51 protein-coding genes and 5 pseudogenes (1 of these 56 running past the window's edge) are annotated in these 57218 nt (G+C 56.3%); 22 read left to right on the top strand and 34 right to left on the bottom strand.

Annotation, left to right across the window (positions count from 1 at the left end; translation table 11 throughout):
• The 8 genes from DWV57_RS00285 to DWV57_RS00250 form a co-directional block, all read right to left on the bottom strand.
• Positions 1 to 476: the start of an ABC transporter permease gene (locus tag DWV57_RS00285; protein ID WP_120019596.1), read on the bottom strand. The gene continues 730 nt to the left of window position 1, outside the view; 476 of the gene's 1206 nt are visible here — the first part of the coding sequence; its start codon is at positions 474 to 476; the stop codon falls past the left edge of the window.
• Entirely contained in the window at positions 473 to 1222 is a 750-nt protein-coding gene (locus DWV57_RS00280) for an ABC transporter ATP-binding protein (protein ID WP_118528235.1), read from the bottom strand. The genes DWV57_RS00285 and DWV57_RS00280 overlap by 4 nt, the downstream gene beginning before the upstream one ends.
• A gap of 14 nt (positions 1223 to 1236) precedes the next feature.
• Positions 1237 to 2880 carry an HlyD family efflux transporter periplasmic adaptor subunit gene (locus DWV57_RS00275; protein ID WP_097778329.1) on the bottom strand — a complete coding sequence of 548 codons (1644 nt, stop codon included), beginning with the start codon at positions 2878 to 2880 and terminating at the stop codon, positions 1237 to 1239.
• Between the two features lie 262 nt (positions 2881 to 3142).
• The gene (locus tag DWV57_RS00270; protein WP_005940526.1) at positions 3143 to 3541 is read right to left on the bottom strand and encodes a NusG domain II-containing protein; all 399 of its coding nucleotides are present in this window, start codon (positions 3539 to 3541) and stop codon (positions 3143 to 3145) included.
• Positions 3538 to 5454: a flavocytochrome c gene (locus DWV57_RS00265; protein WP_120019595.1), complete on the bottom strand. Its 1917-nt coding sequence runs from the start codon at positions 5452 to 5454 to the stop codon at positions 3538 to 3540. The genes DWV57_RS00270 and DWV57_RS00265 overlap by 4 nt, the downstream gene beginning before the upstream one ends.
• Positions 5455 to 5564: 110 nt before the next feature.
• A complete protein-coding gene (locus DWV57_RS00260; protein WP_005935035.1) occupies positions 5565 to 6563 on the bottom strand; it encodes a GGGtGRT protein in 999 nt (332 codons plus the stop codon).
• Positions 6564 to 6580: 17 nt separating this feature from the next.
• On the bottom strand, positions 6581 to 7282 hold the full coding sequence (locus DWV57_RS00255) for a hypothetical protein (RefSeq protein ID WP_120019594.1): 702 nt from the start codon (positions 7280 to 7282) through the stop codon (positions 6581 to 6583).
• Between the two features lie 296 nt (positions 7283 to 7578).
• Complete coding sequence (locus tag DWV57_RS00250; protein ID WP_120019593.1) at positions 7579 to 8796, bottom strand: MFS transporter; 1218 nt, start codon at positions 8794 to 8796, stop codon at positions 7579 to 7581.
• Positions 8797 to 8919: 123 nt separating this feature from the next.
• Here DWV57_RS00250 and hisS point away from each other — a divergent pair, with 123 nt between their 5' ends.
• Positions 8920 to 10161 carry a histidine--tRNA ligase gene (hisS, locus tag DWV57_RS00245; protein WP_097774680.1) on the top strand — a complete coding sequence of 414 codons (1242 nt, stop codon included), beginning with the start codon at positions 8920 to 8922 and terminating at the stop codon, positions 10159 to 10161.
• Between the two features lie 149 nt (positions 10162 to 10310).
• Here hisS and DWV57_RS00240 read toward each other — a convergent pair whose 3' ends face one another.
• The 14 genes from DWV57_RS00240 to DWV57_RS00185 all read right to left on the bottom strand — a co-directional run bounded on the left by DWV57_RS00240 (position 10311) and on the right by DWV57_RS00185 (position 25923).
• Positions 10311 to 11153 carry a response regulator gene (locus DWV57_RS00240; protein ID WP_120019592.1) on the bottom strand — a complete coding sequence of 281 codons (843 nt, stop codon included), beginning with the start codon at positions 11151 to 11153 and terminating at the stop codon, positions 10311 to 10313.
• 237 nt (positions 11154 to 11390) lie between these two features.
• Positions 11391 to 11705 (bottom strand): hypothetical protein, encoded by a 315-nt coding sequence (locus DWV57_RS14285; RefSeq protein WP_133303621.1) that lies wholly within the window; start codon positions 11703 to 11705, stop codon positions 11391 to 11393.
• A gap of 132 nt (positions 11706 to 11837) precedes the next feature.
• Positions 11838 to 12038 (bottom strand): PTS ascorbate transporter subunit IIC, encoded by a 201-nt coding sequence (locus tag DWV57_RS00235; protein WP_005940562.1) that lies wholly within the window; start codon positions 12036 to 12038, stop codon positions 11838 to 11840.
• Entirely contained in the window at positions 12038 to 13069 is a 1032-nt protein-coding gene (locus DWV57_RS00230; protein ID WP_118528245.1) for an SPFH domain-containing protein, read from the bottom strand. Before DWV57_RS00230 ends, DWV57_RS00235 begins: the two co-directional genes overlap by 1 nt.
• Before the next feature lie 169 nt (positions 13070 to 13238).
• The gene (locus DWV57_RS14900; RefSeq protein WP_256372187.1) at positions 13239 to 13361 is read right to left on the bottom strand and encodes a hypothetical protein; all 123 of its coding nucleotides are present in this window, start codon (positions 13359 to 13361) and stop codon (positions 13239 to 13241) included.
• Positions 13362 to 13364: 3 nt separating this feature from the next.
• Positions 13365 to 13643: a hypothetical protein gene (locus DWV57_RS00225; protein ID WP_242959396.1), complete on the bottom strand. Its 279-nt coding sequence runs from the start codon at positions 13641 to 13643 to the stop codon at positions 13365 to 13367.
• Positions 13644 to 13849: 206 nt separating this feature from the next.
• A complete protein-coding gene (locus DWV57_RS00220) occupies positions 13850 to 14359 on the bottom strand; it encodes a hypothetical protein (RefSeq protein ID WP_243112270.1) in 510 nt (169 codons plus the stop codon).
• A 455-nt stretch (positions 14360 to 14814) separates the two neighbouring features.
• A complete protein-coding gene (locus DWV57_RS00215; protein WP_120019591.1) occupies positions 14815 to 17823 on the bottom strand; it encodes a glycoside hydrolase family 2 TIM barrel-domain containing protein in 3009 nt (1002 codons plus the stop codon).
• 96 nt (positions 17824 to 17919) lie between these two features.
• On the bottom strand, positions 17920 to 19608 hold the full coding sequence (locus DWV57_RS00210) for a DUF2264 domain-containing protein (protein ID WP_120019590.1): 1689 nt from the start codon (positions 19606 to 19608) through the stop codon (positions 17920 to 17922).
• Complete coding sequence (locus DWV57_RS00205) at positions 19608 to 20768, bottom strand: glycoside hydrolase family 88 protein (protein WP_120019589.1); 1161 nt, start codon at positions 20766 to 20768, stop codon at positions 19608 to 19610. The genes DWV57_RS00210 and DWV57_RS00205 overlap by 1 nt, the downstream gene beginning before the upstream one ends.
• A 5-nt stretch (positions 20769 to 20773) precedes the next feature.
• Positions 20774 to 22570 (bottom strand): beta-glucuronidase, encoded by a 1797-nt coding sequence (gene uidA, locus DWV57_RS00200; protein ID WP_120019588.1) that lies wholly within the window; start codon positions 22568 to 22570, stop codon positions 20774 to 20776.
• Positions 22571 to 22643: 73 nt separating this feature from the next.
• Positions 22644 to 23504 (bottom strand): carbohydrate ABC transporter permease, encoded by an 861-nt coding sequence (locus tag DWV57_RS00195; RefSeq protein WP_117948343.1) that lies wholly within the window; start codon positions 23502 to 23504, stop codon positions 22644 to 22646.
• A 16-nt stretch (positions 23505 to 23520) separates the two neighbouring features.
• Positions 23521 to 24447 carry a sugar ABC transporter permease gene (locus DWV57_RS00190; protein ID WP_120019587.1) on the bottom strand — a complete coding sequence of 309 codons (927 nt, stop codon included), beginning with the start codon at positions 24445 to 24447 and terminating at the stop codon, positions 23521 to 23523.
• A 156-nt stretch (positions 24448 to 24603) separates the two neighbouring features.
• The gene (locus tag DWV57_RS00185; RefSeq protein ID WP_097778347.1) at positions 24604 to 25923 is read right to left on the bottom strand and encodes a sugar ABC transporter substrate-binding protein; all 1320 of its coding nucleotides are present in this window, start codon (positions 25921 to 25923) and stop codon (positions 24604 to 24606) included.
• Positions 25924 to 26265: 342 nt separating this feature from the next.
• On the opposite strand from DWV57_RS00185, the gene DWV57_RS00175 reads away from it, so the two are divergent.
• From DWV57_RS00175 to DWV57_RS00140, 7 genes are all read left to right on the top strand, one after another.
• Positions 26266 to 28083, top strand: coding sequence for a sensor histidine kinase (locus DWV57_RS00175; protein ID WP_118528257.1), 1818 nt, complete (start codon positions 26266 to 26268; stop codon positions 28081 to 28083).
• Positions 28058 to 29320 carry a response regulator gene (locus tag DWV57_RS00170; protein ID WP_097778349.1) on the top strand — a complete coding sequence of 421 codons (1263 nt, stop codon included), beginning with the start codon at positions 28058 to 28060 and terminating at the stop codon, positions 29318 to 29320. Before DWV57_RS00175 ends, DWV57_RS00170 begins: the two co-directional genes overlap by 26 nt.
• A gap of 14 nt (positions 29321 to 29334) precedes the next feature.
• Complete coding sequence (locus DWV57_RS00165) at positions 29335 to 31131, top strand: heparinase II/III family protein (protein WP_120019586.1); 1797 nt, start codon at positions 29335 to 29337, stop codon at positions 31129 to 31131.
• 11 nt (positions 31132 to 31142) lie between these two features.
• Positions 31143 to 31937 (top strand): carbohydrate-binding protein, encoded by a 795-nt coding sequence (locus DWV57_RS00160; RefSeq protein ID WP_118528263.1) that lies wholly within the window; start codon positions 31143 to 31145, stop codon positions 31935 to 31937.
• A gap of 1 nt (position 31938) precedes the next feature.
• Positions 31939 to 33336, top strand: a complete 1398-nt coding sequence (locus DWV57_RS00155; RefSeq protein WP_120019585.1) for a hypothetical protein — start codon at positions 31939 to 31941, stop codon at positions 33334 to 33336.
• A gap of 131 nt (positions 33337 to 33467) precedes the next feature.
• On the top strand, positions 33468 to 33944 hold the full coding sequence (locus DWV57_RS00150) for a hypothetical protein (RefSeq protein WP_120019584.1): 477 nt from the start codon (positions 33468 to 33470) through the stop codon (positions 33942 to 33944).
• A 204-nt stretch (positions 33945 to 34148) separates the two neighbouring features.
• The gene (locus DWV57_RS00140; protein ID WP_158576358.1) at positions 34149 to 34601 is read left to right on the top strand and encodes a tyrosine-type recombinase/integrase; all 453 of its coding nucleotides are present in this window, start codon (positions 34149 to 34151) and stop codon (positions 34599 to 34601) included.
• Here the strand turns inward: DWV57_RS00140 and DWV57_RS00135 are convergent.
• The 10 genes and pseudogenes from DWV57_RS00135 to DWV57_RS00090 form a co-directional block, all read right to left on the bottom strand.
• A pseudogene (locus DWV57_RS00135) lies at positions 34585 to 35388 on the bottom strand (recombinase zinc beta ribbon domain-containing protein); the annotation flags it as partial. The gene DWV57_RS00140 and the pseudogene DWV57_RS00135 overlap by 17 nt on opposite strands.
• A gap of 100 nt (positions 35389 to 35488) precedes the next feature.
• Positions 35489 to 36223 (bottom strand): annotated as a pseudogene (locus DWV57_RS00130) (recombinase family protein); the annotation flags it as partial.
• 130 nt (positions 36224 to 36353) lie between these two features.
• Positions 36354 to 36617 (bottom strand): annotated as a pseudogene (locus DWV57_RS00125) (ABC transporter ATP-binding protein); the annotation flags it as partial.
• A 150-nt stretch (positions 36618 to 36767) separates the two neighbouring features.
• A complete protein-coding gene (locus tag DWV57_RS00120; RefSeq protein WP_112092004.1) occupies positions 36768 to 37262 on the bottom strand; it encodes an ABC transporter permease in 495 nt (164 codons plus the stop codon).
• 77 nt (positions 37263 to 37339) lie between these two features.
• Complete coding sequence (locus DWV57_RS00115) at positions 37340 to 37945, bottom strand: L-2-amino-thiazoline-4-carboxylic acid hydrolase (protein ID WP_120019581.1); 606 nt, start codon at positions 37943 to 37945, stop codon at positions 37340 to 37342.
• 6 nt (positions 37946 to 37951) lie between these two features.
• Positions 37952 to 38584 (bottom strand): L-2-amino-thiazoline-4-carboxylic acid hydrolase, encoded by a 633-nt coding sequence (locus tag DWV57_RS00110; protein WP_120019580.1) that lies wholly within the window; start codon positions 38582 to 38584, stop codon positions 37952 to 37954.
• Between the two features lies 1 nt (position 38585).
• A complete protein-coding gene (locus DWV57_RS00105; protein WP_120019579.1) occupies positions 38586 to 39518 on the bottom strand; it encodes an acyl-CoA thioester hydrolase/BAAT C-terminal domain-containing protein in 933 nt (310 codons plus the stop codon).
• Positions 39515 to 40357, bottom strand: a complete 843-nt coding sequence (locus DWV57_RS00100) for a class I SAM-dependent methyltransferase (RefSeq protein ID WP_120019578.1) — start codon at positions 40355 to 40357, stop codon at positions 39515 to 39517. The genes DWV57_RS00105 and DWV57_RS00100 overlap by 4 nt, the downstream gene beginning before the upstream one ends.
• Before the next feature lie 132 nt (positions 40358 to 40489).
• On the bottom strand, positions 40490 to 41101 hold the full coding sequence (locus tag DWV57_RS00095; RefSeq protein WP_118528283.1) for a class I SAM-dependent methyltransferase: 612 nt from the start codon (positions 41099 to 41101) through the stop codon (positions 40490 to 40492).
• A gap of 213 nt (positions 41102 to 41314) precedes the next feature.
• Positions 41315 to 42097: a ZIP family metal transporter gene (locus DWV57_RS00090; RefSeq protein WP_118528285.1), complete on the bottom strand. Its 783-nt coding sequence runs from the start codon at positions 42095 to 42097 to the stop codon at positions 41315 to 41317.
• Positions 42098 to 42468: 371 nt separating this feature from the next.
• On the opposite strand from DWV57_RS00090, the gene DWV57_RS00085 reads away from it, so the two are divergent.
• The 5 genes from DWV57_RS00085 to DWV57_RS00065 all read left to right on the top strand — a co-directional run bounded on the left by DWV57_RS00085 (position 42469) and on the right by DWV57_RS00065 (position 47531).
• Entirely contained in the window at positions 42469 to 43305 is an 837-nt protein-coding gene (locus tag DWV57_RS00085) for a hypothetical protein (protein WP_118528287.1), read from the top strand.
• Positions 43306 to 43670: 365 nt separating this feature from the next.
• The gene (locus DWV57_RS00080; RefSeq protein ID WP_118528289.1) at positions 43671 to 44987 is read left to right on the top strand and encodes a penicillin-binding Tp47 domain C-containing protein; all 1317 of its coding nucleotides are present in this window, start codon (positions 43671 to 43673) and stop codon (positions 44985 to 44987) included.
• Between the two features lie 77 nt (positions 44988 to 45064).
• Entirely contained in the window at positions 45065 to 46174 is a 1110-nt protein-coding gene (locus DWV57_RS00075) for an FMN-binding protein (protein WP_120019577.1), read from the top strand.
• Positions 46171 to 46635 carry an FMN-binding protein gene (locus DWV57_RS00070; RefSeq protein WP_120019576.1) on the top strand — a complete coding sequence of 155 codons (465 nt, stop codon included), beginning with the start codon at positions 46171 to 46173 and terminating at the stop codon, positions 46633 to 46635. The genes DWV57_RS00075 and DWV57_RS00070 overlap by 4 nt, the downstream gene beginning before the upstream one ends.
• A complete protein-coding gene (locus DWV57_RS00065; RefSeq protein WP_120019575.1) occupies positions 46632 to 47531 on the top strand; it encodes a 4Fe-4S binding protein in 900 nt (299 codons plus the stop codon). Before DWV57_RS00070 ends, DWV57_RS00065 begins: the two co-directional genes overlap by 4 nt.
• Positions 47532 to 47599: 68 nt before the next feature.
• Here the strand turns inward: DWV57_RS00065 and DWV57_RS00060 are convergent.
• Both DWV57_RS00060 and DWV57_RS00055 read right to left on the bottom strand, forming a co-directional pair.
• Positions 47600 to 47800 (bottom strand): annotated as a pseudogene (locus DWV57_RS00060) (hypothetical protein); the annotation flags it as partial.
• Positions 47801 to 48282: 482 nt separating this feature from the next.
• On the bottom strand, positions 48283 to 48501 hold the full coding sequence (locus tag DWV57_RS00055) for a DUF6061 family protein (RefSeq protein WP_118528295.1): 219 nt from the start codon (positions 48499 to 48501) through the stop codon (positions 48283 to 48285).
• Between the two features lie 575 nt (positions 48502 to 49076).
• Between DWV57_RS00055 and DWV57_RS00045 the strand changes: the two genes are divergently transcribed.
• The 9 genes and pseudogenes from DWV57_RS00045 to DWV57_RS00005 form a co-directional block, all read left to right on the top strand.
• Entirely contained in the window at positions 49077 to 49325 is a 249-nt protein-coding gene (locus tag DWV57_RS00045; protein ID WP_118528299.1) for a DUF6061 family protein, read from the top strand.
• Positions 49326 to 49533: 208 nt separating this feature from the next.
• On the top strand, positions 49534 to 50661 hold the full coding sequence (locus DWV57_RS00040; protein ID WP_165853632.1) for an ROK family transcriptional regulator: 1128 nt from the start codon (positions 49534 to 49536) through the stop codon (positions 50659 to 50661).
• A gap of 185 nt (positions 50662 to 50846) precedes the next feature.
• The gene (locus DWV57_RS00035; protein WP_117476341.1) at positions 50847 to 51908 is read left to right on the top strand and encodes an NAD(P)-dependent alcohol dehydrogenase; all 1062 of its coding nucleotides are present in this window, start codon (positions 50847 to 50849) and stop codon (positions 51906 to 51908) included.
• Positions 51905 to 52297: a VOC family protein gene (locus DWV57_RS00030; RefSeq protein ID WP_117476342.1), complete on the top strand. Its 393-nt coding sequence runs from the start codon at positions 51905 to 51907 to the stop codon at positions 52295 to 52297. Before DWV57_RS00035 ends, DWV57_RS00030 begins: the two co-directional genes overlap by 4 nt.
• A gap of 33 nt (positions 52298 to 52330) precedes the next feature.
• Positions 52331 to 53713: an MFS transporter gene (locus DWV57_RS00025; protein ID WP_120019574.1), complete on the top strand. Its 1383-nt coding sequence runs from the start codon at positions 52331 to 52333 to the stop codon at positions 53711 to 53713.
• 9 nt (positions 53714 to 53722) lie between these two features.
• Complete coding sequence (locus tag DWV57_RS00020) at positions 53723 to 54691, top strand: carbohydrate kinase (protein WP_118528305.1); 969 nt, start codon at positions 53723 to 53725, stop codon at positions 54689 to 54691.
• Between the two features lie 15 nt (positions 54692 to 54706).
• The gene (locus DWV57_RS00015) at positions 54707 to 54946 is read left to right on the top strand and encodes an HPr family phosphocarrier protein (RefSeq protein ID WP_117476345.1); all 240 of its coding nucleotides are present in this window, start codon (positions 54707 to 54709) and stop codon (positions 54944 to 54946) included.
• Positions 54947 to 55715: 769 nt separating this feature from the next.
• Entirely contained in the window at positions 55716 to 56237 is a 522-nt protein-coding gene (locus DWV57_RS00010) for a hypothetical protein (protein WP_243089073.1), read from the top strand.
• Between the two features lie 235 nt (positions 56238 to 56472).
• A pseudogene (locus DWV57_RS00005) lies at positions 56473 to 57218 on the top strand (plasmid recombination protein); the annotation flags it as partial.

The raw sequence follows: 57218 nt of genomic DNA, 5'->3' as shown, positions 1-57218 counted from the left end.
AAGGCTACGCGGTTCAGATAATCGCCGATGACGCACACCTGCTTGTTGTCCTTGATATCCATGTACTGCAGACCGCGTCCCTGCGCGATCTGGTAGTTCTTCATAACGGAATAGTTTTCGTCCACACCGCTGATGTTGGACCAGCGGTAGCTGTTGGTTCCGATCTTCAGCGTGCCGCTGCCGCTGAAATCGATCTGCGGCGAAATGGACTGGATCAGCTCCGGGTACTTCGTGGGCAGCTTGTACATTTCCTCCACCGGAACAGTGCGGGAGCCGTTGCCCCACACCTGCACCGAAAGGGTGTTGGTGCCCAGTGCCGAAAAGCTGTCGCGCATGCTCTTGGTCATGCCGTTGCCCAAGCCCACGATGACGATGACTGCCATAACACCGATGATGATGCCCAGCATGGTAAGGAAGGTGCGCAGCTTGTTGCTCCACACGTTCTGGATGGCCTGACGGAAGGTTTCAATGATCATGCTTTCTCCTCCTCATCCGGCGTTTCCGGCAGCAGCGTGGGCTGCACCATGGCTTCCGGTGCATGGGCATCGCCATCGTAGACCACCCGCCCGTCCTCCAGACGGATGATGCGGTCTGCCTGCACCGCAATGGAATTATCGTGGGTGATGAGCACCACGGTGTGGCCCTCATCGTGCATCTGCTGCAGCATTCCCAGCACTTCGCGGCCGGTGTGGCTGTCCAGTGCGCCGGTAGGCTCGTCGGCCAGAATGACCGCCGGGTTCCGCACCAGTGCCCGGGCGATGGAAACACGCTGCTGCTGGCCGCCGGAAAGCTGGTTGGGGCGGTTCCTGAGCTTATCGCCCAGACCCACCTGCTCCAGCACCTCTTTGGCCCGGGCGTGGCGCTCGGCGCGGCCAATGCCCGCATACACCAGCGGCACCTCCACGTTCTCCATCAGGTTGAGCCTTGGCAAAAGATTGTACTGCTGGAAGATAAAGCCCAGCATCTCGTTGCGGATCGCAGCCAGCTCGTTGCGGTTCATCTTGCCCACATCCCTGCCGTTGAGCCGGTAGGTTCCGTGGGTGGGCACATCCAGACAGCCGATGATGTTCATACAGGTGGACTTGCCGGAACCGGACTGGCCGACGATGGCCACGAACTCGCCTTTTTCGATTTTCATGGTGATGTGGTCTGCTGCTTTTACCGTGGTATCACCCATCTGGTAATACTTGCACACCTCATCAAACTCGATCAGAGCGCTCATCGCTTCCTCCTGCGTTAAAACATCATGACACTGCTGCCATCGTCGTAATAGTCATCGGTGCTCACAGAGCTGGGGTCATAGGCCACGGTGTCATTACCGGTAACACCGCTGATGATCTGGGTATAGTCATCGTCGCTCACACCAGTCTTGACCGGAACGTACACATAGCCTTCCGGTGCGGTCATATCGGGGTCTGCATTGGCGGCACTGGGCGAATCCTTGGTCACCAACACATAGCCGCCGCGCACGATGGCTGCATTGGGCACCGCCAGAGCGTTCCCCGCCTCCGCGGTCACGATCTCTGCGTTGGCATTCATGCCGGGGCGCAGACCCTCGGTCTCATCGATGCGCACCGTGACCGGGTAGGTGGTGGTGCCGCCGCTGGAGGTACCCTTCATGGAAACACGGGTCACTGTGCCGGTATAGGTCTTATCCGGCACTGCATCCGCCGTCACCTGTACGCTCTGGCCCACCGAGACATCGCTGACCTGCAGCTCGTCCACATTGATGACCATGACCAGATAGCTCAGGTCGTAGATGGTGCACAGGTCGGCACCGGTGGCCAGTGCATCACCGGCCTTGGCGTTCTTTTCAATGATGGTGCCGCTGATGGGCGAAGTGACCGTGTAGTTGTTCATGGCCTCCTGCAGGTTATCCATGTTCAGCTCTGCGCTGCGCAAGGTCTCGGCTGCGGACTGGATGGCCTCGGTAAGGTCCTCGCCGCTGATCTGCAGCACGATATCGTCCTTGTTCACGGCTCCGCCTTCCGGCACATTGATGGCCGTCACGGTACCGGCGGCAAGGGCAGTCAGGGTGCGCTCCGCCTGATACTCAAAGCACTTGGCAGCAATGCAGTTCACGCCATTGATGGTTGCCGTTGCTGCCTGCGCAGTGGTCAGGCCGCCTGCATTGCGCACAGCAATGGTCACGGTGCGGGTGAGCAGGTTGCCGGTGCTCAGGGCATCGGTACCGGTCACAGCGGTCACGGTGCCGGTCAGCATTTCAAAGGTACCGTCCAGCGTCACCTCTGCGCTCTGGCCCACCGAGAAGGTGGCGGCATCCGCTGCCGGGAACTCCAGCTGCAGCACCATTTTGGAGCTGTCACGGATGACCGCCACTTCCTGACCGCTGGTCACTTCGTCGCCCTTGGCTACCTTGAGGGTACTCACAACACCTGCCACCTCGGCGCGCACATATTGGCGGTCCACGGTCTTATCGTAGCTGCGCTGTGCCTGCTGCAGGGTGATGGATGCCTGCTCTGCCTTGGTGGTGGCATCGGAGGCATCCACCGTGTACAGCACAGTGCCTTCCTCTACAATGTCGCCTTCCTCAATGGTGCTGGTGAGCACCTTGCCTGCCACCAGCGATTTGACGTTATATGTATTGGCCGGGTTCAGAGTGCCGGTGCCGCTGAGGGAGTTGGACAGATCCCGCTTTTCCGGCGTGGTCTGCACATAGCTCACATCCACATTGGTGTCCTGTGCCTTGTCCGGGCGCAGGATGAACCATCCGCCCAGCACGGCCACGCACACCACCGGCACCATCCATTTCCAGTTCTTGCGGAAAAAGGCTGCTGCTTTGCCGCCCTTCGCTGCGGGCTTTGCCTCACCCGCAGCCGTCTGCTGTACTGCAGCATCCTGCTTCTTTTTAAAGATCATGCTTGCTGTTTCCTCCTGTATCTTTCAGGGCATGCCCTGGTTTCGGTATCGGGCGCAGGCTTTGCAAAAGCGCGCGATAAAGAGTTTATTGTTAGTTTATCGCATTTTCGTCTATTACACAAGCGTCTAAATTTTGTTTTGACGCATTTATGTCAAAGTTTTATCCAACTTTCACACCGTGCCTTCTTTTGCCTTCCAGACAAAACAAAAGAGACAGTGCCCCGCTCTTGCAGGGTACTGCCTCTTTTTTGAAGCACGATCTTTATTCAGCTGTAGTTTCCACTACCACATACACCCCGGCAGGGACGCATGCAGCCCATGCGCCGTCCTTGTCCAGCCAGCCGAATTGCTCGCACACATGATCCGGGCACTGACTGTCCAAAAACGCGATGGCACCATCCTTTACCTGCAGATGCACGACATAATTGCCCACATCATACAGGTAATCGTGGTCTGTATCCAGCGGCAGAGTCTCGGTGATGCCATCGCCAAAATCGACGGTGGCCTGCAGACCGCTGCCCTTGCTGCTGTGTGCTGCGCGCACGCCGAAATACAGCGCTGCTGCCAGCACAAGGATCACTGCAGCAAAGATCAGGTTCTTCATCCATGGTTTCAGACCTTTGGAGCCGGAAGCGTTTTCAGGTGCTTTGCGGGTACTCATGCAGCGTAGTCGCTGGCAGCCTTACCTGCAATGCGGCCAAACACGGTGAAGTCTGCAACAGCGTTGCCGCCCAGACGGTTTGCACCGTGCACACCGCCAGTGACCTCACCTGCTGCAAACAGGCCAGGGATTACAGTGCCGTCCTCCTTGAGGACTTCGGTGTTGGTGTTGATGGTCAGGCCGCCCATGGTGTGGTGCACACCAGCAGTGACCTTGATTGCATAGTACGGAGCAGTATCCAGCGGGTTTGCAAAGCTGGTGCGGCCAAAGTCGGGGTCATTCTTGGCCTCAACATAGCCATTCCAAGTCTTCATGGTCTCGGCAAAAGCAGCCTCATCAACGCCCATTGCCTTGCCCAGCTCCTCGTAGGTCTCGCCGGTCACGGTGAAGCCCTTCTTGATGTAGCCCTGAATGACGCTGGAAGCATCGACCATAGCCTGATCGACCACCAGCCAGCTGTAGCTGCCGGTCTGAGCGATCTCAGCAGCAGAGACCACGTCACGGGTGCCCACTTCGTCGATGAAGCGCTTGCCCTCGGCGTTGATCAGCACAGCGCCGTCGCCGCGCAGACCCTCGGTGATCAGGGCAGCGGTGTTGGCCTCAACGGTGGGGTGGATCTGGATCTGGTCCATATCCACGGTGCCAGCGCCGATCGCGGTCGCCATCTCAATGCCCTGACCCTGAGCGCCGGCAGCGTTGGTGGTCATGAAGCCCTTCAGCTCAGGTTTGTACTCGGTGACCATGTCCAGATTTGCGCCGAAGCCGCCGGTGGTCAGCACCACAGCCTTGGCGTTCACAGTGACGGTCTCGCCGGTAGAACCGGTGGCCTTGATGCCCACAGCAGCGCCGCTCGCATCGGTCAGGATCTCGTTGGCGGTGGTGTTCAGCAGGATCTGAACACCAGCCTTCTCACAGTTCTCCTCCAGCAGGGGGATCATGTAGGAACCGACAGAAACGGTCTTGCCCTCTGCGTTCACAGGGCGATGGATGCGCTTGACGGATGCGCCGCCAAAGCTGGAAACACTGTGCAGGGTGATGCCGTGCTCGTCCAGCCAGTCGATGGCATCAGCAGAGTTGGAGCACAGGGTCTCCACCAGAGCAGGGTCGTTGATGCCCTTGCCGCCGATCATGGTGTCCAGCTCCATCAGCTCAACAGAGTCGAAGTAGCCGGTGGGGTTGGCCTGATACTCAGCCCACTGCTCAGAGACGGTCTTTGCCAGAGCGGTGATGGTCTCGTTGTCAGCGTACTTTTCAGCAGCAGTCTTCAGGGTCTTTTCGACACCGGCAGACTCGCCGAACTCGTTCTCATCCTGATACACGGTCTTGCCGGCGTTCATGCCGCCGGTAGCGCGCACAGAGTTGCCGCCCACCATGGCCTGGCTCTCCACGATCACAACGCTCTTGCCCTCGGCAGCAGCGGTGATGGCAGCGGTCATGCCTGCGCCACCTGCACCCACGATGACAACGTCAGCGTCAACGGTGGAATCCTCGGCCTTGGTCGCGTCGGCCTTGACCTCGATCTTATAGTCGTCGGCGTTCAGGCCGGCGGCAGTCAGGGCAGCGGCTGCTGCCTCCTTGATGGCGTTGGAGGTGATGGTCGCGGTGGACACGCCGTCCACGGCGATACTGCCGGTCTCAGCGATCTGAGCGGGCAGCTGCTCCAGTGCCAGCGTACCGATGCCGGGGGTCTCATCCTTGCCCTCAGCGGTGCAGCCGGTGATCTTGCCGTCTTCCAGCGTCAGGGTAACGGTAACATCGCCGCCCATACCCTTGGCAGTGCCGATGAAATCACCGGACACGCCGCCTGCGGTGGAAGCGGGCTTGCTGCCGCAGCCGTAGCCCAGCAGACTGACACCCACAACAACCGCCATGGCCAGCGCAGCCACGCTCTTGCGGATCTGATTCTTTTTCATTGTTTCTTCCTTCTCATATTCGGGTTGCTTGTGTTCGGACATCTATCAGCAAAAAAGGGGGAGCTGCTCATTCGGAAAGCAGTTCCCCCTCGCTGAAACTTAGAAAAGACTTAGGCGTTAGCCTGAGCTGCAGCAACAGCGCATGCGACGGTAGCGCCGACCATGGGGTTGTTGCCCATACCGATCAGGCCCATCATCTCAACGTGTGCGGGCACGGAGGAAGAGCCAGCGAACTGAGCATCACCGTGCACACGGCCCAGAGAGTCGGTCAGGCCATAGCTTGCGGGGCCTGCGGCCACGTTATCGGGGTGCAGGGTACGGCCCGTGCCGCCGCCGGAAGCGACGGAGAAGTACTTCTTGCCGTTCTCGATGGCCCACTTCTTGTAGGTGCCGGCAACCAGATGCTGGAAGCGGACGGGGTTGGTGGAGTTGCCGGTGATGGAGCACTGAACGTCCTCCTTCTTCATGATGGCAACGCCTTCCATAACGTCATTTGCGCCGTAGCACTTGACAGCTGCGCGCTCGCCCTCGGAGAAGGGGATCTCCTTGACGACGGTCAGGGTCTGAGTGGGGATGTCGTACTCAGTCTGAACATAGGTGAAGCCGTTGATACGGGAAATGATGTAAGCTGCATCCTTGCCCAGGCCGTTCAGGATGACGCGCAGGGGGGTCTTGCGGACCTTGTTTGCGGTGCGGGCGATGCCGATAGCACCCTCAGCAGCAGCAAAGGACTCGTGGCCTGCCAGGAAAGCGAAGCAGGTGGTGTCCTCGCTCAGCAGACGAGCGCCCAGATTGCCGTGGCCCAGACCGACCTGACGCTGCTCAGCGACAGAGCCGGGGATGGTGAAAGCTTCCAGACCTTCGCCGATGGCAGCAGCGCACTCGGCAGCATCGGTCAGGCCGCGCTTGACGGCGATAGCGGTGCCCAGGGTGTATGCCCAGACAGCGTTATCAAAGCAGATGGGCTGAACGCCGCGCACGATCTTGTCGCAGTCGATGCCCTTTGCGAGGAGCATCTCGTTGCAAGCGTCCAGAGACTCCAGGCCGTTAGCCTTCAGGCATGCCTCGATTTTCGGCATGCGGCGATCCATAGATTCAAAAGTTGCCATGAGTTGTTCCTCCTCTCTTATTCCTCACGCGGGTCAATGTACTTCACAGCACCCTGCTCTGCGCTGAAGCGGCCGTAAGTACCCACGTTCTTCTCGTAAGCCTCGTTGGGGGTCTTGCCGTGACGGATATCCTCCATCATCTTGCCCAGCTTGACGAACTGATAGCCGATGACCTCATCGTTGGCATCCAGAGCCAGCTTGTTGATGTAGCCCTCGGTCAGCTCCAGATAACGGACGCCCTTTTCCTTGGTGGAGAAGATGGTGCCGGTCATGGAGCGCAGGCCCTTGCCCAGGTCATCCAGACCTGCGCCGATGGGCAGACCGTCCTCAGAGAAAGCGGTCTGGCTGCGGCCGTAGACGATCTGCAGGAACAGCTCGCGCATAGCAACGTTGATGGCATCGCACACCAGGTCGGTGTTCAGAGCTTCCAGAATGGTCTTGCCGGGCAGGATCTCGCCTGCCATAGCAGCAGAGTGGGTCATACCGGAGCAGCCGATGGTCTCCACCAGAGCCTCCTCGATGACACCGTTCTTGATGTTCAGGGACAGCTTGCAGGTGCCCTGCTGAGGTGCGCACCAGCCCACACCGTGGGTGTAGCCGCTGATGTCCTTGATCTCATAGGCCTTGACCCATGCGCCCTCTTCGGGGATGGGAGCCGGACCATGCTTAGGACCTTTGGTGATCGGGCACATATTCTGTACTTGCTGCGAATAGGTCATAATCATACTCTCCTTTTGACAAATGTTGCTTTGCAACACAAAGCCGCCGCCGCGCCCTGCCGGCACAGCCGCTGCCCTTTGCTGCTTGCATTTGACCGGGTGCGCCGCTCTCTTTCAGCGCCTTCACCGGTACTACCACGCATGATTTTATTATAGAGAAAGCTGACGGATTTTGCAATACATTTCCGGTAAAAAACATCAAAACTATTTGCAGTTGCCTTCCGCTAACTGTCAATTCGGATGCTTTTGTCATTTCATTCGTCAAGTTTTTGTCAACTATGTCAAGAGGGCAAATTTCACGCTCCTGTGTCCTGCCTGCGCGGTGTCTGCCCGGCAGGCTTCAGTACCCACATGGCCGCAAAGCCCGCCGCCGCGCCGCCCACGGCAAGCCAGTGCCGCCCGGCTTCCAACCCCCAGAGATTTGCTGCAAACGGAAAGGCCAGACTGCCCACGCTCTGCCCCAGTGCCAGAAAACCGTAGTTCACCCCTGCGTGCGGCAGGCCGAACAGATCGGTGGAAAGGGCGGGCAGCACTGCTGCAAGGCCGGAATAGCAGAAGGTAAGCCCCGCATAACAGGCGATCACCCACCAGCCCTGCGCAAACGCAAACCCTGCCGAAAGCCCCAGCGACACTGCAAACAGCAGCAGATCGGTGGGCCTGCGGCCAATTTTATCGCTGAGCATGGGCATCAGCAGGCGGCCCGCCGCACTGCCCACGCTGCCCAGCACCACGCTCCACAGAGCAGCGTTCTCGTCCAGCCCCCGCTCCACGCCCAGCTTCAGGATGATGGGGCTGAACAGAAGCACCGCCGGGGTGGAAAAACACACCGCGCCTGCGCACAGCCAGTACTGCTTTGTTTTCAGCATCTGCCACGGGGAAAGGTCGATCTCATTTTTGCCGCTTCCCTGCTGGTTTTGTCTGCTTTCCGGCGGGTCCTGCAGCAGCAGACTGCCCGCAAGGCAGACGGGCAGCGTGACGGCCCCCAGTGCCCAAAATGCGCCCCGGATGCCCTGCACGATCCCAAAGCCGCTGACCGCTGTGCGCACGAACACGGTGAGGAACGCACCGGAAAGCCCCACCGCCCCGCCGATCACGCCGGTGGAAAGGCCCTTGCGCCCGGCATACCACTTCTGTGCGCAGGACTGGATGGACGGGTACAGAAACGCCGTGCCCAGCCCCGCCGGGATGCTGAATGTCAGAAAGAAGCTGACCGCACTGCCGCCCGGCAGCATGGCCGCTGCAAAAAATCCGCCGCACAGCAGTGCTGTCCCCCACAGAGCCGCACACCGCGGGCCTCGGCTGTCCTGCAGAAAGCCGCCGAGGACGCACCCCACGCCGAACGCCGCAATGAGGATGCCGAAGGCATAGCCTGCCCCCTGCTCGCTCAGGCCGTACTCCTCCATCACCGGCTGTTGGAACACGCCCCACGCCGCCGGGATGCCCGTGAGCACCTGAATGGCTGCGCCCGCCGCAAGGATGGTCCACGGATGTTTTGCTGTAAATTGTTGTTTCATCGTCTGTCCTCCGAATGGTTTTCCCTTTACAGTGTGCCCATTTCAATTGACAAAACGGCAGATTTCTTTATAATGAATAAGGTAAAGGTATTTACATTGATTTATATAGAGAGGAACCATCTTATGAAAACACAGGCATTGAAGGGCATGCGCGACCTGCTGCCCGCAGAGCAGACCCTGCGCGATTACATTCAGGGCAAAATTCTGGAGACCTACCGCGCGTCCGGCTTCGAGCGCATTTCCACCCCCATGCTGGAGGATATGGAAAATCTGGACAAATCCGACGGCGGCGACAACCTGAACCTGATCTTCAAGGTGCTCAAGCGCGGCGATAAGCTCACCGCTGCCCTGAACACCGGCGACCCCAAGCAGCTTTCCGATATGGGCCTGCGTTATGACCTGACCCTGCCGCTGAGCCGCTACTATGCCGCCAACAAGGATAAGCTGCCCAGCCCCTTCAAGGTGATCCAGACCGACCGTGTGTTCCGCGCCGAGCGCCCGCAGAAGGGCCGTCTGCGCGAGTTCGTACAGTGCGATATCGACATTCTGGGCGATTCTTCCCCCAATGCCGAGGTGGAACTGATCGACGTGACCACCCGTGCCCTGCTGAACATCGGCTTCACCGGCTTCACCGTCAACATCAATGACCGCCGCATCCTGCGCGGGATGCTGGAGAGCATGGGTTTTTCCGCTGATACGCTGGATTCCGTCTGCATCACCTTTGATAAGATGGACAAGATCGGCGCCGATGGTGTGAAGGCTGAGCTGACCGAAAAGCAGCTGCCGGAAAATGCCATCAACGCACTGGCCGACTTCATTGCCGCAGGCGAAGTCACGCTGGATGCCGTGGCTGCCCGCTGCGCAGACCCCGCCATTGCCGACGACCTCAAGTATGTCCTTGCTACCGCCAACGCCATGGCTGCAGGCCGCTATCAGGTAGCCTACTGCCCCAGTCTGGTGCGCGGTCAGGGCTACTACACCGGCATGGTGTTTGAGATCACCTGTCCGCAGTTCAGCGGTGCCGTGGCCGGCGGCGGCCGCTACGACAACATGGTGGGCAAGTTCCTGGGCACTCAGGTGCCCGCCGTGGGCTTCTCCATCGGCTTCGAGCGGGTGTGTGGCATCCTGCTGGAACAGGGCTACCAGATCCCCGGCGCAAAGCAGAAGATCGCCCTGCTGTACGGCAAGGATGCCGACTTCACCGCCGTTCTTGCCAAGGCTGCAGACCTGCGCAGCAGCTACAATGTCACCGTTCTGCAGCAGGCCAAGAAGCTGGGCAAACAGTTGGGCCAGCTGGAAGCTTCCGGTTTTTCCGGTGCCGCCTTTATGGATAAGGATGAGATCAAAATTTTTGCGCAGCAATAAATAATTGCACACAAAGCCCCTTTACTTTTGATACGCTGCCCCTAGAGTAGACAGAGTAAAAACAAAACTCTGAGTGCTCTGGGGGTATTTTCATGTCAAGAAAAAACACCTCAGAAAATCGAGCGATTTTCTGAGGTGTTCTTTCTGGTTTAAAAGCCGGTAGGCGGCACATAGTAACTGGGGATCGAGGCTGTTTTCTGCACATTTGCCTGCTGGCGCAGCGCTGAACGGGTCACCTCTGCCCAAGAATACTGGGTCATATACTCGCCGCGATAGGAATTGGTGGCCGAGCGGTTGCCCCGCAGGAAATTGTAATAATCACAATCCACCTTGCTGGTGTCCAGCGCCAGTGTGCTGCGGCCGCGGATGAGCAGGCCGGTAACACCTGCATCCTCCAGCGTATGGCTCAGGTCAAAGATCAGATTGCGGAGATGGCTGTGCAACGATGCGGTGTCGGGCTTATCCTCCCACAGCACGGCCAGCATTTCGCCGTTGGTGCAGGTGGCACCATTGCGATCCACCAGATAGGCCAGCAGCTCCTTGCTCTTGCTGCGCTTGAAGGCCAGAGCGCGCCCACCCACGAAGATCTCAAAATTGCCAAAGCACTGGATCTTGATGCCGACAGGGGCATTCTCCGGCGGGTAGCGCAGATGCTCCAGCACATTGCGCACATCCGCCTCGTTTGCAGGCTTGAGCAAAAAGCCGCTCACGAAGATCTGCAGCGCTTCCAGCGCATACTCCGGGTGCTCTGTTACCACAATGATGTTGCAGCGCGGCTGCAGCTTCTGGATCATGCGCGTCAAAGCAAGCCCGTTCATGCCGGGCATTTCCAGATTGAGGAAAGCCGCGTCCATCGGCCCCTGACGCATCCAGCTCAGTGCATCCTCGGTCGTCATGGCGCTGATATAGTCGCAGTCGGGTGCAACGCGGCACAGGATGCGGATCAGCGAGTTGATCGCAAGCTGTCCATCATCGACGACCAGTATCTTCATTCGTACACCCCCGCAAGTTTACCATACATGTTCTCTTTTTCAGTTTAACACTTTGTCCTTTGATTCGCAAGTTTTTTTGCACAAAAAGACAGAAGCTCCACACTTCTTTACAAAAAGACGTTCCTTCCCCATCAGTTTCCTCATGAAGCAGCCGGCTGAAAGAGGCATCTTTCCCAAGGCGAAGTGCGCATGATAATCCGTAGATCCGCTCATTTTTTCTCTGCTTCGTGGCTCCGCTTATAATACTTTTTGTAATAACCGTACTTTCCATACTTTGAGTAGGATTTGTAGTACTTGCGGCCCATATAGTTGTCGTAGTCCACCTGATTGAGCACGGTAAAAATCGATGCTCTCGCCCTGCAGCAGGCGCGAGACTGCGTCGCGGGCGTAGCCGCAGCTTTCTTCCCTGCCATCGCCAAAGCCATGGGCAATGCTGATCTGCATTTGGGTGGTGCCTACCGGGTTGCCCAGCATACCCAGCACCGTAACCTCTGCCATGGTGTCGCGGTCGATCTTGAGCTGACGGACAGTCTTGTTTTTGCTGTCTATCACGATCAGCCGACTGTGTCAATGTATTTTCGTTATTTTGCGGCTGGAAATTCATTTTCAGCCTTTAGGGAGCCACCGATAAACACAAACCCCGGCCATGCAAAGTTCATCCGCACAGCCGGGGCCAATTGGTATTTATTTGATATCCAGTTCAGGCGGCACATCGATCTGGTCCGAGACATACTTGCCGTTCTTTTTGCGCTGCCGCACGCACTCCGTCAGCAGATATTCGATCTGCCCGTTCACCGAGCGGAAGTCATCTTCGGCCCAGGCGGCAAGGGCATCGTAGAGCTTCGCGTTCAGGCGCAGGGGCACCTGCTTTTTTGGTTCTGCCATCAGTACAGGCTGCCGCTGTTCACGATGGGCTGGGCATCACGGTTGCCGCACAGCACCACCAGCAGGTTGGAGACCATTGCCGCCTTGCGCTCGTCGTCCAGCTCCACTACCTTGTTCTCATTCAGGCGTTCAAGGGCCATTTCCACCATGCCCACAGCACCGTCCACGATCATCTTGCGGGCATCGATGATGGCGCTTGCCTGCTGGCGCTGCAGCATCACGGCCGCGATCTCCGGCGCATAGGCCAGATAGGTGATGCGGGCTTCCACTACCTCGATGCCGGCCTCGGCTACATTCTTCTGGATCTCGTCCCGGATGCGGGCGGCTACCACCTCCGAGGAGCCGCGCAGACTGCCCTCATCGGCTACGCCGTCGCCGGTGGTGTCCACATTGGGAGCCACATCATAGGGGTAAACGCGCACCACATTGCGCAGAGCGCTGTCGCACTGCAGGGAGAGGTACTCCTTGTAGTTGTCCACATTGAACACGGCCTTTGCGGTATCGGTCACGCGCCAGATGACCGCAATGCCGATCTCCACCGGGTTGCCCAGACAATCGTTGATCTTCTGGCGGGAGTTGTTGAGGGTCATCATTTTTAGCGAGATCTTCTTGCTGGTCGATTCTGCGGTCTGGGGACTGCTGTTACCTGCCTTAAGCAGGGCCGCCATGCCGGTCTCGCCGCTGTTCACATCGCCGCTCTGGCTCAGTTTGGTGCCAGCTGCCGGGTTGACTGCGGTGCAGAAGGGGTTCACCCAGTAAAAGCCCTGTCCCTTCAGAGTGCCGATGTAATCGCCGAACAGGGTGAGCACCAGTGCTTCCTGAGGCTTTAACACCTTCAGGCCGCAGAACAGGAAAATGCCCGCCACCCAGTATGCGATGGACAAGATCATGAGCAGGATGCCCGGAAACAGGCTTTCGTCCAGCAGAATGATGCTGTAGAAAAACAGCGGGACGGTAACAGCATAGCCCAGCAGGGTGAGCAGCAGCATGACCATGCCGTTCTTTTTCGTCTGCAGAATTTTCTCTTCCATAACAGTTCCCTCCTTCACAAGGTGTGGAAGCGTTTCTTTGTGATATCAAAATCATATCACTTTATATCATTCTTGTCAAGTCCTCCGCAGGCAAAAAAGAGCCGCCGCACAAACACTGTGCAGCAGCTCCTTTTTGTTTATCTTTTTATAATGTAAAGGACACTTGCTCTCAGGCGAAGGTCAGCACCACCTTGCCAGCGCCGCTGTTGCGGTCTGCAAGGGTATCGAATGCCTTCTGGAACTCCTCTGCCTTGAACACATATTTTACCGATATCTTTCCGAAGCTTCCCATATATTACTCTTCTCCGATATTTATGTACAGATCCGGCGTGATTTTTGCTGCATTTATTTTGATGATGAAATCACCCAACAACTGGCCAAGCAGAATTCCTGCCCCGTTTCCAACTGTTGTGATCAGAGCTGCATTATACATTTCCGGAAAACAGAAAATGCCAGATGCAGCCCATAGACACAAATAATAATGGTCTGCTGTCCATTTATCGCAATTTTCAAAAATAGTGCCTATTAAAACGGCATATTTGCGATATGCAGTTTGCGGATGTTGCTTGTGCATTAAAAACGCAAACTGCTATAAACAGATAAATCTCACGAAGCACTGTTTGAGAGAGAAGATAGCATAGCATATATGCTGAAAATACGATCAGCAAAAATCCGGAGCAAGTTTTATTTTTTGAAAATGTGTTCTTCATACGACGTTTGAATCCTATCTGCAATGTATACTGCTCATCTCCGCGTTTTCTTGTAAAGCAGCTTGGCAGCTTACTTCAATACGATTTCAACCGTTGGCAGCTTGCTATCCGTTCCGAGTTCATCATCTTCTGCAGCTCTATAACCGGTAACATTTATTGAATACATATAATCTAAAATATCCAGATCTTCTTCATCCTCGGGAAGTTCAACTTGAAAAGTCTCAAACTCAAACACATAAGATGTTCCTTCAATCAGTTCGCCTGTCAAGTCCTTCTGGAAATGAAGCAAAAATGGCCTGTCCTGAAAGAAGTGAACAACGGCAATCGTTTTTCCCGGAAGTGCGTAATAATCAGGCAGGAGCTGCTCAACAGTAGCTGTAAAAGAACCCGAAAACTGTGCAAATCGCTTTTCATTTCCGGTCACTTGCTGTTTTCCATCATGATACCCTGCTTCGTAGCCAGCAGTGTATCCCTCTTCGTAGTTCGTATTACATGTATCTGAACTTTGAGCATTTGTTCCGCAGCCAGATAATGAAAGTGCCAGCACAAGACAGAGAATCCCTGCAATCATCTTTTTCATACTGTTTCCTCCATCGAAGAGAAGAAGTCCGCGAATTTCAGAACACTATCTACTGTAGCTTAAATTTAATCCAAGTTTGTTCACTCGTCTACAAAATTTCTCAAAATCGTATAGCTGCATATAATTTCATAAAAATTTGTAGCACAATCACGATACCCCGCGCAATGATTCTCAGGTTTATATAACAAAAAAGGGGCTGTTGCAAAATAAAAATGCGATAGCAATTTGCACAAACGAATCTACAAACAAAAAATCCCCCTACACTGGCCGATGAAGTCAGTGAAGGGGGATTTTGTATGCCGCCGGAGCGGCGAAATGTAAAAATCAAGAGCGGAACTGCGAACGGTTATTGGTCTTGGCAGAGACGGCACGGTCAATGTATCGCAAATATACTATTTGTATGTTGCGTTAATTTTTATCTTGTGACGGTTTTGCAATAAGACCAAAGTGAATTTTTATTTTTGGATCATAAAACGGAACGAGGTTCCCTTCTCCACCGCAAAGCAGGTGTCCGCATGGGGCTTTGCGCCCCAGCTGTTGTCGCCGCCAACGCCGCGCTGGAAGGCCGCGCAGCGGACAACAGTCTTACTGTCGTCCCGGGGCAGTTCATAGAGGTGGCGGGCGTTTTCCAGCTCATGGGGCGTATAGGGCAGTGCCGAGAAGGTCATGCCGTCCCCTGCAAAACCGATACCCGGGATGCTGCCGGTGACAGTTGCACTGTACACGCCGGTGCGGCTGCCGCATTCCTGCGGATAGACCGGAGTGTACTGGGCAAAATCCTGCCGGACGTTGTAGTTCCACACACCCATCTTACCGCCTGCGGTGCGGTCAGCGGTGGTCTCCCGGGGGCCAAGCCCCAGATAGGAGACCTCGGTCAGTTCCCGCCGCAGCGGGAAGAGCAGCCCGAACTCCGGCAGTTCGGTGTGCTCGCCCTGCCATGTCATAGTGATATCGCAGCGACCTGCGCCGTCGATGGCAAAATCAATGGGCAGCGTCTGCCCATCTGGCAGGGTGTAGTTTGCGCGGACGGTGACGAACTCACCCTTTGCTTCGGCAGTCAGGTTATCGCAGCGGGCATACAGTCCAGCGGTTTTCCAGAAGGCAGATGCAAACGGCTCTGCGCAGCCCTCGTCGTTGTTGGTAGGCGCACGCCAGAAGTTGGGGCGCACGGTATCGTCCAGCAGCTGCACGCCGTTATAGCGGATGGACACAAGCCCCTTGCCCCGGCTGAAGATGTACTCAAAGCCCTCGCCCTTTACGCCGATGTTGTAATCCATCTCCACCAGCTGCGGGGCGGGCAGGGTCAGCCGGGCAGTGGTGTGGTCGTGCCATACCTGCCCAAAGGCGGCTTCATAGCCCGCCGTGATTCCGGGCAGCGCAGCCCGCTGGATAGCGGTAATGGTCATGCAGGAAAGCCCTGTTTCCGGCAGAGCGAACGGGAACACGATGTGCACAGTCTTGCCGGGTGCGCAGTCTGCCCGCAGTACCGCGCGACGCTCCGGCTTGCCGTTGACCGAGGATGCAAACACAAGGTCGTAGGCGTTCAGGTCGGTAAAGAGGTTCCGGTTTTCAATCACGGCTTCGGTGTCGGTCAGGGTGATTTTCAGCGGCGCGTATGCCGCCTTGACCGCATCCATCTTGGGGGTATTGCGGCGGTCGGGCAGCACAAGGCCGTCCACGCAGAACTCCCGGTCGGTGGGGCGGTCGCCAAAGTCCCCGCCGTAGGCAAAGCCGGGCTTGCCGTCCGGTTCTGTCACCGCGATGCCGTGGTCCATGTACTCCCAGATAAACCCGCCCTGATACAGCGGCTCTTCGTAGGCATACTCGGTGTAGTCGGTAATGCCGCCGCAGCTGTTGCCCATGGCGTGGCTGTACTCGCACATGATGAAAGGCTTTTCCGGGTGCTCTGCCAGAAATTTTTTGATGTCTGCCACCGGGGTATACATCTGGCTTTCCATATCGGAGGTGGCAGGGTATTCCCGGTTCCAGAAAATGCCCTCGTAGTGCACAAGGCGGCTGGGGTCGGTGTGGCGGAAGTATTCGCTCATCTCCCACAGGGTCTTGCCGCCGTGGCTCTCGTTGCCGCAAGACCAAATGAGGATAGCGGGGTGGTTTTTGTCCCGTTCCAGCATGGCTTCGGCGCGGGCAAGCACGTTCTCCCGCCACTCCGGGCGTGCACCGGGCAGCGTCCATTTGTCCGAGCCGTCCGAACCCAGCTTCTGCCATGTGCCGTGGCTTTCCAGATTGGTCTCCCCGATGACATACAAGCCGTATTCATCGCAAAGCTGTAAGAAATACGGGTCGTCCGGGTAGTGACTGGTGCGCACAGCGTTCACGTTATGGGTCTTGAGGTTCTGCACATCCCACAGCATCTCTTCCCGGCTGACCGTGCGGCCGGTGCGGCAGCTCCACTCATGGCGGTTGACACCCTTGAACACGATACGTTGGCCGTTCAAAAGCATCTGACGGTCTTTCAACTCAAACCTGCGCAGACCGACCTTCAGCCCGGTGCGTTCCACGAGAGCACCCTCGCGCAGCAGGGCAATTTCTGCCTCGTACAGGTTCGGCTGTTCGGCGCTCCACAGGGCAGGGTGCTCCACCGCAAAGGTAAAGGAAACATCCTGCACGTCCTCCTCCACATCCGGGTCAGCCTCGCCCTTGCCGAACACCACACCGCTGTCGTATTCGGCAGGCTCACCCACCTCGGCAGACTGCTCCTCGCCGTCAAACACCACCGAGATGGTGCCTGCGCCGCTGACCTTGCAATCAAAGGTGACGGTTGCGCTGGAAAAATCATCTGCAAAACTCTGCTTCACAAAGACATCCTCGAGGTGAACTTCCGGTTTTGTGAACAGCTCCACCGAGCGGAACAAACCGCTCATGCGCCAGAAATCCTGATCTTCCAGCCAGCTGCCGGAGCAAAAACGATACACCTGCACAGTCAGGGTATTTTCGCCGGGGTGGATGGCGGCGGTCATATCAAATTCAGCGGGGGTAAAGGCATCCTCGGTGTAGCCGATGTACACCCCGTTGCACCAGACGGCGGCGGCGCTGTCCGCACCGTTCAACCGCAGGTAGCAGCTTGCCCAGTTTTCCGGCAGGGTGAAGCTGCGCCGGTACTCCCCGATGGGATTATACGCCTGCGGGATCTCGCCGGGATGCAGCTTTTCATGACCATCCCATGGGTACTGGGTGTTGACGTAATGGGGCGTGCCGTAGGGGTGACCGGGCTTTTGCAGACTCTGCAGCTGGATAAAGCCCGGCACGGTCAGGGTGTCCCACTCCGAGAAGGGGGCGGTGAGATTTTCTGCATAGCGGAAGCTCCACGCGCCGTCCAAGCTGACAGTCAGGGGCATTTCCGGGCTGGTCTGGTCCGCAAAATGGGCGTGGAAAGGCAGGCGGTTCTGCTGAAAAATTTCCGGGTCGGCCAGCAGCGCCGGGGTGATCGGGTTATTCAAGGGCATAAATTTCACCTCGCAGCATAATTCTGCTCTCATTATAGCACAGCAAATAGGAAAATCAGCCGTACAAAAACGACTTTTTCCCGGAGAGAAGCGGCATCAGTCTACTTCGTCAAAAATCTCGGTATCCAGCTCTGTATGCCCCTTGGGGATGTGGTACTTTACGGCAGGCAGGTGGACGTTGGTAAAATACAGGCTGGTGTTGGGGTCACAGCCAATGACAACGGCCTCTCCCCTGCCTGCCACGGCACTGCGCAAGGTATCGCAGCTGGCGGTGGCAAGGCCATCCTCGGCGCATTCCTTGTAGTCCGGCGCAAAATTGGGCACGGCAAAGCCGCAGTCGTAGGCATCGCATTCGTATATGCTGTCAATTTCGTGGTGGCGGCGGTGGCCGGTGGAAGTGGGGGTGATGGTGGTGGTCACCTCAATGCCGGGGAAAGGTGACCACTGCGCAGTCACAGCCCCTGCTTCAATTTTCCACGTTTTGCTCACCTTGCGCACAAACACATTGTCGTCGATGACAAAGGCCAGCATACTGTCCGGTGCAGCCTGATTGAGCACCTCACGGCTGCGGGAGGCGCAGAAGCCAAAGCGGGTATCGTAGGCAAATTTTGCGTACTTTTCCGGGAACTGCCCATGCCCGTGTCCCTCGTTGACACCGGCGGCGTAGGCCGTCACCCGGCCTGCACGGCGCTGCACCAGCATATTGGCGTAGGGCATGGGTTTGAGCCATTCTAATGCGGGCATGGGAGCGGCCTCTGCAGACCAGAAGGGGTGGTCGTCCGGCAGAGCAAGCAGCAAAAAGCTCTTCATGCCCCAGTAAGGGCTGCCCGGGGCGTTGTACCGCTCGGCCATATACATCTGCGGGTAGCAGTAGCCGATGGTCAGAATGCCGTCCCGGTCGAACATCTTCTGTTCCAGCCACCAGTTGAAGTTGCGGACGATGAGCCCCTTCATTACCGGCAGAGGCAGCGGTTCCAACCCAGCCCAGATGCAGGCTGCCCAGAAGCTGTTCTGGGCAAACCGGTAGGTCAGGCTGCGGCCAAAGGGCAGCGCTGCACCGTTGGCATCGAACCAATAGACGAACTGCTGTGCAAACAGCTGGGCGCGCCGACGGTAGAGTTCTGCGCGCCGGGGGTCGGTGTCGGCGGCAAGCTTAGAGTACAGCAGCCCGTAATACTGGATGGCCCAAGGAATGTAGTAATCCTTCTGGATGCTGGCACCATCGGTAGACCAGCCGTCGCCGCTGTAATAGCTGTCGATCTTGCAAAGGCCGTCCTCCAGCAGCTCCGGGCTGTAGGACATCCCCACACTCTTGAGGGCAAGGTTTACCAGAATGCGGAAGAACTGCCAATTGCAGTCCGGGATGGTGTGGACATTGATCTGCCCCAGCCATGCGGCAAGGTTCTGCTTTTCGGTGTCCGAAAGCGGTGTCCAGAGCTTTTCCGGCGCGGTGAGGATGCCGCAGGCAATGGCAGCCATTTCCACATAGCACTGGTCGTACTCCCCAGTAGTGCCCCAGTATTCGGGGTTTTCCGGGTCGGCACCGGCGGCAAGACCCTTGCGGTAGATTTCTTCAAATTGCGGGTCAGAGCCACCGCCCACCCAGAAGGGTACCAGTGCCCACAGCGGGCGGCTGAAGGCTTCCAGCTCAATGGCGCTCCGGTTGTAGGTCACGCCGGTCTCGCCCAGATGCAGCCGGGCACAGCCTGCGGAATAATACGGTTTGAGCGGGTCGAGAAATTTGTGCATCAGCGCGGTAAAATCCGCTTTGGTCTGCAAGTTCATCACCAGTACATCTCCCAGTCTTTGGTCAGGCGGGTCAGCGCCTCCATGTAGAAATAATCGCCCCAGCTCGTGCATTCATCCACGCCCTCCGGGGTGCAGGTGTTGTAGGGGCTTTTTTTGCTGTAAGTGCCGTGGAGCAGTTGGCCGGAACCCAGGGTGCCGGGCTTGACGGCGTAATTTGCCGCAAGGCTGCCCAGCATCTGCCGGGCCAGAGTGCGCCACTGGGCAGCTTCTGTTTCGTCCACATATTCTGCAGCCTCCAGCAGGCCGCAGGCCACGATAGCCGCCGAGGAACTGTCCCTCGGCTCGCCGCTTTCCGGGGCAAAGACCATATCCCAGCAGGGCACCAGATCCTCCGGCAGGCGGGAGAGATAAAACTCCAGCGCCTTGCGGAACACCTCGAGGAACTTTTCATCATGGGTGTAGGTGTAGCCGATGGCGCTGCCGTACACGCCCCATGCCTGCCCTCTGGCCCAAAAGCTGTCATCCTTGTAGCCCTGACAGGTGCGGCCACCCTTGGGGGTGCCGTCCGGATTCATGAAGAAGGTGTGGTAGGTGCTGCCATCCGGCCGGAAGGAATTTGCCAGTGTGGTTGCTGTATGCGCTGCCGCGATCTCCCGGTAGTGGTCGTTTCCGGTGGTCTCGCCGGCCCAGTACAGCAGCGGAACATTCAGCATACAGTCGATAATATAGCGGTAATTGTCGGGGTCATCCATGGTGCCCCAGGCCTGCAAAAACTTTCCGCTGGGCTGGTAACGGGTCAGCAGCTGGTCGGCGGCAGCGATGGCGGCATTTTTGCCTTTTTCGCTGCCCACCAGCTTCCACGCTGCCACGCAGGTGGGGCTGTACAAAAAGCCCATGTCGTGGTGGTCTACCTCCACCTTGCGGGCAATGCGGTCGGCAAAGCTGTCCACCTGAATGAGGGCGGCGGTCTTGAATTTCTCGTCGCCGGTGGCCTCGTAGGCCAGCCAGATCTCCCCCGGCCAGAAGCCGCAGGTCCACTGATCGTTAGCGCAGCCGGGGTAGATATTGTTCACGCTGGAATGGTTCTGACACTGGTAGGTGTACAGCGGCAGATTGGTCTCCACCTGCTTGCAGGCATCGGCCAGAGCCTGCCTTGCCTCGGCATCGGTCATAGCGTGGTTTTGGTAGGTTTTCATCGTGATCACTCCTTAAATCCAAAGGTCGGAATATCGTGCCATCGTTGGCGCAAAAAGTGCATTCCCAGCTTGGGGCGGCGATCCCGGGTGAACAGACCCTTTTTGTTGCCGTCCACCCGCATGGGGCCCTGCACGGTGTCGTAGTCTGCAAAGTTCCAGACAAATTCTCCCACAAACCACGGGCGCTTGTCAAACTCTGCATCCAGACGGCGGTAAAACTCCACCTGAAACTCCTCGCTGAACATCTCTGCTCCGGCGGTGTGCAAGCCTGCTACGGTGTCCGCGCCGTATTCGCTCATCATCACGGGCTTGTGCTGAGATCCCCAGAAATCCAGCTCCTGATTCAAGCCATAGCAGGCAGCGTCCATGTCTCCGGAAAGGTTGTACCATCCGTAGTAGCGATTGATGCAGACGATATCCATGGTGCGGGTGGTGATATCCCTGGTATAGTCGTTCTGGCAGCAGACGAGGGTGACCGGGCGATCCTGCGGGTCCAGCTGATGCGCCAGCTCATACAGCGGGTGCCAGTAGTCGTAGGCATCCTGCGGGAAGTGCTCCAGATCCGGCTCGTTGCCAAGGCTCCACAGCACCACGCAGGGGTGGTTTTTGTCCCGTTGGATCATCTCGGCAAGCACCTGCCGGTGATGCTCCGCAAGGGGGTATTCCTTGTAGGGGTTCAGCGCAGCTCCGCCGCCGATGCCCACCGCCGGGGTCTCGTCCATGACCAGAATGCCCTCCCGGTCGCACAGGTCGTAGAATTCCTCGGCGTAGGGGTAGTGGCTGGTGCGCACGGCATTGGCGTTTGCCCAGTGGATCAGGTTCACGTCCTTCACGTTCAGTACCGGATCAAAGCCGCGGCCGTGGGCGGTAAAGTCCTCGTGCTTGCAAAAGCCTTTGAAGTAAAACGGCTTGCCGTTCAAAAGCACCCGGGTGCCCTTCACCTCAATGCTGCGAACCCCAAAGGTCTGGTCGTAGACGTCTGCCCCACAGGTGATGTGGAGGGTGTACAGGTAGGGCGTGCCGGGTCTTGGCTCCCAAAGGTGCACTTCCGGGATGGTGATCGTGCCCGCTGCGCCCTCTGCCTGTGCTACGGCGTTGCCGTCAGCGTCCAGCACGGTGACATGGACAGGTGCGCCGCCGGTGGTTTTGACCGCGTACTGCACCGTGCCGTCCACGGCGGGCACCACGGTCACATCCTCGATATACTCTTTGGGGGTGGTATAGAGCCACACCGGGCGGTGGATGCCCGCATAGTTGAAAAAGTCAAAGTTCGGGCGGTTCTGGGGTGCGGCGGCGCGCTTGGCGGCTTCCACGCTGGGGATGCCCGCGTTGTCCGAGCCAAAAAAGGCCAGTTGTCCATCCTCGTTGCCCACAGGCAGGGTGCTGTGGTTTACCCGGTTGTCGCAGGCGACGGTCAGCAGCACCGTCTCGCCGGGGTGCAGCAGGGCGGTGACGTCTGCTTCAAAGGGAGTAAAGCCGCCCTTGTGCTGCGCAATAAGCTGGCCGTTCAGCCAGACCTTTGCGGTGTGGGTCACCGAGCCGAACCGCAGCACCACCCGCTGCCCAGCGCAGAAAGTGGGCAGCGTGACCTTGCGCTGATACCATGCCCAGCCGTAGTGGCGGCGCAGGGCGGTGGTCTGGTCGTTCTGGTCGTTGTAGCTGGCGGGCACGGCGATGGGCTGGGCATCCGGCAGGGGCTTTGCGGGATCGAACTGATCTTCCACGCAGCTGCCCAGCGCAAACGCCCATGTGCCGTCAAGGCTCAGCTTCAAGCGCGCTTCATTCTGTTCAGGATATAACATAACGCTTTCCCTCTATTTCTGCAAAAAATGCGGGGCGCGGGTACTGCCCACGCCCCGCTTACGGGTGATTTGTTTAGCCCTTGATGCCGGTGGATGCCACACCCTGCACGAAGTACTTCTGCAGGGAGAGGAACACGATCAGCACCGGGATCAGTGCTACCACAGAGGCCGCCATGATCAGGCCGTACTCTGCGGAATACTGGGTGATGAACATACGCAGACCGATCTGGATGGTCTTGAGTTCGGTCTTGGTCAGGTAGATCAGGGGGCCAAGGAAGTCGTTCCAGGTGTTCACGAAGGTGAAGATGGTCAGGGTAGACAGGGCGGGCAGGCTGAGCGGCAGCATGATGTGCCACCAGATGCCGTACTCGCTCAGGCCATCAATGCGGGCAGCCTCACACAGCTCGGTAGGCACGCCCTCGTAGAACTGCTTCATCAGGAACACACCAAAGGCACTGAAGGCCTGCAGGCACATGATGGCCAGATGGGTGTTGTTCAGGTGCCACGAGCTCATCATCATGAACTGCGGCACCATGTAGGCCTGCCAAGGCACGGCAATGGTGGCAATGTAGCCGAGGAAGAGCACATTCTTGCCCTTGAACTGCATCTTGGCAAAGGCGTAGGCCGCAAAGGAGGAGGTGAACAGCTGCAGCAGGGTGACCACCACGGTGATCTTGACCGTGTTCTTCACAAAGGTGAGCAGCGGGATCTGGGTCCAGATGTCCACATAGTTCTGCCAGCGGGGATTTTTGGGGATCCACTGGATGGGGAAGCCGAACACGTCCTTATTCAGCTTAAAGGAGGAGGACAGCATCCACAAAAAGGGCAGCAGCATACAGGCTGTGATGACGATGAGGAAGAAATAGATCAGGAACTTGGAGATGAAATTGCGGCGCTTCTGAGAGGCTTCGGTCTTGATAATAGCAGCAGACATAGTTCTTCCTCCTTTCTCAGTTCTCGCCCTTGGAGCCGCGGAACTGGATGATGGTAACGATCAGCACCAGTACGAACAGCACCATGGAAATTGCGCTTGCGTAGCCGTATTTCGGAGTATTGACGAAGGCCACATTATAGATGTAGTACACCAGCGTCATGGTAGCAGTACCGGGGCCGCCCTGCGTGATCATGTACATCTGGTCGTAGACCTTGAAGCCGGAGATGGTGAGCATAATGACCACAAAGAAGGTGGTGGGGCGCAGCTGCGGCAGGGTGATGTGCCAGAACTGCTGCCAGCGGTTTGCACCGTCCAGCTCGGCGGCTTCGTTCAGGTCCGGGTTGCAGCCCTGCAGGCCTGCCAGATAGATGACCATGTAGTAGCCCATGTTCTTCCACACACTGAACAGGATGACCGTCAGCATGGCGGTATCCTTGCCGGCAGCCCAGCGGGGCAGGTTTTCCACTGCCACGCCGAAGAACTGGTTCAGGAGCATGTTGATGGGGCCCATGGAGGGGTTGAAGATCATATTCCACACCGCTGCCACCGCAACCAGCGAGGCAACGTAGGGGAAGAACGCCACGGTGCGGAAGAAGTTGCGCAGCTTCACATTCTGGTTCAGCAGCACGGCCATCGCCAGTGAGCAGGCCAGCGTCAGCGGCACAGTGCCGATGACATAGACGATGGTGTTTTTCAGCGCCGCCTGAAAGATCTTATCGGTGGTGAAGAGCTTTACAAAGTTCTTCAGGCCGATAAATTCGATGGCGTGGCGGCCGTCCCATGCGCAGAAGGCCAGCGCAATGGCAAACACCATGGGCACCAGCGTAAACACGCAGAAACCGATGAAGTTTGGCGCAATAAAGGAATACGCGATGAGAGAATCGCGGGTCGATTTTTTTAGCACTTTACGGGGAGTTTTATTCTGGACAGCAGCACTCGCCATAAAAGAGCCTCCTTTCCAGGAAGTATAACAGCTTACCAAAAAATGAGCGGGGCGGGCGCTGTGCATACCCGCCCCGCTCGGACAGGGCTTTTTCCAATGTGTGTTTATTGGAAAATAAATGGGGAATGAAAATGATGAAGAAGGAGAAACGCTTTATCAGCCGAGAACTGCGGGAACCTGATCGTTCATGTTCTGGATGCCCTCGTCCACGGTCTCGCTCATGGTCATAATGGCATCGTGCTCGGCGTTCAGGATGGTCTCGATATCAGATGCATACTGGGTGTAGGGCATTTCCAGATAGACATTGCTGGTGGTCAGTGCATCCACGGAATTGCTGTCCTCAGGGAAGCCCTCGGTGGACTTGATGATCTCGGCGGTAGCATCGGAGCCGCAAGCCGGGAAGGTGCCGGTCTTGGCAATGGCCTGTGCGCCCTCCTCGGAGACACACCAGTTGATGAAGTCGGCAGCGGCCTCAGCCTTGGGAGAATCGGCGTTGATGGCCAGGCTGGTCACAGTGCCCAGCGTAGAACCGGCAGCTGCACCGGCGGGGTGCGGGTACTTGACGATGCCCCAGTTGAACTTGGTCTCAGCATCCTTCATGTAGGCTTCCAGCGTGGAGATGAACCAGCTTCCCATGTTGACCATTGCGCACTGCTGGTTCTCAAAGGCTGCGGAGTAGTGCAGAGAGGATGTCTTGAGGTAGCCGTAGTCCATGCAGATGCCGTCCTTCTGCTGGGCAATGACCATATCGTAGGTGGGCTTCATGAAGTCGTAGGTGCCGTCGATGATGGTGTTCTTGCCGTCCAGAATGGAGAACAGAGAAGCGGCGGAGCGCCAGGTGTGGTAGTGGCAGCCATAGACCTTGGTATCGCCGGAGCCGCTGGTCATCTTGCGAGCCAGAGCATCGTAATCTTCCAGCGTCATGTCGTTGGAGGGATACTCCACACCGGCCTTATCGAACAGGTCCTTGTTGTAGTACACCACCCAGAAGTCGCTGCGGAAGGGCACGGCGTAGAAGTTGCCGTCGTCGGTGGTCAGCTGCTCGATGGTGCCGTTGAAATCGCCGGCATCGCGGGTCAGCACCTCGTTCAGGGGCTTGAGGTAGTCCAGATTGATCAGGTTTGCGTAGCCGGGGATATCCTTGACGGTCACGACATCCAGATCGGCGCTGCCGGCCAGCTGGGTAGCCAGAACGGTCATGTAATCGCTGGAGCCAAGGTCCACCATCTCGATGGTAACATCCTTGTGGCTTGCCATGTAGCCGTCGGCCATGGCCTGCCAGTAGGGGGTGGACTCCTTATCCCACACCGACCACTGCAGGGTAACAGGGCCTGCGGCTGCGGATGCAGCGGTGGAACTGGCAGCGGAGGAAGCAGCCGTGGAGCTGGCGGAAGAGCCGCCGCAGGCGCTCAGGGCAGCAGCTGCGCCGCAGGCGGCGGCAGCGGTAAGGAACGAACGGCGAGAAATCTTTTTCATAAGTGTGTCCTCCTTCAGGGCAGTGTGTGTTTCGTGCGGCGGTGTCCCCCGTGCTTGGGAGCCGCTTGCTTTTGTTGACACTAGGATACCGCACAGGCGCAAAAACCGGAATGGAAAAAATTCGGGAACTGTTGCAGTTTTTCTGCGTCTTTTTGAAAAAGATGCACTTTCTTACACTGGGGTCTGCACTTTCTTGCTTTCTTGCACAGTTTACATCCTCACCGCAAGAAAAAAGCGTATAAAGCGCACAATTTTCATGCAAAAAGCCGTTGACAAACAGCGTCGGAATCAGTACTGTATAAAGGAAAGAATACAAAATATTACCGGAAAGGAGGCTCCGTCATGAAAAGCAGTCATCGTTTCCCTCTGCGGCGGCAGATCATGTGGGGGATGCGTTTTTTTACCCTCCTTACCTCGCTGGCTGTGGGCGCAGCACTATTCATCCTCTCCAACCAGTATGTGCGCGCCAACTCTCTGCAGGCGGCGGAGTTCAACCTGCGGCTGGTGGCTACCTCCATCGAGACCAGTCTGGACAGCGCCGATGACCTTTTGAACTGGGCTTCCATCAACAGCACCGTGCGGCGGTACATCTCGCAGGAGGATGTCAATGGTGCCCAGACCATTGCCGCCTACAAAGCTGTGCAGGAAAAATACTATTCCAGCACCCTGTACAGCCACATCCTCCGCTTCTTTATTACCAACGAGAATGACCGGCATTTGCAGTTCGGCACGCTGAACGCCTCGGCGGCGCTCAACCGCACCAGTGTAAAGCAGTTTTTCTCCAAGGGGTACGGGATGCAGTTCACCACCGACCCGCTGCTGCCCGGCAACCCGGATTGCATTGCCATCAGTCAGCCTATCCGCTGCGGCAAGGGCACTCTGCACCGGGGCAGCACCTACCTTGCACTGGATACCGCCATCGTCACCGACCCGGCGGCGGGTTACAGCCTGACCGACGGCAGCGCGCTGTACTGGGAGACGGGCAGCCGCCTGTGGCAGATCGAAAATGGCAGCCTGACCGAGACCGAAAACCGGCTGCGGGAGGTAGCCTACACCCTGCGCACCGAAAGCAATAACGGCATGACCGAGCAGACCGCGTGGCAGGGCAAGGTGCAGCTGAACGGCCAGAGCTACTATGTTGTCAAGGTTACGCTGAACGGCCGCAGCGCGGCGCTGGTGCAGCTTTTGCCCGCAAGCACCTTTTTGCAGCACTACGGCGTGTACCTGTGGCTCATCGCCCTTGGCATAGCCATCATCTGGGGACTAAGCTTTTTTATACAGTATTGGCTGGAATTGGTCATCACCCGCCCGGTGGAGGCGCTGCAAAAGCGCATCGAGACCGTGGGCAGCGGCAACTTTGCCCCGGACCGCGCGGTGGAGTGGAACAACGAGCTGGGCGACATTGGCCGCGGCATCAACCAGCTTGCCGAAAACGTAGACAGCCTGATGACCCGCCGCGTGGAGGACGAGCGCCGCAAGCAGGAGCTGGAATACCGGATGCTGCAAAACGAGGTAAACCCGCACTTTATCTATAATACCCTCAACAGCATTCGCTGGATGGCCACCATCCAGAATGCGCCCGGCATTGCCGAGATGGTGACCGCCTTTGCGCGGCTGACCAAAAGCATCTCCAAGGGTACCCAGAAGCTGGTGCCCCTGCAGGAGGAGCTGGCATTGCTCAACGATTACTTTACCATCCAGCAGTACCGTTACGGCGGCGACTTAGAGATAGAGGTCTCCCGCATTGAAAGCGAGACCCTGTGCTGCGACTGTCTGATCCCCCGGTTCACCCTGCAGCCTCTGGTGGAAAATGCCATCTTCCATGGGTTAGAGCCCAAGGGCGGCCATGGCAGCGTACTGCTGGATATCTCCACCGACCTGGAAAACGGGGATGTGCTGCTGCGCATTACGGATGACGGCGTGGGTATGCCGCCGGAGCTGGTGGCGCACCTTCTGGACGAGCCCACCGAGGAAGCCGAAAAGACTGAAAAGTTCCGCCATGTCGGCCTGTGGAACGTAAACCGCCGCATCCGGTATTCCTTTGGCGAGAGCTATGGCTTGACCATTGAAAGCGAAGAGGACGTGGGCACCGAGGTCACCATCCGGCTGCCCTATCAGAAGAAAGGAGACAGCCATGCTGCGGATATTACTGGTGGATGACGAGCCGCTGGTGCTCATTGGCCTGCAGGGCATGCTGGAATGGGAAAAGCTGGGCTACACCGTCTGCGGCACCGCCCGCAACGGCAAGCTGGCGCTGGAGCTGATCGAGCGGGAAAAGCCGGATATCGTCATCGCAGACGTAAAAATGCCGGTGATGGACGGCCTTACCCTTGCCCGCACCTGCCGGGAGCGCAGCGCCCTGCCCGCCTTTATTATGCTGACAAGCTTTGAGGAATTTGATTACATCAAGCAGGCCATGGGTGCCGGGGTGGTGGATTATTTGGTCAAATTAGACCTGACCCCCGAGAACCTGCAGACCGCCCTTGCCAAGGCCGCCGAAAAGGTAAAAAAGGAACATACCCTGCTGGGCGAAGTACCGGTGCAGGAAAACCTTGCCGAGAGCGTGCGCAGCTATCAGGAGCGGTTTTTCGTGCGGCTATACGCCGGGCTGTTCCCGGACGAACAATCTTTGGAGCAGCCCTTGCAGCACATGGAGCTGGAGCTTACAAGCGACACCTATCTTGTAGCCAGCTGCGAGATCATTGCCAACACAGAGCTGACCCCCGCCCAGCAGCTGAAACTGAGCTTTTCCTGCGGGCGTATGCTGGAGACCACTCTGCAAAGCTATCTGCCCTGCTATGTGACCGGCGCAGATGCGCTGCGCGGCAATGTGCTGTTCTGTCTGACAGCGCAGCAGGCGCAAAGCTACCGGACGGTGCTGCGCCCGCTGCTGGAACGCGCCAGCCAGATCCTATACAACTACTTCACGGTACGGCTGCTCTGGGCGGTGGGACGCCCCACCGGCTCGCTGCTGGGGCTGGCGCGCTGCTGCCGGGAAAACGCCCACCTGCAGCCCCTGCTCACGGTGGAACAGCCCATCCAGTTCGTAGAGGTCAACGAGGGCGATGCCACAGCCGGAAAGATGCAGGTAGTGGCACAGGTGCAGGAGTATATCAAGAATCACCTTTCGGAAAAGCTGACGCTGGCAGATGTGGCTGCGGTGTTCAATTTTTCGCCCAACTACCTCAGTCAGCTGTTTGGCAAATACGGTGACAGCGGCTTTGTGGAGTACATCACCGAGACCCGCATTGCTGCGGCCAAGGAGATGCTGGAACAGGGTGATTTGAAGGTCTACGAAATTGCGGAAAAACTGGGCTACGAAAGCGCCTTCTATTTTTCCAAGGTGTTCAAAAAGGTCACCGGGCTCAGCCCGCGGGAATATCAGCAAAGTATTTGAAGTCGGAGGCTTTTATGATACAGGAACAGCTTGCCTTTCTGCCGGAATTTCTTCCCGACTACCGCCCCTTTCCCCCTGCCAAAGAGCGCCCCGCATGGCTGGCTTTACCCCCGCGGGCAAAGCAGCGCTTTTTGAAAGCCGGAGAAGCCGCGCTGCAAACACCCCTTGCGCCCCTGCCGCTCTCCCTCTGGCTGGATTTCACCCGCACCGGGCAGCGTGCCGCATGGGAGGCGGCTTATTTTTCCCGCCGGGCGCGGCTGTGCGCACTGGTATGCGCCGAGTGCGTAGAGCACAGCGGGCGCTTTCTGGATGCCATTGCGGATACCGTATGGGCGCTCTGCGAGGAAAGCGCATGGCAGCTGCCTGCCCACAACAGCTATGTGCGGGACACCCCGCAGCTGCCCCTGCCGGACACTTCGCAGCCTATTGTAGAGCTTTTTGCCGCCGAGACCGGGGCGCTGCTGGCGCTGACCCGCTACCTGCTGCACGACGAACTGGATACCACCGCGCCGGGCATTGCAGCACGGATGGAGCGGGAGCTGAACGCCCGCATCCTGACGCCCTATTTTACAGGCCACTTCTGGTGGATGGGAAACGGTGCGGAACCCATGTGCAACTGGACGAGCTGGTGTTCCCAGAACGTGCTGCTCACGGTTTTTCTACTGCCCACCTCGCAGGAACAGCGCTGCGCAGCGGTAAAACAGGCCGCGTATAGTCTGGACTGCTTTTTGAAGGACTACGGCGCGGACGGCTGCTGCAACGAGGGCGCACAGTATTACCGCCACGCCGGGCTGACCCTGTGGGGCTGCCTTGAAATTTTATCTGCCGCAGCACCGCAGGCCTTCTGCGCCCTGTTCCATGAGCCTAAAATCAAAAATATTGCGGAGTACATCTGCAATGTCCATGTAGAAGGGCCTTACTACCTGAACTTTGGCGATTGCAGTCCCCTTGCCGGGCGGTGCGGTGCGCGGGAATACCACTTTGGGCAGGCCGTTGGCAGCGATGCTTTGCGGGCACTTGCGGCGGCAGACTTCCGTGCCGATGCCGACCCCGACCATTTGCAGAACCCGGACGGCAGCACCCACATCAACCTGTGGTACCGGCTCATCACCGCCTTTGCAGAACGGGAGCTGATGGAATGCGCTGCAATTCCCCAGCATCTACCCACGGTGTGGTACCCCAGTGTGGGCATTTACGCCGCACGGCAGGGTCGCTGGGTGTTAGGGGCAAAGTTTGGCTCCAACGGCGACAGCCACAACCACAACGATACCGGCAGCATTACTGTATACAAAGACGGCAGACCGTTCCTCATTGATATCGGGGTGGAGAGCTACACCAAAAAGACCTTCAGCCCTCAGCGATACGAAATTTGGACGATGCAGAGCGCATGGCACAACCTGCCAACCTTTGACGGCATCCAGCAGCTGCCCGGCGCAGAATACGCCGCCCGGGAGGTGCACACCACGGAAAACAGCATCACCGCCGAGCTGGCAGGCGCGTACCCGCCTATCCCAGGGCTTACCACCTACCGCCGCTGTGTATCGGCCAGTGAACAGGGCATCACCCTGCGGGACGAAACAGACTATCCCGGCACGGTGGATCTGACCCTGCTCACCGAGCAGCAGCCTGCCGCCACCACAGATGGCTTTGCGGTGGGCACGCTGGGCGGTATCCGGTTTGACCCGAAAAAGGTCGCTGCCAAGGTCACACCGGTACCCATCACCGACCCGCGCCTGCGCACCGCATGGCCGGAAACGATCTATAGGATCACCCTGCATTTCAAAAAATCACTGAATGTCGTGCTATATTAAGGAGAACCGCCATGGAGACCATCAAGCTGAAAATTCTGGACGAAGTGGGTCACACCCTGATGACCTGCGATGCCGACACCAACGTATCCCTTGTTTACACCAACTCCTACAAGCCCGGTGACCGGGTGGCGCTGGAAATCGACCATCCCGGGCAATACTGCGTCATTCAGTTTGAGGACACCATGCCCGAAGCCCTTGTGTATGTGGTAAAACGGGAGATCAATTTCCATATTCCCTTCGGGGAGCAGGCCATCACCTACTCGCCCAAAAGCTTTGTGGGCAGCCGCCATGTCGTCCGCGCACGCCTTGCGCTGCCGGAAGAAATTGCTGCACGGCGGAACTTAGCCTTCAACTGCTACGATGAGCACGGCGACACCGGCTTTTATCCCCACGCCAGTGCCAACGTGGAAACGCGCGGCGAGGCGGTGTTTGCCGCCCGCAACGCCATCGACGGCATCTTTGAAAACAGCGCCCATGGGGAATACCCCTACCAGAGCTGGGGTATCAACCGGGACCCCAACGCCGCCCTGACCCTGGATTTTGGCCGCGAGGTATTATTGGAGGAGCTGCGCATCACCGAGCGGGCAGATTTTCCGCACGACAACTACTGGGTAAAGGCTACGGTAGAATTTTCTGATGGCAGTCAGCTGGACATTCCGCTGGTAAAAAGCGCCAAGCCCCAGAGCGTTGCCTTTGAGCCCAAGCGGGTGCGCAGCCTTGTGCTGAAAGACCTCATTCAGGCCGAGGGTACCTCGCCCTTCCCTGCCCTGACCCAAATCGAAGCCTTTGGCACCGAGGTGAAATAAAATGAGCCTATACAATTCTCTCTATGAGCGGGAAGGGCATGGCATCAGCCCCAACGAGCCGGAGAAAAAGGGCTTTGCGCGCTTCTGCCAGATGGTCGGCCGCGACCTTGGTCAGCTGCTGGGCACAAACCTGATAGTCTGCGTGCTTTGTCTGCCCGCCGCGCTGGGGGTCTCGCTGGGCGTGACCCTGTTTTCCCTGCCGATCACGGTGGTGTGCAGTCTCCTCACCGGTCTGCTGGTCGGCCCTGCCATGCTGTTGCTGGCAGATTGCGCCCTGCGCAGCTTGCAGAACGACCCCTCCCAGTGGCTGCCCCGGGCAAAACAGACCCTTGCCGCCCACTGGAAATCTGCCTGCGGCTTTGGCTGCATTGGTACACTGGTGCTGGGGCTGCTGTGCTTTGTATCGGCCTTTGTATTTGAGGCCGCCGCACAGCAGGGCTACTACCCCGGCCTTGCCGTGCTGGTATTTCTGGCGCTGGATTTTCTGGTGCTGGCGGTTTTCAGCACCCTGTGCGCCGCTGTACTGCCGCTGCAAGCCCCGGACAGCCTGCTGCGCCGCGCGGGCAGACTGCTGCTTAACACACCGATCCGCTGCGTGGCGGCAGGTATCGTGATGCTGGCAGGCATCGGCGGCATGCTTTTGCTGTTCCCGGTCAGCGTATTCTGGGCGGTGCTGTTCGGTTTCTGGTTGCCCGGGCTTGCAGCCATGCAGACCCTGTTTCCCGTTTTGCGGCAAGAATACGGCGTACAGGTGCGCACCATTCCGCACCCGGCAGCGCCCGATAAGATCCTGACCGCGCAGGAGCAAAAAAGGCGTTCCCGCGTCAACTGGTGGTACTACAACTGGGGCATCGTAGTTGTGGCGGCTATGGTCATTGTAGGTGCAGCGTATGTGGCACACGGCCTGCTGACCGCCGTAGACCCCGATTACACCGTGGCGGTGGTCACGGCAGAAGCCCTGCCAGACGATGCGGTGCAGCGTCTGCAGACTGCGCTGGCGGGCTATGCGGACGATGCCAACGGCGACGGGGCTGTGGTGGTGCAGGTGAACAACTACACATGGAGCGCCAACGCCGCCCTGACCGACATGAACGGCCAGATGGCTGGTGCCACCCAACTGAACACCGATCTTGCCAACGACGAAAGTACAATCTGGATCCTCGAAGACCCAGAGGGCTTTGAGCAGGCTTATGGGGCGCTGAGCGAAAAGCTGGGTGCCGACTGGGCCGGACAGCTGATCGACTGGGACGAGCAGCCGGTATTTTCCGCTCTCGATCTTGGAAGTTATAACACCACTACCGATGGTAGCCAGCGCATTGCTGTACAAAGCTGTTTTGCTGGCTGTAAAATTGCGATTTTTGACAGGGAAGATCGTTTATGGCGTTCTTTGAGCTCTTGATTCAATTGTTAATCCATAGCCGTCCTTTTTGTCAGTTTTTATGCAGTGTGGGTTGCTCCCCATGTAGACAATCGGCAGCATTTTGTGCTATATTAGCAACAACTAACCACTTTTGCACAAAGGAGCTCCTAATGAATCAAATATCCGATCTTCCTAATCCACTGAAAATTTTATTTCAGGAATACAATCAAGGCCAAATCGAGTCTGTCGGCTTCCGCAGCTTTACTCTGCACTCTGGTGAGAGCAATAGCTACCGCACACTGAAAAGTGCACTGATCGTCCCAGTGTCAGGCCGGGCCATCTTCTCATTCGAGCACGAACCATTTATTGCCAAGCGAGGACTATTCCTGCACGGATGCCCCAACAAGACCCTGACCATTTCGGCCATGGGCGAGCAGGATTTCCGCTACATCAATATGTACTACGAAAACGATCGCCCGTTGCTGTTCTCCCACAAGCTCAAAAATCCGGAACAGACTTTTTCCATTCTGGAGCAAATCTTGAAGCTCCACCCGGATGCTGACATCCGTAGTCAGTACCAGCAGGAAAAGCTGACAGAAGAGTTCTTCGCCCAGATTTTTGCAGATTTTCAGCCCGAGGAAACTTAGTAAGATCACCCCTCACGCTAAAGCGGAAAAGAAAAAAGCATTGCTTCCCAATGAGGTTGATATTCTGATGAATGTAGTTGTAGAACCACGCGCCCGCGTATTCTGCGCCCTCTGTCTGTACTGCGGGCTTCGTAAGGAAGAAGCACTTGGATTGCAATGGTCGGACATTCAAAGCAGCTCTCTGACCATCCGGCGCGCTATGCTATGACCTTTCTGAACAACCAGCAAGACCCTGTAGATGATTTCAAAACAAAGACCGCACACAGGGTCGTTCCTATCCCGGACAAGCTCAGATTCGTCTTGCTTGAAACACCACACTTGAGCCGGTATATCGTCCCAGCCGTCGATGGCGGAGATATGACCCGCTCCGCATTCACCCGGTTGTGGAACTCTCACGTTGCGGCCCTTGTGCCGTTCTCCCTGCATCCCCACATGCTGCGGCATACCTACGCAACGACACTTTATCGTGCAGGGGTAGACTTACGCACAGCACAAAAACTTATGGGGCACAGCAGCATTCAGGTCACCGCCGATATTTATACTCATCTGGAACAAGAAGACTCGCTCCATGTCGCTGATAAACTTAACGAGTATCTTTCCTGCAAATCGGAAAACTCCGCAAAAAGTAGTCAAAAGTTAGTCAAGCTCGCCATTTGACACAAAAAAGAAGCCACACAGCACGTTTTTCAACGCTACTGCGTGGCTTTTCTGGTGCACCTCGCGCACTCATATCCGAACTTTTCTCCGCTTTCACGGCTTCCCCAAAAGCGACCGTTTCCGTACCTTCCTTATAATTAAAGGTAATGAGAACCTTATCATCGTAGAGATAGATGGCATTGATGAAGGTGTCCACCAGCGCCTGCCGCTGCTCCGGCTGGGTCATATCCAGCTTGCGGAAGCGGAGCAACCAGAACCGGACGAATTCTTCTTTCATCTTCGGTTTTGCCAGCCGTTCCTCTGCAATGCGGGCTTGCAGTTCTTTCCGCTGCTCTTCCAGAGCTTCCAGCCGCTCCTTGGTGGAGCTGGTCAGAATGCCCATCTGGATGGCATTCAGCATATTGGTGATGCCGACTTCCGTTTCCCGCAGCTGCTTTTCGTAGATAGGCAGGTCTGTGCTTTCCTGATTTTGCAGCTCCATGACCTTGGCAATGATGGCATTCATAGAAACGTCATCTTCCACCAGCTTCATGGTTTCGTTGACCACCAGATCTTCCAGCCACTGTTTCCGCACTGCCTTTTTGTCGCAGGTCTTTTTCTTCTTGGCAGCAGCACACTTATAATAGGTGTACATCTTCCCGGTGTGGCTGACACCGCTTTCTCCGAACATCAGTGCACCGCACTTGCCGCAGTACAGCTTGGTGGTGAGCAGATAGCTTTCCTCTGCCTTATGACGGGCAGGGGCTTTTTTGTTTTTCGCCAGCTTTTCCTGCACCTTGTTGAACAGGTTCGCGTTTGCGCAGCGAAGCGGAGCAATGAAAGCCCCAGTGGGGCTTTCAAGCGACAGAACGGTCTTGCGCAGCAAGATGGAGGGGCCTTACCCCGACAAGTTCACCTGATACGAGAGCCGGAATCGCATTAGGCTGTACCACATCCCGCAAACGCAATTCGCCGATGTACCGGCGATTACTCAGCATCCGCTGAATCGTATTGTAGGTCATCTCCCCGCCCATTGAATTTTTGATGTTGTGTGCCTTTAACCAATCCCGCAGGTCAGTCATGGTCGCACCGTCTGCATACTTCTGGAACGTCTGCTCCACATACGGAGCCAACAACGGGTCGGGCTGGTAATGCCGGATCTCATCGATCATGTAGCCGAACGGAATCGTGCCGCCATTATAAATACCCTTGAGAGCGTTTTCGGTCATGCCACGCACGACCTTTTCGGACAAGTCAACCGAGTAATATTCGGCATAGCCCTCCAGCACCGATTCCAGAATGATACCCTCCGGGCCAGCCGAAATGACTTCCGTCGCCGACACCAGTTTCACGCCGTTCCGTTTCAGTTGGGTCTTGTACCGGGCACTGTCGTAGCGATTCCGGGCAAAGCGGTCGAGCTTCCAGACAATGATGACATCAAAGATTCCCCGCTCGCTGTCCTTAATCATCTGCTGGAACTGCGGTCGATTATCCGTTTTTGCAGAAACGGCACGGTCGATGTAGTGCTTCACCACCGTGAAGCCGTTCTTCTCCGCATAGGCAGTGCATTCCCGAATCTGACCTTCGATGGATTCTTCTCGCTGGCTGTCAGTGGAATAACGAGCGTAGATCACGGCGGTCATGGCAGGCACCTCCCATTTATACATCATTGAACGGTGGAGCGTTCTTTCAAAATAGTGTTTCGTATAATGTATATACCACAGTTTTTAACTGAATGCAAGACTTTTTCCCAAATAAAAGCCGCCCTCATTCTCAAATCGTCCAGTTCTGGCTTGCCGACTGCAGATCCACCATGTGGGTGTACAGTCCCTTCCGGGCGTACAGCTCTGCCGGGCTGCCCTGCTCGGCCACGATGCCGCCCGACAGCACCACCACCTGATCCGCACCAGCTACGGTGCGCATCCGGTGGGCGATGATGAGGACGGTTTTATCCTTGATAAGTCGTGACAGTGCTTCCTGAATGGCTGTTTCGTTCTCCACATCCAAACTGGCGGTGGCTTCGTCCAGCAGGATGATGCCAGAAATACCATGAGCGCAGTAAGAACCGTAATTTTCATTTCGACTTTACTTTTCTCCTTCACGTCCGCAAATATGGCAGATCATTGCATTCCCGCGTCGGGGTATTTGATGAGGCCATACAGCGAGGAGCATCTCCCATGTATTGTTTCAAAGTACGGTAACGATCAGGGCTGTCAGCGCGGCGATCGCGGCAAACAGCGGCATTCCGTGCAAAAACGATTCGATATGCTTTTTCGGATCCTGATAGTATTTCTTCTCCGGCAAAAACGAGAAACGGATGCGTTTTGTACTGCGCCACCAGAGCAGATCGATCACAAGGAGATCGAACAGGCCCAATCCCTCGCCGAATGCAAGGAAGTACCAAAATGCTGACAGGTAATTGTTTAGGCCCAGCACACTTTTCAACGCAAGCCCCAAAACGGAAAACACCACTGTAAACAAAAGAAGATTACTGAGCAAAATGGCAGCGGTGGATTTTGCCTTCGGAACTGCTTGCCCAAGCTGAGGGTCGCTTTGCACACGGGTCTGAACCTCATCGGGATAGGAACGCAATCCGATGAGATTTTTCCTGTCCGTGCCTGTTCCGAGAAAGCATACGCCCCAATACAGAAAATAAAATACAGCGGCGATCATGATTTTCATATATATCTACGCTCCCATTCCATTTGCCGACCATCTCCGCTCCTGACGAACGCTTTTCATACCAAACTGCCTCCCCGCTATTTTTTGACCTTCATGCAAAAGTCGCAGCGGTCATCCCCACGCCCCAGCGTTTTCGTTCGATGCCAAATGAGCTTCGGATGCAGCCCGGTATAGCTGATGTCGTCGCTGTCGCAAAAGCAGCGGCACAGCTCCGGGCAGCCGTATTCTGCGCAGGTGTCGTGATAGGGACACTTCATCATATCCACACGCCAGACGCCGTTACCGGTCTGCAGTTCTTTTGGGGCAAAGCCCGCCGCCGGGCCGAAAATGCTCCGGGTGGATTTGACGAAAACGCCGGGAACAAGGCGGTAAAGCCCCGGTATGTGCAGCAGGGCGGCAAGCTGTTTGTGGCTCGTTCTCGCCAAGTGCTCCACATAGCCGTGAACGGTTTGCAGTGCCTCCTCTTTCGGCATGACCCGCTGCAAGGTCTCGTAGGCCGAAATGCCCGGCAATATCTGCCGCTTGAGGTGATATTGCTTTTCATTGCTTGCATCTGCATTTTCAGCCAGCAGCGCACTCAGGCGCATATCAAAAGCGGCGTTCAGCTGCTTTGCCTGCGCAGGAAAGCGTTGCGCCACAGTCTCCCGGAAATCACGGGAGAGATAGGTTTCCTTCGCCTTCATCGTCCGTCACCCCTTCTTTTTGTACCCGCAGTCGCAGTAGGGCCCGCCGGAGGCAAGGGTGTACTGCCGCACAAACTTTGTCACACCGCCTGCTTCGCTCATGGTGTAGTCCAGATGGCACAAAGCAGGGGTCAGGTCGTACAGACCCAGCTCCTTCATCAGCACACAGATGCCGCATTTTGTAAAGCGTCCCTCGTAGCCGCTGCCATCCGGGTATTCGTAAAAGTCCATGTTCCACGAGTAGGGGTTGCGGTCGGCGGCTTTCAGAGCGGCGGTGGCTTTCATGGCGGCAATGTCCTTTGCGGTAAACTTGCTTTTTCCGCTCTTGCGGCAGAACCACTGCATGGGCTTTGTCATCATGGATCTTGCATAGTAATCCGTCAGCCTGTCCGCTTCCGGGCGCTCCGGCATGGAGAGAATGAACGCGCCGAGCATTGCGCAGTTGACGATGTTCATCTTGAAGCGGTCCGCTTTTTCAAACTCCGGCAATTTGGCGATGATCTCTTTGTATTTCGGCTTGGCGCTTTTGGTGATCTGCTTTGCGGTGGCTGCATCATAGCCCAGCACCGCCGTCAGCTGCGTCTGAAACGATCTGGCAAACACCGCCCACATGGCCATGGGCATTCCCATCCAACGCATCTCACTTTGCTCCTTTCCATTCCGCTAACACCCGGCACATCCGTTTCTCGATGTCTATCCGGGTCTGGCGGCATTCCTTCGGATATTTTTTTGCTGCCTGAAACGCGAACTTCACAAATAGACCGGAGCCAACCGGCAGCATGATTTTCAGCATCCCCTCCGGGAAAACGAAGTGGGTGCCGTGGGCATAAACCATCGTCTCGATCTCGCATTCATGCGGTTTTTCGGCAAGGCGCTTTTCCATCCGGCGGATATACTTTGCGGTGTCCCACAGCGCATCGTCCTCCGCGCCGATCAGCAGCAGCTTTCCCCGGATGTTTTCAACGGGAATGTATTCTTCCGGCTCGATCGGATGAGCTGTCTCGGAATCGTCAAACAGCTTGCGGGAGTTTACCATATCGCCGGTGCGTTTGCTCTCGGCGGCGATGCAGTGCCAATAGTCGGGATGCTGATAGCAAAACGGCATATAGGGCAGCGGCTTGCCCCGGTAGGAGAACAGCGATTCACCCTCGACCGGCCACTCCTTGCAGCCGTCCCTTTTGCCCTGCAGAAAGCCCTGCCACACAAAGTCGCTGGGTGTCATGGCAATGGTCAGGGTGATATCCGGGAACATGGCAGCTGCTGTCAGCGCAAGCGTTCCGGTGGTCGATGCACCGGCAATGCCGATCTTTCTGTTACCGTTAGCTTTCAGCCATGAAATTGCCGTCTCCACACGCTCAAGCGGGTAATTATGATGTCCGTAATCTTTTTTCGCGGGCGACATTGTGAGCACGTTCACGCCGCACCCGCAAAGCCATTTCACTGCCGAGCGCGCAAGCCGATCCTCCGGATCATCCCCGATCATCGTGATGACCGCACAGTCTGAACCGCCGACACACGCCCAATACGCACCGTAAAAGCCATTGAGTTCCACATCAAAGTGCAGGTGTTTCATGCTCTCCCTCCAAATCCGATCTTCACGATCTGCATTTTCATCCCGTTGTCCCCAACCCTTGCGAGGAATCGGAAAAAGCCGCTGACGGAAGGGTCTTTCAGGTCGCTGTAACCTAACATATAGCCCCGGCTGGATACTCGCAAACGGTTGTCCCATGGGGAGAGCTCGCTTTTGGCATCCGAAACCGCGAAATATGCCCCCACATCCTTGATCTTTGCAGTCTTGAGCCATGTTTTTGCGATCATCTTCACCGCCGTGCGGTTGGCGGCATCAAAGACCAGCACCCCGCCGGGAAAAGCGTCCGCCATCCCCCGCACCAGTTCCCGGACCTGCTGGGTCGGGAAGTAATAGAACACCCCGGAGGCAAAGAACACCGCCCCGCCGGAGGCATCGATTCTGCCAAACCATGCGGGGTCTTTCAGGTCGCAGGGAATGTTTTGCTCCCGCTCCCCGGCGGGCAGCAGCTGCTGCCGCAAGGCAATAACATCCGGGAAGTCCAGATTGTAGATCTTGCAACTGCCGTTGTCGCAGGCTCTGCCGGTGCTGTCCAGCCCGCAGCCCAGGTTGACTACCGCCGCACAGGGGTGCGTTTTCAGGTACGCCTGCACCTCAAAGGTAAGGTCGTTCTGCCGCATGGCCACCTCCAGCGCACCAAACCGCTGCATCAGGCCGCGGGAGCTTTTCTCCGCCCCTGAAAAATCGTAGTCGATCTGGTCGAGCAGACGAACCGCTGTTTCATCCCGGTAAAGGTTCGGGTACAGCTCCGTACACAGCTTCCGGGAATACAGCGGGAGGATCAGCGTCTCCTGCACGGTGTTTTTCTCGATTTTGTATTTCATAGGTTCCTTCCTCAGTGAATAAAAACTGTCATAATTGCCGCCAGTACAGCCGCTATGACCGCCATACCTACCGTACGATAGGCGCTGCGGATTGCTTCTTTTCGCTCCATACTTCGTTCTCCTTACACTATTTCACCGCTTTTGCGCCATAACGCACAGCCAGCCCTTTTTATTTTTGTGGCTCTGAATCTTACAGAAGCCTGCTTGCTCCAGATATGTTTTCAGGGCAGTATCCGTGTAGATGGTCATGCCATTGATGATCTGTGTCCATTTGTCGTCTTTTGCTGTTTCGCCGTTTGCTTCATTGCAGATGAAAAAGACCCCGCCGGGCTTCAGCACCCGATAGACCTCTCTGAAATTCTGCACAAGTTCCGGCCAGAAATAGACCGTTTCAAAGGCGGTCACTACCTCAAACTGCTCCGCTTCAAACGGCAGTTCTGCCACACTTGCCTGCTGCACGGTACACCGTCCTGCCGCAATGGCGCCCGCATTGACCTTACGCGCTTTTTCTACGCTGACAGCCGAATAATCGATGCCCTGCACCTTGCCTTTAGGGCACAGTTTCAACAGCGTTTTGATGTTCGCCCCGCCACCGCAGCCGCAGTCCAGCACCCTGGCATCCGGGGCAGGCTGCAAAAAACGCAGCCCCCACGCTGCCATTGCGCTGTGGCCAAAGTTCATCATGGTAACCATGATCTTCCCGCCAAGACCTACGGGCTTGCGGGTGTTTTCAAAAAAGGACATAACGCCACCCTCTTTCTATTTACAGTTCACAATGCAATGCTTTTCACGCAGTTCCTCGCGCTGTAGTTAGTAAAAGCTAACTTTTTGTTCTATAAAAAGCCGCATCTCAGCGGCCCTTCTGCCAAAATAATACGCCCTGCTGTTGTCGCTGTCAAGAAGTTCAGGTATTTTCGGAGATTCCGAAATAGATTTCGTTTTCAAGACCCCCAGCCGTCACCCCAGTGCCACATCCAGCACCATCATCACGCTGAAGCCTACCGCAAAAAACACGGTGCCAACGTTGGAGTGCTGTCCCTGTGACATTTCCGGGATCAGCTCCTCCACCACAACATACAGCATGGCTCCGGCGGCAAAGCTGAGCAGATAGGGCAAAGCGGGCACCACGATGCCTGCCGCCAGAATCGTCAGCACTGCCCCGATAGGCTCTACGATGCCGGACAGTACGCCGCCCCAGAACGCCCGGCCCTTTTTCATTCCTTCCGCCCGCAGGGGCATGGAGATGATGGCACCCTCCGGAAAGTTCTGGATGGCAATGCCAAGGGAAAGCGCCAGCGCCCCGGCGGCAGTGATCTGAGCGCTCCCGGCAAGATATCCGGCATAGACTACGCCCACTGCCATGCCCTCCGGGATGTTGTGCAGCGTCACCGCCAAAACCATCATGGTGGTGCGCTGGAGCTGGCTTTTTGGCCCTTCGGCCTGCAAACTGTTCTGGTGCAGATGCGGGATGAGATGGTCCAGCAGCAGCAAAAACAGGATGCCCAGCCAAAAGCCTGCTGCCGCCGGGAAAAACGCCAGCCTGCCCAGATCTGCGGCCTGCTCCATAGCCGGAATCAGCAAGCTCCATACCGATGCCGCCACCATCACTCCGGCGGCAAAGCCGGTGAGGGCGCGCTGGATGCCGTCGCTCAGGGACTTTTTCAAAAAGAATACACAGCCTGCCCCAAGACTTGTGCCCAGAAAGGGGATCAGGATCCCCCAGAATGCGTCTTGTATCATGTCGAACCTCCTTGTGGTTAAATATAACTAACCACATAAAAAGTATACTGCGCTCCGGCAAAAAGGTCAAGGGCAATCCCGCATAATTCTAAGCGCCACAGCCGCCGGAACGGTGCTCAAGCCGTCAGGCGGGAATTGTGCGGTGTTGCCCAAAGGCTTTGCGGCACCTTCTACCGAAAAATTAACCTCCATAAACATTCCCGCTTTTTCTTGACAAGGCTCTGCAGGCGTGCTATTTTAAGTTTCGTCAATTAGCTCATCCTAACCATCTGAGGGGTCTCGCCCCGCGGGTTTTTCTTTGCACGAAATGTTAGGTATAGCTAACCGTGTGTTTTCAAACCTTTTCAAACCAGAGATTGAGGTGTGTTACAATGAGATTGAAAAAAGTATTTGCAGGTGCACTTGCTGCTGCTATGCTGGTGTGCGCTGTGGCAGTCCCGGCCTTCGCTGCGGAAGAGGTGGAGCAGGAGAACTGCCTGTCCTCCAGCTATGTCCAGATGAACATCCCTTACGCCGATTTCTACAAAGCTGCCGGTGTGGACAACGCATCTGAGATAGATGCTGTTACCAGCGCCACCAAAAACAAGACCCGTGCAGGCAAGCTTGCTGCCGGTTCCTACCATGTCAACGCCGACGGCACCGACATCACCGGTGTTTCCTTTCCGGTCAAGGTACTGACCCCGTGGGCGCTGAAGAATGCAAAGCAGGTCACCGATGCCGACAGTTGCGACATCACCGTTACCCTGAAGGGCGAGGAATCCACTACCACCTATACCGGTGTGGATGCCCTGTTTGAGAACGAGAGCTACGCTTACTACAAGCTCAGTGAGACCCCTGCCTGCTACATTACCGCCTGGTATGACCTGCTGAGCGGCAAGTGGGAGTTTGGCAAGGTCCACGCCACCGAGACCACCGTAGAGGGCACCACTGTGGAGCTGAATACCAACGGTCACCACGCCACCTACGAGATGAAAATCTCCGGTTTTGATCTGGACTACAAGACCAACAAGGTCTACGGCGTAGTTCTGACCACCGCCGATGGCAGTGAGTACGGTCTGCATCATGTGACCAACATCTGGCATGGCACCAAACTGGGCTTCAATGCCGATGATCCTTACTTTGCATCCATCATCGGCAAGACGATTACTCAGATCACCTTCTACGCCGCCGACGGTGTGTATGTCCTGCCGGTCAGCGTGGCACTGTGAGGCTGCGGAAAACTGCCTGATCCAGCAAAATACAGTACAAAACGGCAAGGTCGCTTGAAACAGGCGGCCTTTCTTTTCTCTGTTTTGATGTTCGCCCCGCCGCCGCAGCCGCAGTCCAGCTCCATGGCCGGAACCAGCAAACTTCATCCTGATGTCGGCACCTTCTGCCGAAAAATTAGCCTCCATAAACATCCCCGCTTTTTCTTGACAAGGCTCTACAGGAGTGCTATTTTAGGTTTCGTCAATTAGCCAATTCTAACCATCTGAGGGGCCTCGCCTCGCAGGTTTTTCTTTGCATGAAATGTTAGACCAGGCTAACTATATGACCGCAATTTTCTGCCATTGCGATGAAAGGAGAATTTTTCATGAAACTGAAGAAATTTCTTTCCCTGCTGCTGTCGGCGGCTATGGCGTTCAGTCTGTTGACCGCTACCGCCTTTGCAGCAGCCCCCGCCGAGGAGGAGAACGGCTTTTTCGATTTTCTGCTGGGCGAAAAGTACACCTACCTCTATGCTGCCCTGACTTGGGATGAGTACTGGGCAAATGAGAAGGTCTATGCTGCCGGCAACGCTGCCGCCTCTGCACAGCTGGACAGCCACGAGGAGCACGACCTTGGCGCATTTGATGCAGTCTCCCGCGCTACCGTCAACCACGGCCTGCACCGCGGCAGCTTCCAGAGCACTGCTGTGATCTACGCCAAGGACGGCAGCAGCTACACCGTTTCCCACTGGTCGGACGATGGCAAGACCATCTATCTGGCCGATGGCACCTCCGTGGGCTGGAACCGGGGCACCATTACCAAGGCCGACGGTTCTACCGTGCAGATGGATCACTACGAGGTGCTGGGCACCAAGTATGTGCCGGTGCGCGTGGCCACCAGCGACCTTGCAGATTTCTGCTCCAAGTACACCGTGGTGGAAAACGGCGGTCAGCTGGTGGGTGGCTACTCTGAAAAGGAACTGACCGCCTATACCCTGACGGCTACGGTGGACGAAAACACCAACGGCCTGAAGTACGCAACCAAGAGCGGCGATGGCTACACTTTCTCTGCCGCACATACCGGCACCGGTTCCGGCGTGGCAGAAGCCGCCCAGAAGGCTGCTGATGGTCTTACCGTGAACCTGCGCAGCGGCAGCGATGTAGGCAGCTTTGGCGAGTTCATCCGTGTGGATCTGAACGGCAATTACGGCGAGCTGGGCTCCCGGATGCAGTCTGTGGTGTGGACCTACTACGGCGATGACAGCACCTATATCCACGCCAAGGCCTCCTACGGCACTAAGTTTGCAGCCGACAACTGGATGCACAAGTCCATGGGCATCCAGATGGGTCTGAGCGATTCCGCCCGCTGCCAGCTGCCGGAGGGTACCGATGGCACCGGCTACTGGACTATCACTATCCGCGCACTGGGCTATGCCGACACGGTGGTGAAGTTCCAGACCACTGCCGAGAACCTTGCCAAGCACGAGCTGGCAAGCGATGCAGACCGCGCCGCCCTGCAGGCTGTGGTCGCCACGGCACAGAGCAAGGCAAAGGCCGCTTACACCGCAGCCAGCTACGCTGATCTGGAGACTGAGCTCGCCGAAAGCATGGAACTGCTGAGCCGGGATACCCTGTATAAGGCTGCTGCACTGGAACAGGTGACCCACCTGACCGATGCTGTGCAGAACCTGAAGGCTGCCTAATCCAGCAAAATACAGTACAAAACGGCAAGGTCGCTTGAAGCAGGCGGCCTTGCTTTTCCGTGTCAGGAGAAGATGGAATGAACAAAAAACGATGCAATGCGCTGCTGCCGCTGGTGCAGCTGCTCCCGGCGGTGGCGGCAGCAGCAGCCGTGCTTTTTGCCCTGCCCCGCACCGTGCCGGTGCTGGCCGCCGTGCCGGAAAGACTGACGGCTGTGGTGGAGCAGCCGTCAGAAGCCGCTTCCTCCGAAGCGGAGGAAGAAGTACTGCCCAAGCTGCCCTATGCCGATGGAATTTACGTCGGCTCTTCCCGGGGCTACGGCGGTGCCGTCCGGGTGCAGGTCACCATGGAAAACGGCAGCATCACGGAGGTCGAGATATTGGACGCTTCCCACGAGACAAAGCAGTTTCTGCGGCGCGCCAAGCGGCTTTTGACCACCGTGGTGGAAGCCCAGAGCTGGGAGGTGGATGCCGTTTCCGAGGCCACCTATACCAGCCGGGGCATTCTGGGTGCGGTGCAGAACGCCCTGACCGGCGAGGTAGTCAACAACCCCCTGCCGCCGCAGCCAAAGCCCGCCGCACCGCTGGTGGTGGAGGAATTTACCGCGCCCTCTACCTACCTTGACGGCATCTACACTGCCGAAGCTATGGGTTTTGAGGGCGAGATCACGGTGCAGGTCACGGTGGCAGAGGATAAGATCACCGATATCACCCTTCTGAGCGCCGAGGACGAGGAGGAATATCTCTCTCAGGCAAAACAAGTCATCCCCGCCATTCTGGAAGGGCAGAGTCCCAACGTGGATGCCGTTTCCGGCGCGACCTACTCCTCCACCGGCATCCTGAACGCGGTCAAGCTGGCACTGGCAAAGGCGGCGGTTGCCCCGGCAGAGGAAGCCGAACCGGAGCAGGCAGCATCGGAAGAAGCGGCAGAAGCCGCGGCACCATCTGAAGCAGAAGGATCCGAGGAAACGCCGGTCGCTGCGCCCACCGTGGAGGTGGTGCAGCCGGAAGAAAAGAGCGTCGTTCCCGCATGGCTCAAAGAGATATGGCAGCAGCTTTTCCCGGCAGATGCACCGGCATCCTCTGAACCGGAACCGGCATCTTCTGAGGAAGTGCTGCTGGCACCCGAAGCGGTACTGCCGCCGGAAGAGACCGAAGCCGAACCTGAAACGGAAGGAGCAGTGGAGTGAAATACAAGAATTTTCTTCTCCGGGCGGTGAACCTGCTGCTGATTCTGGAGGTACTATGGCAATACCAGCAGGTGGCGCTGGTCCAGGCAGCAGCGGTGAGCCAACGCAAGCAGGAGATCGCTGAGGTGGAAGCCTACAACGCTTCCGTTTTGCAGGCGCAGAGCGCAGCGCAGGCAGAGCAGACTCAAAGCGGCTACCGGGACGGCACCTATGAGGGCAGCGCCTTTGGTTTTGGCGATGTCATCCGGGTGTCGGTGACCATTCAGAACGGAAAAATGACCGATATTGCGGTGCTGGATGCCTCCGGCGAGGATAAGCCCTACTATAAGCAGGCGCTGCCTTTGCTGGACGAGATGCTGTCAGTACAGTCTGCCGGGGTGGATACCGTTTCCGGCGCTACCCTCACGGCAGAAGGTCTCATCGGTGCAGTCGAGGACGCACTGGGAAAGGCGGCAGGATGATGGAAAAAACACAGGCAAAGCCTTTGACAGTGGCGCAGCAGCGTCAGCGGGACAAAAAGCGCCGTATATGGCTGCGCACCGGGGTGCAGTTGTTCTTCTTTGTGTCCATGCCGGGCGCGTTCGTGGCCGGGTTTTCCGGGGTAAAGCAGATCTTTCTGCACATCGGTGCGGGCGAGGTGCTCACAGCGGACAGCTTCACGCTTTCTCTGCTGGGGCTGTGCGGCTTCACTTTGCTGTTCGACCGTTTTTTCTGCGGATACGCCTGCGCCTTTGGCAGCTTGGGTGATGCCGTCTGGGCACTGTCCGGGCTTATCCAGAAAAAGCTGTTCCACCGCAAAAAGCCACTCCGTCTGCCGGAGCGGGCGGTGCTTTGGGGGCAGAAGGTCAAATATCTGCTGCTAGCGGGGCTGGTGGCGCTGTATGTGACCCGGCAGGAAAAGCTGCTGACCGGCGCAAGCCCGTGGGAGGTGTTTTCCCGCCTGACAGCTCTGCGTCTGCCGCCGGAGGGTTTCGGCGTGGGCATTGCGCTGTTTGTGCTCATTTTGCTGGGCATGGCAGTGCAGCCTCGGTTCTTTTGTCAGTTCCTCTGCCCTATGGGAGCGGTGTTCGCCCTGCTGCCGGTGCTGCCCTTTGCGCGGCTGCACCGGCAGAGCGATGGCTGCATCCCGGGGTGCAATGCCTGCAAGCAGCAGTGCCCGGTGTGCCTGAAGCTGGAGGAAAGCAGCCTGCGCAGCGGGGAATGCATCGCCTGTGAAGCCTGCGTGGGCACCTGCCCTAAACAGAACATCCACCGGTGGGATATAGCCTTGTGCAAGCACCTGTGGCTGCCGGTGCTGGGTAAGGCGCTGCTCTTCTTCCTGCTGGGCTGCTGGCTGGGTTTCTGCCGGTTTATCTGAACCAAAAAGGAGGCCGCCGCACAACATTTGTGCAGCAGCCTCCTTTTGGCTGGGACGATTTGTCATTTTTACAGGGAAGGCTTCTGCTCCAACAGATCTGTCATGCTGCGCAGGCTGATGCCAAGGGTGGAAAGGTTATGCAGCATGGCGCTGGTAGCCGGGGGCAGGATGCCCAGTGCGCCCAGAAGGATGAGCGCTGAGTTGAAGCTGAGCACAAAGCGGTAATTGCTGCCCACCCGCTTTTGCAGGGCGTTGGCAATGACTTTTAACATTGTTAGTGGCAGCTTGATACGGAGAATCATTTTGGTCATGCTCACTTGCGGAAATTCGCAAACGCAGCCTATAAAGGTAGCAGAAAGATTGAATGCGTCGTACTTTTTTCGATTTTGCATAACGAATTTTTCAAAATCCTCTTGACGCATTCTACATACCGTGGTATTTTTCTTGTAAATTCCACTGATTTTGTGGAGTAACCTGAATCTCTCCACAAGATGCGGTCGTGTTCATTTTGAACACGGCCTCTCCGTGGATTATCCCTGAAAGATCAACCGCCCCACAACACACCCGATTCATTTTGTCGCCGATTCACCCGACAAAATCATCGCTGCGCTGCTTGGGCGGTATTTTTCTTTTCCGGGGAAGATTGCACCTTGAAAATTTCATGAGCCGCCCGAACGTGATACCGGCTTTCCAGTCAACGCCGCTGCACAAACAGGGGCAGGAACTTCGTTCGGAGCAAACGGTGGCCCCATTACATGAGCAGAGCCCCGCTACTTATTTTTTGCGTCTTAACAATTTGGAAACATTTGTTGAAAATGAGGTAGTCCAGTTCCGTTCTCTGCGCCATGGTCACGTCCAATCCATCCTCGACCCCAGTGCAGTCAATGGAGATCATTCTCCCATCCCGGAGCAGCAGCTCCACGCAGCCGGTGTCCATGTTGAATTTGCAGGTTCTTTCATCGTACTTCATACTCGTGTCCTTTCTACCTTACGGCACTCTTGCAGTGGTCTGTCGTGCTTTCTTATGATAAAGTCTGGGACGCTTTTCGATGGAAGCAAGGGATTCGTTCTGTTTTCCGAAGAACACAAAAAATCCGAACCCTTCTCCTATCGGAAAAAAGTTCGGATTTTGTTGTTGTGGTGCGCCTCCAGGGACTCGAACCCTGGGCCCACTGATTAAGAGAAACCGATGTGCAACATTCATCAATTTCCAGAATCACGCAGTTCCGTTATTTTTGTCGTTTCATCGAAATTTTATGTTTTGCATCCTTTGCATTATCTGCACATGATGTTCCGTCTTGCATCCGTTATCCAGCCGTTCCGGTGTGCAAAAAGTGTGCAAAAATGTGCAGAGCCAAAATCAGCACCTTAAAACAGGTATCGGATTTTTATGCAATGGGGTGAAAACAGGTCTGTTTCATCCGGCGAAAGGCACACTCTATATCACCAATTTATACCACACATCAAATGTACATCAACAATTTGATTCTTGGCAGGGATACGGACAATCGAACTGACACCACCTTATATAAAAGGAGTTTTCCCATGAACAAACTGCTTTCCTGCCGCTACAACATGGACACCAACCGGGTGGAAGCCCGGTTCGCTGATGGCTCTGCCGTTGCCATCGACTGCGTCGCCATCGAGGACAAGTACGGCAACACCCCGGCACAGCGGGCAGAACTTGACTGGCTGCTCTACCATAAGCCTTTGGAGTATGCACAGCTTGTGCTGGGAGGAGAGATGGAGCACTATCTCTCGCTGGGATGCGACCACGGCAGGCTGGAAGATTAAGTCCCTATAAAGAACACAGTGCCCACCGACCTATGGTTTGCCATAAGCTGGTAGCATCGCTTCTTATCCATAAGCAACTCGCTCTTTTCGGCTAACGCTTTTTTGTAAATGTTTCCCTTGCAGAATCTCTCCAGATTCTCTATAATAAGAAAGAGCTTTATAAATCTTCTTTCAAATGTTGAATCTGCTCTTGGAGGTGAGTGAGCCCATGACCGGCAGCGGCGCAAATAACCGTGATGTTAAAAAAATCAACCGCATCCGAACGATTCGCAGCATTTTTTCCTGCGACCGAATCTCGCAGCCGGAGCTTGCGGCAAAAGTCAACAACAGCTGGCCGACCGTATTGCAGAATGTCAAAGAACTGATGGCGATGGGACTGGTGCAGGAGGTCGGCACCTTTGAATCTACCGGCGGGCGCAAGGCGAGAGCATTTGCTCCCGTGCGGAATGCCAGACTTGCGGTCGGACTGGAGATCACCCAGAATCATGTCGGAGCAGTTCTGGTCGATCTGTCCGGTAACCTTCTCCACTATGAGCGTAAAAAGCGTCTTTATGAGCGGTCGGACACCTATGCGGAAATGCTTGCCGGAATCGTGCAGGGGCTGATCGAAAAAGAGGGCTACCCGGTGGAAAAAATTCTGGGTGTCGGCATTTCGCTGCCCGGTATTCTGGACAAAGAGGGGCAGACATTGGTTTACTCTCATGCCTTGGGTCTGCGGAATGTTCCTACCGAAGAATTCAGCCGTTACATCCCGTTCTCCTGCCGGTTCATCAATGACGCGAACGCTGCCGGACTTGCTGAAGTGCGCGACCTCGAATCTCCCCGCAGCCTTGTCTACCTTTCTCTGAGCAACAGTGTCGGTGGTGCGATTCTGACCGGTGGAGCGCTCTATGGCGGCGACCATCTTCGTGCCGGAGAGTTCGGGCACAACACGCTCGTTCCCGATGGCCGCCCCTGCTACTGCGGAAAAAAGGGCTGTCTGGATGCCTATTGCTCTGCAAAAGTCCTCTCCCGACTGACTGACGGAAATCTTGCACTATTCTTTGATGGGTTGCGCTCTGGCGATGCAGCTTTGCAAACGGCATGGAATGAATACCTTTCTTACCTTGCTGTAGCAGTCAATAATCTGCGCATGACCTTCGACTGTGATGTAATTGTTGGCGGCTACGTTGGCGGATTTCTGGCAGAGTTTGGCGAACCGCTCCGGGAAATGCTGGTCGAGCGTAATACGTTTGAGCCGGACAGTTCCTACCTGAAGTTCAGCCGCTATAAGCTGGAAGCCTCTGCGCTGGGAGCCGCTCTGCTCCATATCGAAGCCTTCATTCAGAACCTATAAACCTTCCCATCGAGGACGGCACCTGCCGTCCTCGATTTTTTGCACAATTCCGCCGCTTTTTCCTTGTGCAGTTCTCCGAATCCGCGAAAAAGGGCTTGACTTTGGTTGTGCGGTGTGCTAATTTGTAGTCACATTCATAAACACTTTATAAAAGTTAATAAACAAACAAAAACGGAGGTCATCTTATGAAAGGCACAATGAAAGTTGCAGTCATGAACGGCATCGGCAAGATGGGCTACACCACCCGCCCGATCCCCACACCCAAAGAGGACGAAGTTCTGGTCAAGCTGGAATACGTTGGCATCTGCGGCAGCGATATGCACTACTATGAAACGGGTGCGATCGGCAATTATGTAGTCAAGCCGCCGTTCGTGCTGGGCCACGAGCCGGGCGGCACAGTCGTGGAAGTTGGCAGTGCTGTCAAGCATCTGAAAGTCGGCGACCGCGTTGCGCTGGAGCCGGGCAAGACCTGCGGTCACTGCAAGTTCTGCCGTGAGGGCAAATACAACCTCTGCCCGGATGTCGTGTTCTTCGCTACTCCGCCGGTAGACGGTGTTTTTCAGGAGTATGTGGCCCATGAAGCAAACCTCTGCTTCAAGCTGCCGGACAACGTAAGCACCATGGAAGGTGCGCTGATCGAGCCTCTGGCTGTTGGTTTCCACGCAGCCAATCAGGGCGGTGCTCATGCCGGTCAGACTGCGGTGGTCATGGGTGCAGGCTGCATTGGTCTGGTCTCCATGATGGCGCTGAAAGCCGAGGGTGTTTCCCGTGTTTACGTTGTGGATATCATGCAGAAGCGTCTGGATAAGGCTCTTGAACTGGGTGCAGACGGTGTGATCAACAGCCGCGAAAAGGATGCCGTCCAAACGATTCTCGACCTGACCGATGGTCTGGGCTGCGACCTCGTTATCGAGACTGCTGGTACAGAAATCACTACCCGCCAGGCCATTGAGATGGCGCAGAAGGGTGCAAACATCGTTCTGGTTGGTTACTCCAAATCCGGCGAGATGACCCTGCCTATGAGCCTTGCACTGGACAAGGAACTGACCTTCAAGACCGTGTTCCGTTATCGCCACATTTACCCCATGGCGATCGATGCCGTTGCTTCCGGCAAAATCAACCTGAAGGGCATTGTGACCAACATCTTTGACTTTGACGACATCCAGAATGCCATGGACAAGAGCATTTCGGACAAGGCCAACATCGTCAAAGCAGTGGTGAAGATTGCGGAGGCAACGAAGGTATGAGTTTTCCGCAGGTTCTGACCGGTGTGGCGCACATTGGCATCCCGACAAATGATCTCGACAAGACCATTGCATTTTACAAGAAGCTGGGGTTTGTTTCTGCGCTGGAAACGGTAAACAAAGCCGCCGGGGAGCGCGTTGCGTTTCTTCAGCTTGGCGATCTGATGATCGAAACCTATGAAAACCATCGTGCGGCGGAAAAGGCCGGAGCAATCGACCATGTAGCTCTGGCAACGACCGATATCGAAGCCGCCTTTGCTGCAGCAAAAGAGGCAGGGATGCACCTGCTGCATTCCAGCATCCAGTCACTGCCGTTCTGGGAAAACGGTGTGCGCTTTTTCATGGTCGAAGGCCCGAATAAAGAGAGAATAGAGTTCTGCCAGAAATTATAAGCATCGCGTCAAGAGGAGAAAGGAGCGCGCCGTATGAGTTACACAGCAGAGCCGAACCAGCAGGATACGAACATCAAAGTCCCTCTGATCAGTAAAATCGCTTACGGCATGGGCGATGTGGGCTGCAACTTCAGCTGGATGTTCGTTGGCAACTTCTTGATGATTTTTTACACCGATGTCTGCGGCATCAGCATGGCGGCAGTGTCCCTCCTGATGCTGGTCTCCCGCTTCTGGGATGCCATCAATGACCCCGTGATCGGTTCGCTGAGCGACCGCACCCGTTCCCGCTGGGGACGCTACCGTCCATGGCTGCTGTTCGGCGCACCGGCAACTGCTGTGGTGCTCGTGCTGACGTTCTGGGCGCACCCCGCATGGTCAGACAGTGCCAAGAGCCTGTATATGTACATTACTTACTGTGTACTGGTTCTGGGCTATACCTGCGTGAACATCCCTTATGGTACGCTCTGCGGCACCCTGACCCAGAACATCGAGGAGCGTGCGAAAATCAACACCTCTCGCTCCGTCTGTGCCATGATCGCCATCAATATCATCAACATCATCACCCTGCCTTTGATCTCTGCTTTTGGCGGTGATAATGCAGCACGGGGATATCTTCTGGTGACCGTCCTTTACGGCGGTATCTTCACCCTCTGTCACTGGTTCTGTTTTGCCAAAACCAAAGAGGTCGTCCAGCCCCCGGAGCGAAAAAAAGTCTCACTGAAAAAGCAGTTGGATGCAGCGCTTCAGAACAAGCCCTACCTGATTGCACTGGCGGGTCAGTTCCTGTTCGGTGTGACGCTGTATGGCCGCAATGCCGACCTGCTCTATTACTTCAAATATGTGGAAGGCAACGAGAATCTGTTTACCATCTACTCGATGATCCTGATCGTTCCCTCCATTCTGGGTGCTGCGGCATTCCCCTTCGTGTTTGAAAAGCTGGGCAACAAAGGGCACACCGCTTCCCTTTTCGCTGCCGGAACCGGTGTTTCCCTGATTGCGCTCTATTTCTTCAGTGCAGTTTCTTCTCCCATTCCGTTCTATACATTCGCTGCACTGTCCCAGTTCTTCTTCTGCGGATTCAATACCGCCATCTACGCCATCGTTCCCGACTGCGTGGAGTATGGCGAGTGGAAAACCGGTGTCCGCAACGATGGTTTCCAGTACGCATTCGTTTCACTGGGGAACAAGCTGGGCATGGCGATTGGCACCTCTGCGCTGGCTGGTGTGCTGAGTACATTGAGTTTTGCCCCCAATCAGGTGCAGAATGCTGCCGTGCAGAATGCGATGCACTATGCATTCTCGCTGCTTCCCGGTGTGCTGTGGCTGATAACAGCGATTGTCCTGTTCTTCTACCGAATCAGTAAGCGTTCGTATAACCAGATCATGTCCGAACTGAACGCTAAAAAAACAGGTTGAGGTGATACCATGTTTGATGTTGTAGCTTTGGGAGAAAGCCTGATCGACTTTACCCCGAACGGAACCAATGCACAGGGCATCGAATTGTTTGCCCGGAATCCCGGCGGTGCACCCGCCAATGTCCTTGCCATGAATGCCCGTCTGGGCGGCAAAACAGCATTCATCGGAAAAGTCGGCAAAGACGGATTTGGCGATTTTCTTCGCCAGACCCTTGTGGAAAGCAGCATTGATGTGTCCGGTCTGGTGATTGACGAAAAGATTCCCACGACCCTTGCCTTCGTACAGCTTGACAGCAAGGGAGACCGCTCCTTTACCTTTTACCGGAACCCCGGTGCCGATGTGATGCTGACTTCGGCAGAAGTCAACAGGAATCTGATCGACGATGCTGCCATCTTCCATTTCGGCTCTGTCTCTCTGACCGCCGACCCGAGCCGCACCGCCACGTTGGAAGCTGCGCGGTATGCACGGCAGCAGGGCAAGCTGGTCAGCTTTGACCCCAATTACCGTCCGCTTCTGTGGGAGCACCCGGCAGATGCCGTTGTCCAGATGCAGGAAGGTGTCAAGCTGGCGGATCTTCTGAAAGTTTCCGAGGAAGAAATGCAGCTTATCACAAACGAAAGCGACCTTGCCCGCGGCTCACAAGCCCTGCTCGAAATGGGGCCATCTCTTGTGCTGGTATCGCTGGGTGCAAAGGGTGCTTATTACCGGAACGCTGTGGGAGCAGGGCATCTTCCCACCTATGATGTGCCTACCGTGGACACGACTGGTGCAGGCGACGCTTTCATGGGCGCAATTCACTACCAGCTGCGAGGAAAAGATGCTGAGGATTTGCGTACCCTCCCTGCATTTGAGCTTGAAGAAATCGTCCGCTTCGGCAATGCAGCGGGCAGTCTGACCACGACAAAGGGCGGCGCAATCCCTGCAATGCCCTCCATGGTGGAAATTCAGAACTGCATTGCCTCTATCCCACTGCTGTAAAAGAAAGGATACCCTATGACAAAATTACAGATCAGAATGCGGCAGGTCGATCAGGTCAAGGAATTTGTAGATTTGCTGTCCAAATATCCCTATGAGATGGACTTAGTCTCCGGGCGATATACCATTGATGCCAAATCCCTGCTTGGCATTTACAGTCTCGACCTGAGCAATCCGCTTACCCTTGTGATTTATTCCGATTCTTGCGAAGAACTGCTGACACAGCTCCATGCGTTGCTCCCAGATTGCATCGTCTGATTTTCTACGCTTTTCTCCTTCTTCCATTTGCACCGTTCGGTTCTGGTTCTCCTTCACCAGAACCGAACGGTGTTTTAATTTGTATAAGTCCTACTATCACCGCATTCCCTTAATAAATTTTGCAAGCCCATATTGATGTGCCTCATTGCCTTGTCAAGAGGGCTGGCACCGCCCAGCCCTCTCTCTTTTTGCCAAAGTTTCCCTTGCTTTTTCTTGCAAGCTGCCGAAAACAACGCGCTTTCAAAACTTTTTGTTGACACGGCTCGATTTTTGTGGTAATCTATCCCAACAATTGAATATAACATATTTTTACATATTCGTTCAGACCCTGCGGGGCTGAACATCTTGGCTTTCAGCCGTCACATAACCGACTAGCATGACCTTCTAGAAAAAGCGAAGGCAGGGCTGGTCTGTTCTGTGACGGCTTTTTTGTTGCCGTTTTGCCCGTTGGACCTTGAAAACCGCATGACCGTCTGTATGGGATACCCGGCGATGACCCTGAGAAGGAGAGCCGGAAAACGCCGCCGGAGGGGGGCAGGAAAGCCATGCAGAGAGAACGGCAATTCACCTCATGTGGTCAAAATGAGCACATGAGGTGAAACGGACGTTTATCTACTCGTTGCGGCAGGAGAAATCAATGTAGACAAATTGTCCACATTGATTTGCCGTAACCCAAAGGACGTTTATCCACCTGTTGCAGCAGAGAAAATCCATGTGGCCAAATTGACCACATGGATAAGCCGCAGCACCGAAGAAAGGATGTGTGCCTATGGGAAACAACTTTACCCCTGCATGGATCAAGAAAGGCTTCTTCAACGAATCCCTGTTTTGTGACGATTTTCTCAGCACCCACCAGCTCCTCTATGTGAATGGCGCATTTTTCACCCCGGACGGCAGGGTCACAGACACCATGAACCTGCGCTGTGAAATTTTCGATATGCTGCGAGACCATATCGGCGCAAATATCGCCAAACGGGTCAGCAATGTCGTGGACGTGCTGAAACTGGCGGCACAGGTGGAGGACTTTCCGCCCGTCACCGACCGCATCGCACTGGCAAACGGAACCCTGTATCTGGATGGCACCTTTCAGGAGGGCAAGCCGGAGATCGTCCGCAACCGACTCCCGGTCAGGTATGACCCGAAAGCTCCGCAGCCCTCCCATTGGCTGCGGTTCCTGTCCGACCTGCTCTATATGGTGCGTTTTCGGTCTTTCGCTGCGTACGTGCGTACAGAGAAAACCGCCTGCTGCGTACGCACGTACGCAGCAAAACGCCCAAGTTCTCCTTTATAGGGGGTGTTGGCAAAGTGTCAGATTGACAGTTTGCCAAAATCAGAGGGTCAAAATGACCCTTTGAAAAACCGGACGAGCTGTCCTTCAGGGCAGCTTGCCCGGAGCAAGAGTGCAGAGAGCGCAGCTCTTTGCCCCAGTGATATGATGCTGTGCGTCATATCCTACTGGGTATTATCTGGCGCAAAATGGCGGCAGATCCAGCAGCTCCGCTGCTGCGTTCTCCCACGCCAAACTGATGAAACGGAGGGATGTCTATCTGAAACTGACACGACACAACGGACGAGCCGGAACCCACGGCACCTATAACCCCAGGCACAATGACCGCAGTTTCAACCTTGCCAACAGTGAGCACATCGACCCGGAACGAGCCAAGGGCAACATCTACTGGGACTGCTTTCACGGTTTCCGTTCGGCTCTCGACCCACAAGACCCGGACGATCTGGGGGCGACCTTCTCAGATGTGGAACGGCAGTTCTACGAGAGCCGGTACACGACCTTTATCGAAGGTCAGAACGAGCGCAACGCCAAGATTCGGCACACAGAGCGCAACCGCTCCATTCCCGACCTGCTGTCCAGCCGCAAGACCTGCCCGGAGGAGACCATCTACCAACTTGGAACGCTGGATGAACACGCTTCGGCAGAGGACTTGCTGAGCGTCGTCACAGAGTTCATCGAGGAGTTCAAGGCCAAGTATGGCGACCACGTTCATGTGCTGGACTGGGCACTGCATCTGGATGAGAGCACACCCCATATCCATGAGCGTCATGTGTTCGACTGCGAGAACAAGTACGGTGAGGTGGCTCCCCAGCAGGAAAAGGCATTGGAAGTGTTGGGCTTCAACCTGCCCGACCCGGACAAACCCCTCAGCCGCCGCAACAACCGCAAAATCACCTTTGATGCCGCCTGCCGGAAGATGCTGTTCGAGATTGCAAAACGGCATGGTCTGGAATTGGAGGAAGAAGCGGAGTATGGCAACCGCAA

It is taken from the genome of Faecalibacterium sp. AF10-46 (genome assembly GCF_003604105.1).
GTDB classification, from domain to species: Bacteria; Bacillota; Clostridia; order Oscillospirales; family Ruminococcaceae; genus Faecalibacterium; species Faecalibacterium taiwanense.
This window is presented reverse-complemented; position numbering and strand designations above follow the sequence as displayed.

What these genes read in the sequence shown, in the direction of transcription:
- DWV57_RS00280 (WP_118528235.1), bottom strand. Translation starts at nt 1,222, where the DNA reads ATGAGCGCTCTGATCGAGTTTGATGAGGTGTGCAAGTATTACCAGATG.
- DWV57_RS00275 (WP_097778329.1), bottom strand. Translation starts at nt 2,880, where the DNA reads ATGATCTTTAAAAAGAAGCAGGATGCTGCAGTACAGCAGACGGCTGCG.
- DWV57_RS00270 (WP_005940526.1), bottom strand. Translation starts at nt 3,541, where the DNA reads ATGAGTACCCGCAAAGCACCTGAAAACGCTTCCGGCTCCAAAGGTCTG.
- DWV57_RS00265 (WP_120019595.1), bottom strand. Translation starts at nt 5,454, where the DNA reads ATGAAAAAGAATCAGATCCGCAAGAGCGTGGCTGCGCTGGCCATGGCG.
- DWV57_RS00260 (WP_005935035.1), bottom strand. Translation starts at nt 6,563, where the DNA reads ATGGCAACTTTTGAATCTATGGATCGCCGCATGCCGAAAATCGAGGCA.
- DWV57_RS00255 (WP_120019594.1), bottom strand. Translation starts at nt 7,282, where the DNA reads ATGACCTATTCGCAGCAAGTACAGAATATGTGCCCGATCACCAAAGGT.
- DWV57_RS00250 (WP_120019593.1), bottom strand. Translation starts at nt 8,796, where the DNA reads ATGAAACAACAATTTACAGCAAAACATCCGTGGACCATCCTTGCGGCG.
- hisS (WP_097774680.1), top strand. Translation starts at nt 8,920, where the DNA reads ATGAAAACACAGGCATTGAAGGGCATGCGCGACCTGCTGCCCGCAGAG.
- DWV57_RS00240 (WP_120019592.1), bottom strand. Translation starts at nt 11,153, where the DNA reads ATGAAGATACTGGTCGTCGATGATGGACAGCTTGCGATCAACTCGCTG.
- DWV57_RS00235 (WP_005940562.1), bottom strand. Translation starts at nt 12,038, where the DNA reads ATGGCAGAACCAAAAAAGCAGGTGCCCCTGCGCCTGAACGCGAAGCTC.
- DWV57_RS00230 (WP_118528245.1), bottom strand. Translation starts at nt 13,069, where the DNA reads ATGGAAGAGAAAATTCTGCAGACGAAAAAGAACGGCATGGTCATGCTG.
- DWV57_RS14900 (WP_256372187.1), bottom strand. Translation starts at nt 13,361, where the DNA reads ATGGGAAGCTTCGGAAAGATATCGGTAAAATATGTGTTCAAGGCAGAG.
- DWV57_RS00225 (WP_242959396.1), bottom strand. Translation starts at nt 13,643, where the DNA reads ATGCACAAGCAACATCCGCAAACTGCATATCGCAAATATGCCGTTTTA.
- DWV57_RS00220 (WP_243112270.1), bottom strand. Translation starts at nt 14,359, where the DNA reads ATGAAAAAGATGATTGCAGGGATTCTCTGTCTTGTGCTGGCACTTTCA.
- DWV57_RS00215 (WP_120019591.1), bottom strand. Translation starts at nt 17,823, where the DNA reads ATGCCCTTGAATAACCCGATCACCCCGGCGCTGCTGGCCGACCCGGAA.
- DWV57_RS00210 (WP_120019590.1), bottom strand. Translation starts at nt 19,608, where the DNA reads ATGAACTTGCAGACCAAAGCGGATTTTACCGCGCTGATGCACAAATTT.
- DWV57_RS00205 (WP_120019589.1), bottom strand. Translation starts at nt 20,768, where the DNA reads ATGAAAACCTACCAAAACCACGCTATGACCGATGCCGAGGCAAGGCAG.
- uidA (WP_120019588.1), bottom strand. Translation starts at nt 22,570, where the DNA reads ATGTTATATCCTGAACAGAATGAAGCGCGCTTGAAGCTGAGCCTTGAC.
- DWV57_RS00195 (WP_117948343.1), bottom strand. Translation starts at nt 23,504, where the DNA reads ATGTCTGCTGCTATTATCAAGACCGAAGCCTCTCAGAAGCGCCGCAAT.
- DWV57_RS00190 (WP_120019587.1), bottom strand. Translation starts at nt 24,447, where the DNA reads ATGGCGAGTGCTGCTGTCCAGAATAAAACTCCCCGTAAAGTGCTAAAA.
- DWV57_RS00185 (WP_097778347.1), bottom strand. Translation starts at nt 25,923, where the DNA reads ATGAAAAAGATTTCTCGCCGTTCGTTCCTTACCGCTGCCGCCGCCTGC.
- DWV57_RS00175 (WP_118528257.1), top strand. Translation starts at nt 26,266, where the DNA reads ATGAAAAGCAGTCATCGTTTCCCTCTGCGGCGGCAGATCATGTGGGGG.
- DWV57_RS00170 (WP_097778349.1), top strand. Translation starts at nt 28,058, where the DNA reads ATGCTGCGGATATTACTGGTGGATGACGAGCCGCTGGTGCTCATTGGC.
- DWV57_RS00165 (WP_120019586.1), top strand. Translation starts at nt 29,335, where the DNA reads ATGATACAGGAACAGCTTGCCTTTCTGCCGGAATTTCTTCCCGACTAC.
- DWV57_RS00160 (WP_118528263.1), top strand. Translation starts at nt 31,143, where the DNA reads ATGGAGACCATCAAGCTGAAAATTCTGGACGAAGTGGGTCACACCCTG.
- DWV57_RS00155 (WP_120019585.1), top strand. Translation starts at nt 31,939, where the DNA reads ATGAGCCTATACAATTCTCTCTATGAGCGGGAAGGGCATGGCATCAGC.
- DWV57_RS00150 (WP_120019584.1), top strand. Translation starts at nt 33,468, where the DNA reads ATGAATCAAATATCCGATCTTCCTAATCCACTGAAAATTTTATTTCAG.
- DWV57_RS00140 (WP_158576358.1), top strand. Translation starts at nt 34,149, where the DNA reads ATGACCTTTCTGAACAACCAGCAAGACCCTGTAGATGATTTCAAAACA.
- DWV57_RS00120 (WP_112092004.1), bottom strand. Translation starts at nt 37,262, where the DNA reads ATGAAAATCATGATCGCCGCTGTATTTTATTTTCTGTATTGGGGCGTA.
- DWV57_RS00115 (WP_120019581.1), bottom strand. Translation starts at nt 37,945, where the DNA reads ATGAAGGCGAAGGAAACCTATCTCTCCCGTGATTTCCGGGAGACTGTG.
- DWV57_RS00110 (WP_120019580.1), bottom strand. Translation starts at nt 38,584, where the DNA reads ATGCGTTGGATGGGAATGCCCATGGCCATGTGGGCGGTGTTTGCCAGA.
- DWV57_RS00105 (WP_120019579.1), bottom strand. Translation starts at nt 39,518, where the DNA reads ATGAAACACCTGCACTTTGATGTGGAACTCAATGGCTTTTACGGTGCG.
- DWV57_RS00100 (WP_120019578.1), bottom strand. Translation starts at nt 40,357, where the DNA reads ATGAAATACAAAATCGAGAAAAACACCGTGCAGGAGACGCTGATCCTC.
- DWV57_RS00095 (WP_118528283.1), bottom strand. Translation starts at nt 41,101, where the DNA reads ATGTCCTTTTTTGAAAACACCCGCAAGCCCGTAGGTCTTGGCGGGAAG.
- DWV57_RS00090 (WP_118528285.1), bottom strand. Translation starts at nt 42,097, where the DNA reads ATGATACAAGACGCATTCTGGGGGATCCTGATCCCCTTTCTGGGCACA.
- DWV57_RS00085 (WP_118528287.1), top strand. Translation starts at nt 42,469, where the DNA reads ATGAGATTGAAAAAAGTATTTGCAGGTGCACTTGCTGCTGCTATGCTG.
- DWV57_RS00080 (WP_118528289.1), top strand. Translation starts at nt 43,671, where the DNA reads ATGAAACTGAAGAAATTTCTTTCCCTGCTGCTGTCGGCGGCTATGGCG.
- DWV57_RS00075 (WP_120019577.1), top strand. Translation starts at nt 45,065, where the DNA reads ATGAACAAAAAACGATGCAATGCGCTGCTGCCGCTGGTGCAGCTGCTC.
- DWV57_RS00065 (WP_120019575.1), top strand. Translation starts at nt 46,632, where the DNA reads ATGATGGAAAAAACACAGGCAAAGCCTTTGACAGTGGCGCAGCAGCGT.
- DWV57_RS00055 (WP_118528295.1), bottom strand. Translation starts at nt 48,501, where the DNA reads ATGAAGTACGATGAAAGAACCTGCAAATTCAACATGGACACCGGCTGC.
- DWV57_RS00045 (WP_118528299.1), top strand. Translation starts at nt 49,077, where the DNA reads ATGAACAAACTGCTTTCCTGCCGCTACAACATGGACACCAACCGGGTG.
- DWV57_RS00040 (WP_165853632.1), top strand. Translation starts at nt 49,534, where the DNA reads ATGACCGGCAGCGGCGCAAATAACCGTGATGTTAAAAAAATCAACCGC.
- DWV57_RS00035 (WP_117476341.1), top strand. Translation starts at nt 50,847, where the DNA reads ATGAAAGGCACAATGAAAGTTGCAGTCATGAACGGCATCGGCAAGATG.
- DWV57_RS00030 (WP_117476342.1), top strand. Translation starts at nt 51,905, where the DNA reads ATGAGTTTTCCGCAGGTTCTGACCGGTGTGGCGCACATTGGCATCCCG.
- DWV57_RS00025 (WP_120019574.1), top strand. Translation starts at nt 52,331, where the DNA reads ATGAGTTACACAGCAGAGCCGAACCAGCAGGATACGAACATCAAAGTC.
- DWV57_RS00020 (WP_118528305.1), top strand. Translation starts at nt 53,723, where the DNA reads ATGTTTGATGTTGTAGCTTTGGGAGAAAGCCTGATCGACTTTACCCCG.
- DWV57_RS00015 (WP_117476345.1), top strand. Translation starts at nt 54,707, where the DNA reads ATGACAAAATTACAGATCAGAATGCGGCAGGTCGATCAGGTCAAGGAA.
- DWV57_RS00010 (WP_243089073.1), top strand. Translation starts at nt 55,716, where the DNA reads ATGGGAAACAACTTTACCCCTGCATGGATCAAGAAAGGCTTCTTCAAC.